This window comes from Bacillus sp. SM2101 (assembly GCF_018588585.1).
Lineage (GTDB): Bacteria > Bacillota > Bacilli > Bacillales > SM2101 > Nanhaiella > Nanhaiella sioensis.
Genome location: NZ_JAEUFG010000005.1, coordinates 1 through 57,671 on the forward strand (window position 1 = coordinate 1; position 57,671 = coordinate 57,671).

Consider the following 57,671-nt stretch of genomic DNA (forward strand, 5'->3'; position numbering starts at 1 on the left):
AATTACGTCATCAACACTAACTAACCCTGGTTGAAACGATAACGCAGCTGATTCAGTTGTCAAATTAACCGTTGCAGCTTCAATACCGTCCATTTTATTTACCACTTTTTCAATCCGCGTGGAGCAGGCAGCACATGTCATGCCGTATATATCAAGGTCTACCTTCTCAGTCTGTACACCGTAGCCAAGTTTATTAATTTTTGACACTACCTCTTCTGGCTTCACTGTATCACTATTATACTTAACCGTTGCAGCTTCCATCGCCAAATTTACATTCGCTTCCACACCGTCCATTTTGTTTAAGACCTTTTCAATTCGTGTGGAACACGCGGCACAAGTCATCCCTGTTATCCCCAATTTCATCTGGTTTTGGGTCGGGTTTTGTACTAATTGACTCTGCTCGCTCATATTGATCATCTCCATATTTATGATTTAGAGAACTGTTTAATTACTTTCATTAACTCTTCAATTGCTTCATCACCTGAGCCTTCTTTTATAGCGTCTGATACACAGTGATGTGCATGTCGTTCTAATAATTGAAACCCTACATTTTTCAAAGCTGAATTGATCGCAGAGACTTGGATAAGAATATCTACACAATAACGATCATCTTCAACCATTTTTTGAATACCTCGAACCTGTCCTTCTACTCTTTTTAAACGCTTTATTAACTGATCCTTTTCTTTATCACTTCGGGGCGTCGCAAGCATTTTCCCCTCATCATTAACATGACAATCATTATCCATTGTGATCACCTCTTAGTTATATAGTATACCCCTGTAAGGTATCTGTCAAGCGGATAATTATCTTTTTTCGAGATCTTCTTCGATCTCCTGCAATAATTGATTAAACCCTACCCGATCTATAAATTTCGCAAAGTGCTCTCTCTTCTTGCCTTGTTGTTGATAAGCTGCTAGTATATCGTCTATTGTTGTAAATAAATCTTCTGGACTAAGTTGGGATTTAAAAAGCTTTGCTATTTTTGCATCAACGCCTTTTGCTTTGCCACCAATGTAAAGATCATAGCTATCTTTATTTTTTATAACCCCAATATCGTTCATTAATGGTTCACCACAAGCATTTTGACACCCTGTATATGCTGGACGAACTGGAAATGGCACTTCTCTCCCAGCAATGCGTTCATTAAGTTCGATAGCTACAGGCATTCCTTCTTCTTCAGCGCCCTTACAAAAATTACATGTTCGTAGACTTTTTACGTACATACCGACTGGATAACACGAAAATCCATTGTTCTCTAAATCTGCGACAACTGTATCGACTTTACTTTCTGGAACGTCTATATAGAGTTGTTGAAAGGTCGTGAGCTCTACCTCACTATCTTCCCCAATATGTTTAGCAAGGACCATTAATTGTTTGGAGGTAAGTTTTGCCCCGAAGCCTACACCGCCGTTGACAGCTAATGTGATTAATTTCCCTTTTGTCATATTTCAGTATCTCTCCAATCTTTCATTATGTTAAAGTATCAAGCTTACACTTATAATACTATACCCCCCTACAGTAACTGTCAATGCTTTTATTATTGTTATTTTCGAAAACGATGTAACCACTCTTACAACATTAGAACAGCTAAGTAGATTAATACGCGTCATCGTTGTTCATAATAAAACGTAGCCTTTTGCAGGCAGGCGTTAAGAAAAGAGCCATATAAAGAGCGAAAAAAAAGACCTCTGAGAGGTCATTTTGCAACTTCATTTGACAACATATCTACTTGATCCCGCTCTTCTTTTTTCTGTTTTTTCTTGTATATAATTTTCGAAAGTATTATGCTACATTCATATAAAAATAGTAACGGAATTGTAACTAAGAAGTCAGAAATAAAATCAGGTGGTGAAATAGTAACTGAAATAATAACTAGAACGAAATAGGCGTATTTTCGTACCTTTTGCAAAACATATGGATTGATGATACCTATACTCGTCAAAAACATAACCACAACTGGTAACTCAAACAAGATCGCAAATGGTATCGTCATCGTTAAGACGAATTGAAAATACTTTTCTGCCGTGAACATCGTATCAAACATTTCTTCACCAAGGTTTGTTAAAAAGCCGAAAACAACGTCAAGTATAACAAAATAGCCAAAACACAAACCTAGAATAAATAAAATAAATAAAGCAGGAATATAAGAAAGTGTTATTTTACGCTCAATTGGCTTTAACGCTGGCTTAACGAATAGCCATATTTGTAGTGCCAATATCGGAATTGTGCAAGCAATCGCTAATATTCCAGCAATTGTAAAATAGACCCATAATACTTCACTTGGACCTAATATAACTAACGTAATACTATATGGGTCTAGACCCATTACAAGCCAATTATATATATCTTTAACAAAGATAAATGCAAAAATAAAAAAAATGATAAAAGCCACCATTGTAATAAGTAGTCGTTTTCTTAGCTCATCTAAGTGGTCTACCAATTTCATCTCTTGATCTTCCATCTCCAAACACCCGCCTCTGTTTCATCATCCACATTTCAAGAGGGTGACCCCTGAAGAATCTTCTCTCACAATCCTTTATATGTTGTATATAGGTATCGCCACCTGGAAGGTTATACAATATATAGAGGCTACGAAATCTAATCCTTTCACTATGAGCCACCCTCTTGGGGTCTTTATCATTACCTTTGTTGCTGCTCGTGCTATTTTGAACAGCTAGAAGAGGTTTATGCGATTGTCACCAAATTTATAGAAGAAACATGAATTACGAATAAATCATCCGTAAATAACCTTAATTAATGAAGAATAGAATAAATGTATGGATTTTTAGGTCGCTTTCTTCTTTTTATCTTCTTCTAATTCGTCAATCACATCGCTAGTCAATTCTTTAGTAGATGTTTTAAATTCTTTCAGCGTTTGTCCAAAAGATCTCCCAATTTCAGGAAGTTTTTTAGGGCCAAATATAACTAAAGCAATTACTAATATAAGGATAAGGCCCGGAACCCCAATGTTTGTAAGCATGTTCATCATCCCCCCTGTTTCCTATTTCATGAAAAGCTTAGTTAAATTATATTATTATTTCCAACAAAAATGGATGATGGACGGAGATTATTCACAAGAAGTTCATATTTTCTTAAATTCACAACATCTTCTTGTTAACAGAAAAGTAATCTGTTAAATAAACAAATGAAAAAGATTGCTGTCCTTTTTCACTTCTTGATATGCAAAACTTTTTTTGTTCATACGTTCTATTAATGGTTTATAGTCATTTTTGTGCTTTAATTCAATGCCTACTAATGCAGGTCCATTTTCTCTATTATTTTTTTTCGTATATTCAAATCTTGAAATATCGTCAGTAGGACCTAACACTTCATCTAGAAATTCTCTTAACGCCCCAGCTCTCTGAGGGAAATTAACAATAAAATAGTGTTGCAAGCCTTCATACATCATAGACCGTTCTTTAATCTCTTGCATTCTTCCTATATCATTATTACCACCACTTATGACACAAACAACAGTTTTCCCACGTATTTGGTCTTTATAAAAATCTAATGCTGCAATTGGTAATGCGCCTGCAGGTTCAGCAACAATAGCATTCTCATTATATAATTCAAGGATTGTCGTACAAGCTTTCCCTTCTGGAACTAACAGTACATCATCTACAACAGCGTTACTTATGTTAAACGTCGTATCACCAACTTTTTTCACAGCAGCTCCATCAACAAATTTATCAATTGTATCAAGAGTGGTCACTTCCCCCTTCTTTCGAGATACATCCATGGCAGGAGCTCCCTCAGGTTCAACACCAATGACCTTTGTTTGTGGTGAAATGCTCTTTACATAAGTACCAATGCCCGAAATGAGACCACCACCACCAATACTAGCAAAAATATAGTCGATTGGTTCATCACAATCATTTAGTAGTTCTACTGCCACAGTACCTTGACCAGCAATCACGTTCATATCGTCAAATGGATGGATAAATGGTCTATTCTCTAATTTACTGCATGTCATTGCTTGCTCGTAAGCATCGTCAAATGTATCACCTGTTAAGATAATTTCAACGTTCTCTTTGCCAAACAGCTCTACTTGCGATACCTTTTGTCTTGGAGTTGTTGTTGGCATAAATATCTTGCCATGAATTCCAAGATGTCTACAAGAATATGCAACTCCTTGAGCATGATTGCCTGCGCTTGCACACACTATTCCAGATTCCAACTCTTGCTTTGATAAATGTTTGATGCAATTATATGCTCCGCGAATTTTGAAAGAACGGACAACCTGTAGATCCTCTCTCTTTATATATAAATTACAGTCAAATCTTTCTGATAAGACTTCATTGCGCTGTAAAGGGGTATGAGTTACTACATCTTTCAATGTTTGATGGGCAATCATTATATCCTCGAGTTGAACACGCTTTACTTGTTGTTTAACTTGTTGGCTCATTATACAAACCCTTTCTGTAAGTAGTAATTACTTTAATACGTTAATGTTGTGATTGGAACATTATATCATGAAATATTTAAAATGAAATATATTTTCAGAAAATATTTTAAATTTCTCACCAACAATAAAAACATGCAATTATACTTGTGTTTGTTATAATGATTATCGGAAATAACATCATTAATCGCACCTATTCAATACATTAGATGCAGTAAAATTTCTTATGCACTTGTTACCTCTTCACTTCTCCTACGTTCATAAGTTAAGAAATAATAGTCTATTTTATTATCTTCATCCTTCAAACCTTTTGTCTTTGATTTTAAAAGCCAGTCATCATCAGAAATCATAAAAGGAAAATACGTATCCCCTGCATATGTAGCATCAACAAACGTAACATATAGCTTATCGACATATTGAAATAGTTGCTTATAAAGTGTTTCACCACCGAAAATAAATACTTCCTCGTTGTTAGCTTGTTCTTCAATACGAAAGATGTCATCGATTGTATGAATCAGTTGAACGCCTTCTATTTCAATATTTTGATCTCTCGTTAAAACCACATTTTTTCTATCTGGTAACGGTCTTCCTATCGAATCAAATGTTTTTCTCCCCATAACTACAGTGTGACCCATCGTTATGCGTTTAACGTGTGCTAAATCATTAGGTAGATGCCATGGAATGCTGTTGTTTTTTCCAATCGTACGGTTTTTATCAAATGCAACAATGATTGATAACATCTATTTTCCTCATTTCATTAATGATAAGCTGCGTATATATTTCGCCGTTAAGGGGGCATTTTCCGCAAGAAGTTCTCTCGTTTCGTTACTTGTATAGTACATAGCAAAAGCTTCTGCAAAAAATTCCTCTGGATAATCATTAAAATATGGTTGATTTGGAAAGATGGTCGACACTTCAGTATTCCAAGCTGCCAAAAACTCCATACTATGTCTAATGTTATCAAAAACAATCGCATCAATCGAATGCGCTAACTCGTGCAATTCAAGGTTGTGAGAACCGTGACCTTGCCCTTTTTCACTATGTCCTATTTTTACAAGGACGACGTAGTTTCCTCCCATTCCAGGAACACTATCCCACTTCATGTCAGTATCCACATAACCTCTCGGTCTTACACCTGCTAAGTGGTTAGCAAATGGTTCATTAATGATAGAACCATTAAACAATTTTACATATACTTTGTTATTAACTAATTTCTGCATTATTGCAGAATCAATTCGGTTAAGCGATTGTATTATATTAAGAACTGATCGTTCGTCAAATTCCTCATTTGGAAGTAGTAGCATCTCTTTAATATATTCATAGTTTGATAGTTGTTGAACAACTGTCATTTCATTTATTGGATGATAGTTTTTTAGAAGTACCCCATATTGATTAGCAGAGGAAGGGATCGTAAGGAAAGGGACAAATATACATAATAATAGCGTCATTTTTTTCATCACATTCAATGTGTGCCTCCCCCCAACTTGGAAATCTAGTGTAATATATATGTAATATTAGTGTAACATATATCTCACAGTGGAGGGTGTGCTCAAACTCTATTAAATTATGGAAAAGAGAAGGTGAAACTTTTTATAAAAAAATAGCCAACCTAATAATTAGGTTGGCTATTTTGGTTTATGCAGTTTTAGCATTACTTGCTTCATGCTTTTCTTCTGATTTAGCGATAAACTTCGCACATGCAGCGTCACCAGTAATATTAACTGCTGTTCTTGTCATATCAAGTAACCTATCAACACCAAGAACGAGTGCAATTGCCTCTAAGCTTAATCCAACTGATGTTAGTACCATCGTTAACATAATGATTCCCACACCAGGAACACCTGCAGTTCCGATACTAGCTAATGTAGCTGTTAATACGATAGTAGCTAGATCGGCCATTGAAAGATCTACACCGTATAGCTGAGCAATAAATACTGTAGCAACCCCTTGCATGATCGCTGTGCCGTCCATATTGATTGTAGCACCTAATGGCTGAACGAAACCACTAATACTCTTAGGTATTTTTAAATTCTTTTGAGCTGTCTCCATTGATACTGGTAAAGTAGCTGAACTACTTGATGTACTAAAAGCGACAGCAATTGCTGGTAAGAAGTTTTTAATGAAAGTAATCGGATTCATTTTACCAAGGACTAATATAACTGAACCATATGTTATTGACAAATGTATGAATAAAGCTAAAAGTACAGCAAAGAAATATTTACCCATTGCAGCAATCGCATCAAATCCTTGTCCACCTATCGCAACTGCTATAAGTGCGAATGCACCGATAGGAGCTAGCTTCATAACAACATCTACCAAGAACATTAATATGCTATTTGATTCTTCAATAATCTTTTTAATAGAAGGTACTTTTCCTTCAAGCTGTGTAAGAGCAAAACCAATTAAGATAGAGAAAAAGATAATTTGCAACATGTTTCCTTCAACCATTGCTTCAAAAGCATTAGTTGGAATGATATCGATTAATGTTTCCATAACCGGTGGTGCTTCTTTAGCTTCTACTTCTGTATCTTCTCCTATAGTTAATCCTTCTACTAGACCCGGTTGTAGGATATTACCTACCGATAATGCAATTACTAGTGCAATAGAAGTAGTAATTAAGAAAAAGATAACTGTCTTGATACCAATTCGTCCTAATTTTTTCGGATCACTTATTCCCGCAGTTCCTAAAATTAGTGAGATAATAACAATAGGTACTACTAATAGCTTAATTAAGCCAATGAAGATTTTACCGAGTGGAGTTAAAATGTAAGTTTCTGCTGCGTCAAACCATTGAGGAATTCCGATATTGAAAACTAACCCGACTAAAATACCTAGACCCATACCAATTAATATTTTTTTTGTTAATGACATAACTTCACCTCTTTAATACTTTGTTGTGTTAAAAACTATAGGGTAATAATACTTATGAAGATGAGGATACCAAAGTCTTCATGCTGCTTTTTTATTTTAATACATGTGAACGATTGTTGTCAATTATCAAAATATTATGATCTAAAAAATAATATTTTGTCGAAATCACGATCCATATTGTTACAATCAACCTACTTTGTTACTTAAATATAATAAACTACTGAATAAATCAACTTCTAGAATGCATATCTATCCATTAAGAAAGTCGTTTTTCATTTGAATCATTGTTAATACTAGTTTCTAAAATAGTTTTTTTAATATAGCAAAACAAACAAAAAAATACGTTGCTTTTTCAAAAGCAACGTAAAAATCAGCCTCAGGTTTTCCACCGTGGTGGGGTATTTTTGTCCCAATATATACTTCCTAAATCGTTGTGTGCTTGGAATGTATCTAGATACGTATGGTAGTGAAAATTGAACCAATATCCCTCCAAAGGTGGGTGATCCCTTCTGACATGAAAACGAACAAGGTCCTTATTTTTCTCATTATCATATATGTTAAATATTTTTTCTCCATAGCCACCAGATGGACTTTCTGTGATGGATAAGTTATGCAATTTATAATCTGGGTATTGTTTAGTTAGATCTAGTATTACTTCTTCTATTTTGGGTAATACAGCTATACGGAATTCATCCTCGATAACAGGACCAATTTTTTGTCCAAATTTCTCAAACGACTTATCTTCAACAGCAGTCATCGTCGTTTCGATAAATTGGTGCCTATTTTCCTCATCTTCTTCAACCTCTAACTGGAATAGGTGCTCATCATCTTCAGCCGTCAGATCAGGGTTAACTAAATCTTGCTTCGATGTGTCATTGGATTTAGAAACTGGGACTGTTAAAGATGGTGGTGGAGATATTAACCCAAATGTACTTATTGTGATTAAGATGACAAGTGTTTTTCTCATCCACAGTGGCATTGTAATTCTTCCTTCCTTTTTAAATAAATCTACTTCTATGTAAATGTTTTCATTCTATTATTCTACATGATGATCATAATATATTAATACGAGTTTAGTAGCATAAATATTTAAATTTTAAGTTCGATGTATTAATAAATATTATAGCACAAATAATATGTGGAGAGGAGGTTTCAAGTATGGAAAATGATATTGTATATTTTGTATTATCCATTATCACATTGGGGTTTTTAACTTATTTAAACATAACTGACTAACTTTGTGATAATACGATAAATACACCCTTCATATACTAAAAATCAACTGCAAGTTCAACTTTAACTTGTTCACTAAAAAATCTTATAGCAGTAAAGAAATAACCGGTAAACAAACTAACATAGAGGCAGCTGATGTTAATAGAGTTTTGGGTCGACTCAAATGTATGACGAGTCGACCCAACTTCGCTTATGATTGTTTATTTTTCTTTCGAGCTGAACTTTTCTGATAGTTTCCAGTTTCAGCTGAAGTAGTCCCTTGCCCCTCTACATCAGGAGAGCTTAAACCGATCGTTGCAGGGTTTTTCTTACGTTTTTTAGACACTAATATCACCTCCATCTGTATACTTTAACCTACTTAACTTATTTCATTCGAACAGCAATTTATTTAATCAAACCTCTTTTTATATTGTTTGATTTTAACTAAAGGCTGTTTGCACCTTGAGTGTTGTTTATCGTACAAAGACATAAAACATAAGATACAATTTATAACGCCATTGATAAGAATAATCAAATTGTAAACATCAAATAGCGGCATGAAGATAGCCAAAGTGAAATTTAGCTGTTTTTCGTTTTTCTACAATAAAATTAAACTTGTCAAACGTGTTACTTTGATAATGATCCTTCAACACTATTCTTCGTTTTGCTACGCGCTTTGCTTCAGATAACACTTCCGCTGTGATTTCTGAATAAACTGCTAAATGTTTTAAGCTACTAATACCGTTTGATTCGGTTATCGTTTTTTCAAACATTGGATCAAAATATACGACATCAAAATAATCACTCGGACAATTTTTTAAATATAGTAAATGATCGTAATGAACAATTTCAATCCATTTCATAGCATTGGTCATCTCTAATAACTGAGAATTCCATTCATGTAGCCCTCTCTTAACCAAATATGCTAAATAACGATTTCCTTCAACTCCTACAACTTTTCCACTCCTACCAACTACATAACTCGCCAAAATACTATCAGAAGCTAGTCCAACAGTGCAATCTAAAAAAGTCATACCTTCTGAAAGTTGTACAGCTCTAAGAAACGGGTCATCAAGTCCTAACATTATACGTTTTAAACGGAACATAGCTGAATTAGGATGAAAAAACACCGGTTCATTTGCAGTGATAGGATGTATTTCTAGTCTATTTCTACCTATCATTAGCACATCTTGGTTATAGTGGTGTTTCAATTCCTTTAAAGACGATTTTCTTCTATCAACATAAGGGATTTTTAAATCCCTCGCTACTTCTTTTGCAAGTAGAATACCATTTTCATCTGTTCGACCACCGGTTGTTGCAATCAATGTCATCACCTATTTTTAATTCTTCTGTAAAATCTCATAAATAGTTGTAAGCTTTAATTAACAAATAATATTAAGTGTGCTTTCACGTAACATATAGAAAGAGGACGTCATATAGACATCCTCTTAACATGATTTATTAAAAGCAGATTGTAAGTTCTCCATAATCTGTTCCATCGCATGACCTTCAATTTCATGACGGGGAATAAAATGTACCACTTCTTTTCCTTTCAGTAGAGCCATTGATGGTGATGATGGCTCAAGGTCGACAAAATACTCCCTCATCTTAGAAGTAGCCTCTTTATCTTGACCTGCAAACACTGTAACAAGCTGATCAGGTTTTTTGTCATTATTTAATACAGCCTGCGTTGCAGCTGGTCTAGCTAGCCCTGCTGCACATCCACATACCGAGTTAACTACAACTAAGGTAGTGCCTTGTGCTTCATCTAAAAATTCTTCAACTGATTCAGCTGTCAATAGTTCAGTAAAGCCTGCGTTGACTAATTCTTGACGCATCGGCTTAACCATTTGTTTCATATATTCTTCATAAGCCATCGACATATACAATTCCCTCCAATAACATTCCGATGCTTAAAGAATACTGTACATATCATAGAAAATCAACTAATAAAAACTTAATAAAGATCTGTGACCGCACCTTTTGAAGCACAAGAGACTTGATGAGCGAATTTTCCTAGCACACCTCTTGAATGTAATTTAGGTGCTACCCAGCTAGCTCGACGTTCTTCTAGCTCTACTTCTGAGAGATCAACGGCTAGTGACTGTAACTCACTATTGATGGTTACGATATCACCAGTTTTCAACAACCCAATTGGGCCACCTACTTGTGCTTCTGGGGCAATGTGGCCAACAACAAGTCCGTGTGTGCCTCCTGAGAAGCGGCCATCAGTTAATAATGCTACACTCTCTCCTAATCCTTTACCAACTAAGATAGCTGATATTGATAACATCTCAGGCATACCAGGACCTCCTTTAGGTCCTTCATAACGAATAACAAGTACATCTCCAGCTTTGATATCATCATTTAGTACTGCTTGTGTTGCTTCATCCTCTGAATTAAATACTTTAGCTGGTCCAGTTAGGTGCTTTGTTTTCAAGCCTGATACTTTTGCAACTGCACCATCTGGAGCTAAATTACCTTTTAAAATAACTAAAGGACCCGTTGCTTTTAACGGTTCTGAAAATGGCATGATGACTTTTTGACCTTCTACTAAAGGTGGTGCCTCCGCTAAGTTTTCGGCTAATGTTTTCCCTGTTACAGTAAGACAATGTCCGTGTAAAAGACCTTCATCAAGCAATACTTTCATAACGGCTTGGACCCCACCTGCTTCATGAAGATCTTGCATCACATATTGACCACTTGGTTTTAAATCCGCAATATGAGGCACTTTCTTTTGCAATCTATCAAAGTCTTCCAATGACAAATCGACATCAACTGAATGAGCAATTGCTAATAAATGAAGAATTGCATTTGTTGATCCTCCAAGTGCTAATACAACAGTAAAAGCATTCTCAAAAGCTTCTTTTGTCATAATATCCTTTGGATAAATTCCTTTTTCTAATAAATGATAAACTGCTTCTCCTGCTTTCAAACAGTCTTCGCCTTTTAAGGAAGACTCTGCAGGATTCGATGAACTTCCTGGTAAACTCATTCCCATTGCTTCTATTGCAGAAGCCATCGTGTTAGCAGTATACATTCCCCCGCATGAACCAGCTCCAGGGCATGCATGACACTCAATTTGATGGAGCTCTTCACGATCAATATCACCTTTATTATATTGTCCCACTCCTTCAAATGCTGAGACAATGTCAATATCTTTGTCATTATGTCTACCAGGTTTTATTGTACCACCGTAAACAAATACTGCTGGCACATTAGAACGCCCAATAGCGATCATACATCCAGGCATGTTTTTGTCACATCCACCGATAGCAACAAAAGCATCCAAATTTTCTCCACCAACAACGGTTTCAATAGAATCAGCAATAACTTCCCGACTAGGTAATGAAAACCTCATACCTGCTGTTCCCATTGAAATACCATCTGAAACAGTAATTGTATTAAATATTAACGGTGCGCCACCGGCATTTTTAGCACCTTCTTTTGCCTTGATAGCTAGCTCATCAATATGAATATTACATGGCGTTACCTCGCTCCATGTACTTGCAATACCAATCATCGGTTTTTTAAAATCTTCATCACTAAAACCGACAGCACGCAGCATTGCTCGATTCGGTGCTCGTTTTACATCATCACTAAGCGCTTTACTTCGGATACGTAAATCCTTGGACATATTATCAACCTCTCTTTGAGTATATATTTTAACAATATAGTTTGTTTTCATTTGTTTTGCAATAGTTTTTTTGTGAATTTTTTTAAAATACTGTAAATAAGTTTATGACTGGTCACAATTTACAAAATGAACATAGAAAAAGGGTAAGGTTCCAAAAAGTTCAATTGCTTATTTTATTGGATCAACCGCCAATAAAATAGCCAACTTATTAGAACATACCCTATTTAAGTCTGCTTTATTTATCTATTAAATTCTGAATGTTATCGCTTTGATTGTTGTTTTTCCTACTAAGAAATAAAAACGGATAAACCAAGCGGTCGTGGTAACTTTCCTCATATTAATAAGGTCACTTGGCATAGATTTATTTTTTCCTGTCCTCTATTAGTTTCAATAGCAACAAAGTTTACGAAAAGAGTCTTTCCTTAAAATAATTGATAAAAACGGATTGTGAACTCCCTTTTACGTAAATAAAATCAATGCTTATATTCATTCTAATTGGTGGTGTTAATTCAACTCGAACGAGCTGCTCCTTTTGAAGCTCCTTTTTTACACAATGTTCAGGTAAAAAGCTAATCCCCATACCTTGTATGACTAAGTTTTTTGCTGTTTCCATATTGTCAACTTCCAAAGAAATATTCGGTGAAATACTATTCGTCGAAAAAATTCTATGAATATAAAGCCAGTCCATCGAGCCATAATCAAAAAAAATGAGTGGCCACTTTGCAACTTGCTCTAACGTTATCGTTTCCTGCTTCAGCAAAACATGGTCGTTCGAAACAAACAGGCTTATAGGATCATCGTATAAATGAATCGATTCAATTTCTGGATGAGTTTCTCTTCTTATAATTCCAAAATCAACTTCTTGATTAATTACTTTTTGTAAAACGTCTTTTGAATGCCCAGTTATTATCTTCATTCGTACATTGTTAAATTCTGCTTTAAAATCAGGTAGCATAGATGGTAAGACATTATTAGCTATAGATAATGCACAGCCGATTTTTAATTCGTTCGGAAGCAGTTCTTGCTGGAGTCTATACTTTGCTTCTTGATAAGATTGCAATATTTTTTGCGCATGGGGAAAAAAATATTCACCTTTATCAGTTAGCGATACTTTATTTCCTTGACGAAGAAATAGCTTAATATTCATTTCACGTTCTAGAGATTGAATTCGTGCAGAAACAGAAGGCTGAGTCAAAAATAGCGCTTCTGCTGCTTTATTAAAGCTCCCAAGTTGACAAACATATATGAAAGCTTCAATATTATCAATATTCATACTCCCCACCCTTTTGTTTTCTCACTCTTCTAACTTATCACTCTACTAAGTTATACGCTTGCTTTATACAGAAAGTAATTCATTATTCATATTTGTTGCTATGTGTACGACCTTTTTTGCAATAATTTCAGTTGGGTCTACCACAATCAATTGTTTTGTTGATTGAAGCACAAGTGGTATTTCGGTACAACCTGCAATAATTGCATCAGCTCCAAGTTCCTTCAACTCTTTAGCGATAGCTGATAAGTAAAATAATCCCGTTTCTAGTTTACCACCTTTTATAGAATATATCCCTTTCATAACATATGCTTGCATGTCTTTGTTTGAATTGATAAGGGCAATGTCATATTTATTTAAACAATGCTGATACAAGTTAGATTGTAAAGTACCATCAGTAGCTAATAAACCGACTCTCTTGAATTTGTGCTCTTGTAAATATTTCGCAGTTTCAATTGGCATATGGATCACCGGTATATCAACTGAGTGTATAACAGCCTTGTAGAAAAAGTGTGCAGTATTACACGCAATCATTAATAAATCTGCACCAGCCTTTTGTAGCCGTTGTGCAGATGCTACAATTGATGGTGTCGGATCTAAGCCTTCACCTATAATTGCTGAAGTGCGATCAGGAATTTGTGAGTTGCTATCCACAATGAGGTGAAGATGGTCTTGATCATGTTTGGCTGGCGTATTATTAATTATTTTATTCATTAAATCTACTGTTGCCTTCGGGCCCATACCACCTATTATGCCTACTTTTTTGCTCTCCATCATTATCACAACCTTAAAATAATCATTAAGTATGAAGTAAATTATAGTTTTATTTTGCTTCATTGACTTATAGAAAAGTTCTATTTAATGATAGAAACATTTAATGATCCGTATAATCATTACCAACAAAAAACCAGGTGTAATAAACTCTACACCTGATTTGAATATATACATCTTATATATTAATCTTTGTTATTCCTACTATCCGTCATCTGTTTCCAAACAGACCCTTTCGCTTCTTCCCCTTCTTTAATTCGTTCAATTGCTAGTTTCATTTGCATACTTACTTCAAATTCCGGATCATTTTGAGCTTCAATTAAAGCAGGCAATGCTGAATCGTCTCCAACTTCATATAAAAACATCGCTGCTCTCCACCGTACTAATTTACTCGGATCTTGTAAAGCTTTAATCATTGCCCCAGTCGCACTTGGATCTCCAATATCTGATAAGCAATCCCCAGCCGTTCTTCTAACTGTTATACTCTTATCAGTCAACGCTTTATATAAATATGGTAACACAACTGGTTTTTCTATCATGCCTAAGTACACGGTAGCGAGACGTCGTATCGAAGCTTTATCATCATTTAATGCTTGTGCTAAAACTGGAATATCTTCCTCAGTTGGCTCCATTTGTTCTAGTGCCGCATACCGTTTAGTCCAATCAGCATTTTCTAGCATTTCAGCTGTTACTTTGTAGCTGTTTTTTAACAAATGACTTGCTGCGGTATGATCTTTTTTCTTTGCTGCATCAACTAGTCTATTTAAGCGGTCTTCATCATAAACAGCTATTAATTCCTCAACCACCTCTGAACCAACATCTTCAATATCACCATAACGAGTTCCATATTCCTGCCATTGTCTATCACTAACGACATTATTTACGGATGATTGCATTGTTAATACTGCTTCTTTAAATCGCTCTGGTAAGCCATACCGTTTTTCAGTTTGTCCATCTAGTAATTTCACTTGCATTGGAATAAATTGGATCATTTGCACAAAAACTTTTACATCCCCAAATGTATCAGCAACTTCTTGACGTGTATCGCTAGATTCTTCAATATCTTCCCCAAAAGCCTCCCTTACTTTTGGTAAGATCTCTTGCCAATCATACTTTGCATTACGTTCTACAGCTAAAAAATCAGCAACATGGTATACTCCTTTCACACCATCAATCGACAAAATGTCTTGAATGATTTGTGGTGCACTTTCGCTATTCTCTCTCTTATAATTATTACTTTTTCCAGAGGGTAATTCTTTGTTTAAGATAATTTTCATTGTATTTGGACTAGGTGTTGGTTCAATTGTATTGATCTTCAAACTAATCTCCCCTTTTTTACTACAAGTATAGTAAAAATAATTTTAACATACGTACGTCCTTCCATCCATTACACTCACTTTTAAAAAGTTGTCCGATATATTTCTACAAAAGATGAGCAAATTTACTGTTAATTTGTCATAATCAATCTTATTCACAAATATTAATGTTATAAATCATTCCCCTTTTTCTAAGCTCAGGTAATTTTACTTATTTAAAATGACACTTTATTGGAATGGAGGTCAAACATGAAGTTATCAACAGGAACAAAGTATAACTTTGTTTTATCATCAGTTGCCGCCACTGTTGTATTAAGTACGTCATTGCCAATAAACACATCTGTAAATTCCGATATTTTAAGTGTGCGGGAACTAAAGAAAGAACAATTACGTTATGGACATACTGGGCAAGCAGTAAAAACACTTCAACTAAAGCTTAAAAACCTGTCAATGTATCATAGTCATATTGACGGGGTTTATGGTAAGAAAACGAAGGAAGCTGTACAATTATTTCAAAGTAAAACACAGTTAGCTACAGATGGCATTACCGATCAAAAGACGTTAACTAAATTAGCTAAGTTTGATACACTCCACAAGCAAAAAGTTCTGTCATACGGTTCCACAGGTGAAGAGGTAGTAAAATTACAACACCAATTACAAAACCTAAGTTATTACGAAGGACATGTTGATGGAATATTCGGTCCACTTACATTAGCAGCAGTAAAAACATATCAGCAACGTAATAAGTTGACAATTGATGGCATAGCTGGACGACAAACATTGCAACACCTTGAAACAAATAAGAATAAGGTTGGTAAAACAATATATATCAAACCAGCAAAACAAACGACAGTGAACTCTGTTGATACATCCTTGATCACAATTGCGCAAAAATACATCGGAAGCCCATATGTTTGGGGTGGAACTTCACCTAGCGGCTTTGATTGCAGCGGCTTTTTAACTTTTGTATTTGATCAAAAAAGCATCAAAATCCCTAGAACAGTCAGTGACATATGGAATTTTACTGTTGACGTCCAAAATCCAAGCATCGGTGATATTGTTTTTTTTGAAACGTATAAGCCAGGGCCTTCTCATGCTGGAATTTACATTGGGAATAACCAATTTATTCATACTGATTCATCGGTTGGCGTTACAGTTAGTCATCTTAGTAACTCCTACTGGAACTCTCGATATTTGGGAGCAAAGCGAGTTGTCCAATACTAAGAAACCTTCTACAGTGTGTATGTCTACTAAACTAGGAATAGATATATTATTTCTATCAACAATGATTAAGCCATACAAAAAGTCCAACTGTAAAAGTTGAACTTTCATATGACATGAGAATGTGAATGGCACTGTAAACTAACAACCAAAGGTGTAGGTATTTAACAAAGGATGTTTTCGCATTAAATATTGCCTTTCGTAATAAATGCGTACACAATTAGATTTCGTGGCACCTTTTTCTTCTGTACAACAATGACTAACCATGTAAAACTACTTTCTTTGGTAATAATTTGGCTTTTAATAGCAACGATGAGAAGAGCCTTAAAAAGTTATACAGAATTATGTTTTTTAGCTGGTGACTTATATCAAATCAAAGTTAATTATTCGGCAGTTGTTCTCAAACAAACGGGATCCATGTTCAGTTTAGTGCATGCATAATTGACAAACATTAATACAACAATTCAGCTCCATAACATAGAGTTTCATTTAGTTGCTTCTATGATTTCAGATAATTCTTCCCAACGTTCCATCAACTGTTCTAATTGTTTTGTAGTATCCTCATGTTCCTTCATTAGTGATTGAGCAGTTTCAAAATCACTTCCTGTTTGTTCAATTTGTTGCGTCAGGTGTTCACAAGTTCGTTCCATTTCTGCGATCCGATCTTCAATTGTTTCCCACTCTTTTTGTTCCTTGTAAGTTAGTTTGCGGATTTGCTTCTTTTCTTTTTTCGGAACTTCTTTGTCTTTTTGTAATTCTTTCACTATCGTCTTTTCAGAACGCTGTTCAATAAAAGCTGTGTATGAACCAAAGTGTGTTTTCACATGTCCATCACCTTGAAAAACGAGAATTTGTTCCGCTATTTTGTCCAAAAAGTATCGGTCGTGTGATACAGTGATTACAACACCTGGGAACTCATCTAAATAATCTTCTAATATTGTCAAAGTTTTAGTATCAAGGTCATTTGTTGGTTCATCGAGTAATAAAACATTTGGTGCATCCATTAATATTTTTAATAAAAATAGTCGTTTTCTCTCTCCACCAGAAAGTTTACGAATCGGTGTACCGTGAGTATGCATCGGAAATAAGAATCGCTCTAGCATTTGAGCAGCAGAAATTGTGTGACCATCTATCGTTTCTATAACTTCTCTTGACTCCTTCACATATTCAATGATCCGTTGATTTTCATTCATATGAAAGGTTTCTTGAGTATAGTATCCAATTTTAACAGTTGGACCGACTGAGAATTTTCCATCGTCAGGCGTTATTTTTCCTGCTATTAAATTTAGCAATGTAGATTTCCCAGATCCATTCTCCCCAACGATACCGATGCGGTCTCCCCGCTTTATTAACAGGTTAAAATCTACTAAAATGGTTTTGTCCCCGTAAGATTTGGTGACATTTTCTAATTCAACTACCTTCTTCCCTAGACGGCTAGATTGTAATGATATATCCAACTTGCTTTCATTTGTTGTAAATTTACTATTTTCTAATTCCTCAAAGCGCTTTATTCTCGCCTTTTGTTTCGTTGTTCTTGCTTTTGCGCCTCTTTTTATCCAAGCGAGTTCATAACGGTATAGATTCTGACGTTTTTCCTCACTAGCCTGTGCTTGTTCTTCTCTTAACGCTTTTCCTTCTAAATAAGATGAATACCCGCCTGCATAACTATATAAGTTACCATTATCCAACTCCAAGATGCGATTTGTAACTCGATCTAAAAAATACCGATCGTGTGTTACGAGCAATATAGCCCCATTAAACTTAGCTAAATAATCTTCTAACCACATGATTGTCTCATAATCTAAATGGTTCGTTGGCTCATCTAAAATTAATAAATCAGGTTCTGCTATCAATGCCTGTGCTAATGACACTCTCTTTTTTTGTCCTCCTGATAGCTCGCCAATTTGTTGTGAATAATCTTTGATACCGAGCTTAGTTAGTATTGCTTTTGCATTTGAATTCGCTTCCCAAGCATTCATAGCATCCATACGTTGCTGTGTAGTAAACAACGCTTGTTGGATTTTTTCATTTGTCGGTTCATCTGCTAGTTTTAATAAAATGTGCTCGTACTCTTTTAATAAGTTAATAAGTGGCGTATCACCATGAAAAACTTGATCAAGCACTGAATGGTTTTCTTTAAATACTGGTTGCTGAGCTAAATAGCTTATTGTATAGCCTTTTGAACACATCATTTGACCTTCATCAGGAGTTTCTTCTCCAGCAATAAGCTTTAACAAAGTTGATTTCCCTGTTCCGTTTACACCTATGACCCCAATTCGATCACCGGACGTTATACTGAAAGATATGTTTTCAAACAACGTCCTTTCTGTATAGCTTTTTGTGAAATTTTCTACTGTTAGTAATTTCATAGTTGACCATTCCATTCCTCAAAAAATTGTAATAAGTACTTTTCTATAAAAACATGCCTTTGTTGCGCTATCTTCTTTCCTTCTTCCGTGTTCATTTTATCTGAAAGGCGTAATAATTTCTCATAAAAGTGGTTAATTGTTGTACTTTGCTCATATCGATATTGCTCATACGTCATGCTTTCCCTTAACGGTATATCAGGGTCATAAAGTACATGTCCCTTTATGCCACCGTATGTAAATGCACGAGCTATACCGATCGCACCTAATGCGTCTAATCTATCTGCATCTTGAACAACTCGACCTTCAAGGGATTTCATTGGAACTCCATTTCCTCCTTTAAACGAAAGTGAGGTAATGATATCCATTATATGTTCAGTATCGACAGATTTTACTCCGTTTGAATGCAGAAAGCTTGTTACGTGTTTAATTGCACCTTTTGGATCATCCATAATTTTGTCATCTATCGTATCGTGTAACAACGCAGCCATTTCAACTATAAAAAGATTTGACCTTTCAATTTTACCTATATGTAATGCCAAGTTTCTAACGCGATGTATATGAAAATAGTCATGACCCGTTCGGTCATCAACTAATATTGATTTTACAAATTGTTCAGTAATTTTTATCATTTCTGCATTCATTAATATCACCTGTTTAAATTATTGGACGTTTTACACTATATATCTTGTCCGTTGTAACAGCAAAAAAAGAACATCCACTCTTTTAAAATACTATATAACCGACAATTTAATAATGCAGCGTTTTTCGTAAAGTTTGAAGCTTTTAAGGCAAATATTGGATAGCACCAAATAAATTTATGCAATTGACATCATTTAAAATGAGATAGTATGCCCAAGTTGTATTCGTCTATATTTAAGAGTTCAAAAAAAACTTTCAATGCCAAAAAAAGCCACTTTTTAAAAAAACAGACATAAGCCTATTTCTTTCTCAACACATTGTAACATGACGGAAGGATTATTGTGGAATCATTTTAAGTAGGGACATTTGACTAACAACATGCATATAATGATGAAGATTTAATATTAAAGCAACTAAATATCAAGGTTCACTTGTAATACTTGTTGCTTTTAAACTAAGCATTAAGCATATGTCTTATATTCATAGTATTTAATGGGTATAGACCCTTTTCGTAAACCTTGTTGCGATAATTCGTAAAATAGCATATAAAAACATCGTTTTATAGCGATGCCCCGAAACTTACTTATATACGTTTGTGATTTGATGGAACGATAAACAACTTTCAATACGAAAACAGGCTTGTTAATTATGCTATTTTATGAACATGCACTAACATGGTTGTCCCCAAAATAGGCTGGAGCTCATACACCAATTAATGCTTCTTGTTTAGACTTTGTTAGTTTACAGGTATGAAGAGAGAAAAATTGAAAGGATCTGGTTCACATAAATAATAATAGTTGCTTTCATCAACATCCTCCCCAAACGCAATCAACAATTGGCACAGCTTGGTATGGACGTCATGTAATAATGATTGTCTGTAATCCTACAACAAACCAATTCGTTTCATTATACTCAAGCTTACATGCTCCTATAGAGCCTACCAATCCAAATTGTGCAGAAACTATAGCTCAATTATTGAGTATAGGCTATAAAATTGAGGGAAGCGTACCACTTTCTACTCATTTAGTGCAATATATACTAGTGTTGTAGGTTCATTTTCACACATGTAACCTTTAAAACAACACTATAACGATATGTAGTTACCTTTCATAATTATTTTCGCATTGCGTGTTGCTTTGCATACAAATAAATTAACACAGACACAACAATAGTTTCATGGCATTTATTCTTCTATAATATTGTGATAACATATGAGACTTTCTGTTAATATCGTAATTTTGTATCAATAACAACAAAGTTAGAGCCTAATTATTAAACCAGCTAATTCCAATTGTGTCTTCACCTGTATGTACACCGAGAGAAGTAGAAAATGGGTACGTAAGTACATTCAACGAAGGAAACAAACTTTCTATTTTTTGTTTTAGTACCTGTGCTTTATCACTGCGTAATCCATATAATAAATATACTTCTGAGATTGTTGAATGTTGGACTTCTTCTTTCAATATAGTAAGGAAGCGATGTAAGGCCTTACGTTCTGATCGCACTTTGTCATAGATTGCTAATGTACCATTGTTAAAAGTGATGATTGGTTTAATTTTCAACAAACTACCAACCACAAATTGGATACTATTTAACCTTCCACTCGCATATAGCTGCTCAAGACTACCAACTATTACATACATTTTATTTTTGTCTACTAATTTTTGTATAGAAGATACGATATCTTTAATTTCTGTGCCTGCTCTGTTAAGTCGAATACCTTCAGAAATTAAAGCTGTCATTGGATATGAGGTAACTTTCGAATCAATTACATAAATTGGTTTTTTAATTTGTTGTGCTGCTTGAAAGCTTGAAGAATAAGTGCCGCTTAATTTCGAAGAAACATGTATTGAAATAATGTAATCATAACTGTATTGTAACTTTTCATACAATGCTTGAAATTGACCAACCGATGGTTGGGAAGTTTTCGGTTTGGAGATTGAAGATTTTAATTTACTGTATAACTCATAAGGCGTTAGATCCACACCATCCCGATATTCTTGATTATCAAAGATTATCGTAATTGGTACAACGTATACATCAGGGTGATGCTGTAATTCCTCATTAATGCAAGCTGAGCTATCCGTTACCCACGCTATTTTTAGCACATTTCTTCAATCCCTTCTTTTCATTGAACATTATAGCTATTCACATTCATTAGATACTTTTCTAAGTAGTATTTATGGAAGTATTGTTACTTTTTTTAAAAACTCATGAATCTTAGTTCTTTTCGTAAACTTTGTTTTATACCAAATTAGTACCATTTATATGTTAGCCATCGTTGTAAACAAGAAAGAATGCCAAGAACTCTTGTGGTGTGCGTGTTTATTTCTTTATACGAAAAAAACAATCCATGCGAAAACAGCTTTCGTAAAGTTTGTTACGATTGTTTTCAATTAGCAACGTAAGAAGGAATTTAACAGATTATTATTATCGTTTAACTTAAGAAAAGATGCCAAGAACAACAGTTGTGTAGGTGTTTATTGTTTAACTCATTATGATCACACATACATAATTATAATAGATCATTGTGTTACTACTCTTCACGAATCATCATTTCTAACCTACCTTACTTAAATATAAAAACTGCACCTTCATAAATATCTACGGCTATTTTGAAGGTGCAGCTTCTTATGACGATAGTTGTATTACAATTGAAAGCTCAATTAGTTTAGCAACTGCTCAATATTTTCTTTCATTGCAGATGGTTCTACTTTAGGAGCAAATCTCGATACGGGTTTGCCATTTTTATCAATTAGAAATTTAGTGAAATTCCATTTAATTCCTTTCGAACCTAAAATTCCAGGTGCTTCTTCTTTTAAGTATGTAAATAACGGATGAGCATCCTCACCATTCACATCAACTTTCGAAAACATCGGAAATGTTACACCGTAATTAATTTCGCAAAAGCTCTCAATTTCTTCATCATCACCCGGTTCTTGATTTCCAAATTGATCACAAGGAAACCCTAATACTACAAGTCCTTTATCTTTATATGTTTTATATAACTCTTCAAGTTGTTTATATTGTGGAGTAAAACCGCATTTACTAGCTGTGTTAACAACCATTACGACCTGCCCTTCGTAATCATGTAAAGATTTAGCTTCACCCTTAATTGTTGATGCTGAAAATTCGTATATAGACATCTTTATCCCTCCTGTTTACTATTGTAAAAGTTGTTTTAAGGTATATCAAATGATTACACCTATAAAATTAGTTTAATTTCATAATTGTTGAAGGGTGCAAAGTATAAAATCAACCATTTCAATCAAATCATCAATATTTTCTTCATACATAAAACGGTCAAATATAATGTCCGTATGATGAGTGTATAAGGTTGGTTGTTCACTCGGGTTATGTGATATTGTTTGCTGATAAATATACTCTTGCCCCCACACACTTTTGACGATTTTTAATGCATGTTCCGGTATACCCTCAACTGACTTTAAATATTGTATAAACCCTACACTTATACTACAACCTGGTTTTTGCCCTGGTGTTTGTAATAATTCCTTACTAAGATTAGCAACATCCATAGATAGCTTCATGTATGCAGCTGGTGATCCTTGTCTATCTTTTAGTCGAAAGTTTATCTTATAAGATCTTGACATCTTTGCAAGGTTAACTAAATCATCCCGATTGATAATTTCTATTGTGCCACCTAAATCAAGATCATATATCTCTCCTTCAAGGACAACCTTTAGATTCTCAAAAACGGTAGGGTCGAATATAGTTCCATTTTTCATAATACTAGAATAAGCCCACCGCATTACCATCTTCATCTACATCCATATTTAATGCAGCTGGGTTTGTTGGTAACCCCGGCATAGTCATCATATTTCCTGTTAAAGCTACGATGAATCCTGCTCCGATTGATGGTTTTAGTTCTCTCACTGTAATTGTAAAATCTTTCGGTCTGCCAGCCTTTGTCGGATCATCTGATAAAGAATATTGCGTTTTAGCTATACAAACAGGTAGTTGATCCCAACCCAGCTGTTCAAATTGAGCAATTTGCTTTTTAGCTTTAGAGGTAAATTCCACCTTTTCCGCACCGTAAACTTGTGTGGCAATTGTATTAATTTTTTCAGCGATTGAATCATTAAGGTCATATAACGGTGAGAATTGATTGTTAGTAGATTCCATGACATCTAATAATTTTCCAGCTAAATCCACACCACCTTGACCACCTTTTTCCCATACTTCAGTTAAGGAAACAGGATAATTTTGGTCATTACACCAAGCGATCAAAGAGTTGATTTCTTCATCAGAGTCTGTGACAAATTTATTTACTGATACAACAAACGGTAACCCAAACGCTTTGACAGTTTCAATATGCTTCTGAAGATTTTCTAACCCAGCATTTAACGCAGACACGTTTTTTTCTTTTAAATTATTTTTATTTACTCCTCCATGCATTTTTAACGCACGGATCGTAGCAACAATAACTACAGCAGCAGGGTCAATTCCTGCTGTTCTCGCTTTTATATTCAGGAATTTTTCTGCTCCCAAATCCGCTCCAAAACCAGCTTCAGTTATAACATAATCCCCAAGCTTAGAAGCCATTTTCGTAGCGATAACACTGTTGCACCCATGTGCAATATTAGCAAAAGGACCACCATGTATAAGCGCAGGAGTGTGCTCAAGTGTTTGTACTAAATTAGGTTTAAGTGCATCTTTAAGAAGTAAGGTCAACGCTCCTTCTACACCTAAATCTCTAACTGTTACAGGCTGTTTATCAAAATTATATGCTACAACAATATTTGAAAGCCTATTTTTGAGATCATGTATATCTGTTGCTAGACAAAAAATAGCCATAATTTCGGACGCAACCGTAATATCAAAACCATCTTCACGTGGGACTCCTTGAATAGGTCCACCCAATCCGATAACGACCTGACGTAAAGCGCGATCGTTTAAATCGACAGCACGTTTCCAATTGATTCTTCGTTGATCGATTTTCAGTTTATTCCCATGATGAATGTGGTTATCGATGATAGCTGCGAGCGTATTATTTGCTGTAGTAATCGCATGTAAATCTCCAGTAAAATGTAAATTTATATCTTCCATAGGAATAACTTGTGAGTAGCCACCACCTGACGCTCCGCCTTTGATCCCCATAGTTGGTCCTAAAGAAGGCTCTCTCATTGCAATAATTGCTTTTTTCCCTAATTTAGTAAATGCTTGACCTAATCCAACTGTAACTGTAGACTTACCCTCACCAGCTGCAGTAGGGTTAATAGCCGTTACTAAAATGACTTTACCATCTTGCTTCGTTTTCAAACGATCCATAGCATTCAAAGAAATCTTAGCTTTATAATGACCATATGGCTCCACTTCTTCTCGTGTCAGATCAAGTTGGCTAGCTATTTCTGTAATCGGTTTCATTTCTGCTTTTTGAGCTATTTCAATATCTGATTTAATTGTCATTTTTGTGCTCATATGTATCCCCCATATTCATTCTTTTTATGAGTCATTTTACAAATTTATTGTACCACTTCTCAATAATTCAAGTAGAGAGAAAAATGAATTATATATAAATTATTATTGAATTTACATTGATTATAAATACTCGTTGTAATAATACTAGAATATATAGTATCGTTCCTTCTAAAGGTAAAGACAATAAAAATCCTATTCGCTATTGTTTTTTAATCAACTAGTTCGTTTTATAACTAAACTAATGACGTTATTTCTTTTTAATAATCGATGACAATCGTATAAAACATAAGATTACAGGCGCAATTTTGTAAATTTAGCAACAAAACATACCCAATAAGCCTATTAATTCGCAAAACAGCAACAATGTTGCGATAAAAATCCTGAATAAGTGAATACAATTTTTCATTGAATAATTTATTAATAGTTTATATAATATGAATATTTACATAAAGGAGTTGAACCGGATGCCAATTAATATTCCTCATAACTTACCAGCTAAAGAAATACTGGAGAAGGAAAATATCTTTGTAATGGATGAGTTAAGGGCATATTCACAAGATATTCGCCCTCTAAATATTGTGATCTTAAATATTATGCCCGAAAAAGAAAAAACAGAAACAAGGTTGCTAAGGTTGTTAGGAAATTCCCCTTTACAAGTTAATATTACTTTATTAAGACCAACAACACATGAATCTAAGACAACAAAAAAATCACATCTCGACCAGTTTTATAGAACTTTTGATGAGGTAAGAGATAAAAAGTTCGATGGCATGATTATTACAGGTGCTCCTGTTGAACAACTTTCTTTTACTGAGGTAAATTATTGGGACGAATTAAAGGAAATCATGGATTGGACTACTACAAATGTCACATCAACACTTCATATTTGTTGGGGTGCTCAAGCAGGGCTATTTCATCATTATGGTGTAAATAAATATCCCCTCCAAAAGAAATGCTCTGGCATTTTTCAACATCGACGCCTTTATAAAAACATTACTCTTTTACGTGGTTTTGACGATATATTTAACGTACCTGTTTCTAGATATACGACCGTAAAACAAGAAGAGATTGAGGAGAATACTAATTTAACTATTTTATCTACATCTGATGAAGCTGGTGTTTGTCTCGTTACCTCAAACGATGGAAAAAGGATATTTCTTACTGGACATTTAGAATATGATGAATACACGTTGAAAGAAGAATATGAACGAGATACTTCAAAAGGAATCTCTATTCATGTGCCAAATCATTATTTTCCAAATAATGATCCTTCAAAACAACCTATTCATTCTTGGCGTTCACACGCCAATTTATTATTTGTAAATTGGCTTAATTATTATGTATATCAAGAAACACCATATATTTGGGAATAAACAAGTCCTGTTAATAGGAGTGGATGCCAATGAATCAACAATGCTTCATTGAGTTAGCTGGTGGTGTATATACACACCATAAATTTTATAGCTCCTTATCAAGAAATAACAAGTTTGATCTTTTTTGGTCATTTTTCACTAGTGATTATAGCTATGTTAAATCAGTGTACGCAGGGGTCGAGATTGACATTTTACAAAAAACTAGCAAACATAGCATCGAACATATCTTCCCTCAAAGTACTATGAAAAAGTATTTAGCCATGAAAAAAGCTAATGTCAATGTAATTAAAGGTGCAACAGTAAACCCACTTAACTTTGCTGCTGCACATAAAAAAGTCAACTCACACAGAGGACACCTACCATTTGATATAGAAAATGATAAAGTTATACACCGCTTAAAATTGAGCGTACCACATAACTACACTGATTTTGGTATTGACTATGAAAACGAATGGATTATTCCGCATGTAAGTAGAGGAAATATAGCTAGAACGATGCTATATATGATGTTAGTTTATAATATTCAAGAGTTGCATATGGATCATTTACATACTTATCGATACTGGGCAAAATGTGATCCCCCTGAAGTATGGGAAATTGAGTATAACTCTTGGGTGTTAGAAAAACACCATATCTCTAATTTATTTGTTACTGATGACATTAAACAAATGGTGAAATTACTAGATGATGATCATTTATTTCAAAATATCCTATGTAACAGATGATCTTCAATCATAAGCGTTTCGGACCGACACCACGATTTAAGCTGTATCGACTTTCGACCTATTTTAGCAAACTAACTTTTTACTTGAAGAAGTTCAACAAATCAAATATGTTAAAAAACGGACTGTCTCATTTCTGTCGAGAACGTCCGTTTTTGCAGTTTTCTGAATTTTATTAATTATTTTACTTTTTGTGCCTTTTTACCTTTTTACCTTTTTTCATTAATCAACAATCTTCCTGTTGAATATATAAATCATGTCGTAATAAAAAAGAAAGGAAGATCGAGAAATGTCTATATTGAAATTATTTACACTTTTTAAAATGACTCCTGAAGAAAGAGTAAGGCATGAGGTTATAAAAAAGAATATAGAAGAAATGAAGCAGAAACAATTAGCATACTGGCGTTGGCATATTTAATTTTCATAAGGCTCAATTGCATTTCTAAATGCAATTGAGCCTGTTAATAGTCATCCTGTAATTCTTATCGTCATATACTTAAAGGCTTTATAAATCCGCCACAGGTGTTCGTTGATTCATCCAACTCCATTCTGTATCAACCAAAAAGCGGTTAGGCCACCCTTCTTTTATCGTGGGCCAATCTGCAAATTGCTCTATACTTTTACAAAAAAGCTCGGCATTTTTACTGCTTGGGGAAGACAGTAAATCGTTTGTTAATTCCATAAAATTTGTAGGTTTGTTGTCAAGTTCACTTAACACTTTCATGAACCATTTATGATAAGGATACAGTACTTTGTTCTGAGCCAATATTAACCTCCCACCAAATAGGACGAGTGATGAAACGATGTGCATCATCAAATATTTGTCATTCCTCTTCTCAGCTTCTGCAACATACCATCTAGCTGCTTCAAATTGCACATAAAATTTTTCTATCTTCTGTTGTTGTTCGTGTACTGGATATGTTGTAATTTGTTGTAATATCATGTCTAATTGAGGTATTTTTGAAAAGCCAATGATGGCATCTTGAAATGCAAATCTTGCTGGCTCACTTCCATGACGTGCAACATCTTCTAAAAATTGCAAATTTACTATTTTGCCATCTACATAGCCACCTTCATAATCACATTCATCACCAGACCAGTAAAATAAGTCATGCTGCTCCTTACGTCTTTCAAATTCTTTATCTGTAGCTATTAAAATTATATCCACATCCGAACTTTCACTAGCGTAACCTTTGGCAACTGAGCCACCTATTAACAGTGCCCGAACTTTAGGGTCATCTTTAAATTGTTCACTTAGTACTTGTACTGCTCTTTTATGATGTTCGTACATTAGTCCCACTCCTCTATCAATAGATCGTTTTTTATAGCTGTTTGTTCCAACTTTGATTCTCATAATATTACTCAAAGAAATACACGCTCTTTAGTTGTATATGCTTATATTTCTTAAGATGAAAAACAACAATCAATCCCTAACAGCCATTTGGTTACAAGATAAAACAACAAGTAATAATCATATGCCTTGTGTATTAGACAACAAAACCACCTAACTTTTACAAAAATATAAGGTCATTTTAACCATTATAATGATAGCTATCAATAGAATTAAACGATCACATTTGGACAAATCCGACTTAAATGATATGTTGCGCTTAAATATTGAGTGAACTAATTTTTAACACCAATAAAAACAGGCCACAATCATGTGGCCTGAATAAATGACAACTTATAACATTCGAATCGCAAAAGGAATATGATACTCTTCTCCTTGGTATGCTTTTATAGCTCCTACAACTGTAAAAATAAAAATGTAAATTCCGACCAACCATATAGTTATAAATCCTATTAAGATTAGCATTAGTAGCATACTTATTATACTATAAATGGTGTATGATATGAAAAAGTTAAAATACATCCTTCCATGATAATCAACAAAAGATGATTCATCCTTTTTAATTAACCATATAACCAACGGACCTAAAAACACTGTAAAAAAACTAATAACGTATATAACTGCTGCTAACATGCGATCTTCACTTGATGGCAAGATGTCACCTCCAAAATATTATTCAATATTACATACGTATGAATATTCAATTGGTTACAAAAATATGATTTTTAATTATGATTGATTCAAGTAATTATGACCATATAGCAAGCTTATTCATCTGTAAATTAATCATGCCCTTTTTATAAGCTTTGTTGCTTTCTTTAACTTGCATGAGTAACTGATGTGTATGTTATGTTTTTATAGCCTTTAAGAGAAAAGATCCATAAAGCTATATAACGAAAAGCAACCATGTATAGGAGAAACAGCCCTGAAAAAAATAGGAACAACTCACCAATTTGAACTTTTGAGACTAAATAGGAATAATACACAGGCAATTTAATACTGCATGAATATGTTAATGTTGATGAGGGATTGGAATCCATCCTCATATGATTACATTTAAGGAGTGATAACATGGTTGATGGTGTTCGTTCAGGAGGAATATTTGCATTAGTCATTGTCTTATTCGTACTGTTAATAATCATTGGCGTCGCTTGTGGCGGTGGGCTTGGTTACGGGTATTAATCATATTCCCAGAAAAGTGAGAAGGTATGGGCAAGTTACAACAGGTGGATAGTAATTTCCAGCCACCTGTTTTTTTTATTACCTTTGCTATCGGATAGGTTAAATCTATTCAGAACAGCGATTGTACAAACTCGTTTAACAAGCCATTATTTATCACTTTTATTTATTAGCATCGATACCCACATGAAAGTCAAGGCTTGCTTTAACTCTTTCGGTAAGCTGTTAATTAGTTCGGCTTGAACCTCCTTCTTATATACCCCATGACCATCTACAATGTCCCAATCATGTGACTTTGCTAAGTTCTCAAATTCCCAAGGCATCATCGTGTTACATATGACTCTTTCTCCAAATAGTCTAGGATAGCTATGTTGTCTAGGCGCAGCAGTAGGGCCTAATATACCTGCACAAAAAAAGCCATTAGGTTTTAAGACACGCTGAAATTCTAATAACACATGCTTTGGGTCTTCAGTCCATTCCAGACAATTAATTGCGATAATTGCATCTATTGAGCTAGTTGTAAAAGGAAGTTCTCTAGCGTCAGCCTGTATAAATGTTAACTTATCCTCATCATTAAAAAGGTTTGCTTTCTCAATCATCTCTTTCGATAAATCAATACCAACCACTTGATAATTTTCTTTCGCTAGCTTCTGTGATCCATAACCGTCTCCACAGCCAATATCTGCAACTACCCCACCCAATTTAAAGTACTTCTTAATAAATGGAATAATTGTTTTGCGGCTACCATCTTCCCACATTTGTTCACTTCTGTTATTCCAAAATTCGGCTTTTTTATCCCATTCTTCACCAGATCGGTGATGCCAATTAAAATCCTCCACTACATAAACCTCCTATAATTACTGTTATATTATTATTCGCCAATTTAATGATAATTCCTTGATTAATAAAGGTTTGGCTGTACAAACTAAATTTGTAAGAGATAAATGATGGATAACATCAACTAATTGACACAATAATAGTAAGAAAGAAGCTGATATGATGACTAAAAAAATGAATTACGGGAGCAAGAATCAAAATTCACCAACTAATGGTGAAGTACGTGGTAAAATAGTAGCCGGTGATAATAGCAAGGGCAATAAACGAAATAAAGACCAACGAGATAAATCTGATTTGTACGAATAACAATAGCTAATATGATCGAATGAGAGCTTGAGCATCGTTATCAAGCTCTTTCTTTTATGCTTTTTTTTGCAATAATGATGGTTTTTTGTATTAAAATATAAACCGTACCCAACTAAAGTTCGTGGCATCCTTTCTTCTGCACAACGATGAATAACAAATAATACTCTTTTTGAGTACTTAATTGATTACAATCGCAACAAAGTTTACAAAAAAAGCTTTTTTTATCAATGTTCTGCTCATGTATGATGTCGTTTATTCATGATTAAAGTCAAGCTTTTTCTAATATTCAAAATACATGTAACTATATATCATCCTATATATATACATGATAATAGCTTAAAACCTTGTTAACCGATAGTTATTTTTTCACATCCTCTATGTTCAACATATCCATTCTCATAATCTACTGTTATAATCATAGAGCGAACAAAATTAAGGAGAAGATATATGAAAGTAGTTATAGCCGAAAAACCAGACCAAGCGACTAAATTAGCTGCTCCTTTTTCCTTTACTAAAAATGATGGTTATTTAATGGTGAAGCCAAATACTACATTCCCCAATGGAGCAGTTATCACTTGGGCGATTGGTCATCTTTGTGAATTAAAATCACCTGAGGAGTATCATTCAACATGGAAAAAATGGGATAAGCATACACTCCCAATGGTACCTAATAGATTTGAGTATAAAGTAACTAGATCAAAATTAAAACAGTTTAATATTATTAAAAACTTATTGAAGCGTGCTGAAGTTCAAGAAATCATTATCGCTGGAGATGCCGGACGTGAAGGTGAATTAATTATACGTACAATCATCAAACAATGCGGAGTAAGTATACCAATGAAGCGTCTTTGGATTTCTTCTCTTACTCAAGCTTCAGTCATGAAGGGTTTTTCCTCTTTACTTACAGAAGAAGATACGCGACATATTTATTTTGAAGCTTTAAGTCGTGCATGCGCTGATTGGCTGATTGGTATAAATTCCTCAAGAATTTATACGATTCTACTAAAAGAAAGAGGAATCCAGGATGTTTTTTCTATCGGGAGAGTTCAAACACCTACCCTCGCGTTAATAGTCAAAAGAGAGCATGAAATAGCGAATTTTAAACCTGAAGATTTTTGGGAGGTCGAAGCTCAGTTTGATTTTTTTGGACAGTCAATTAAAGCTAAGTGGCATAAAAAAAACGAAACTAGAATTTTTAATGAAAAACAAGCGAACGCTGTAGCTGAATTTTGTAAAGATAAAAATAGTATCATTTCAGATGTCAAAAAAGAAAGAAAAGAGTATCAGCCTCCATTTCTATTCAATCTTTCAGCACTTCAAGCAACAGCAAATAAAACGCTTAAGCTTTCACCACAAAAAACATTAGATGTATTACAAAAGCTATATTTGAAAGGAAATATATCGTATCCACGATCAGATTCACAGTACCTAACAATAGAAGAAGCTACAGTTTTACCAACTGTACTATCTCGTTTAAAAGATATAGATAAATATGAAAATTTATTACCCCCACCAAATGCGTCGATAATTAATAATAAAAGGTATGTAAATGAAAAGAAAGTAACAGATCATCATGCCATCATTCCTACCGAACAAATACCTGATCTTACTAAGTTAAGTTCAGAAGAGACTAAAATTTACGATTTAATCGTAAGACAAGTGATCAGCGCTTTTTATAACAATGCTATTTTTAATTATACTACTATACATATATTAGTAGACAGTCGTGCTACTTTCATCGCAAAAGGTAAAGAACAAATCGAAGAAGGTTGGAAAAAAGTTATAAACAATCCACATAGCCAGTCGGATGGTGGAGATCAAATTCTCCCGATCATTGAAAAGAATACAAAAGGCACTGTTACAAAAGTAAATTTAAAAAAAGGACAAACTAAGCCACCAAAAAGATATACTGAAGGTAACTTGATCACTTTAATGAAAACAGCTGGGAAGCATTTAGATGATACTGAGCTAGAGAATGTATTAGCAAAAACCGAGGGACTAGGTACCGAGGCAACACGAGCTGGAATTATAAACCTATTAAAGAATCGTAATTATATAAACATTAACAAAAACCAAACGATAGCTACCGCAAAGGGCATGCTACTAATAGAAGCTTTAGGAGATAGTATATTGGCCTCCCCAAGCATGACAGCAAAATGGGAGCAAAGACTTTCTCAAATAGGTGAAGGTTCTGCTTCACCCCGAAATTTTATTGAACAAGTGAAAAAATTATCACAGAATATAGTAGAGAATGCTCAGCAGCTAAGTAACAGTTGGTCATTTACAAACATTCCTATTGAGACGGTCGGATCGAAGCAGAAAAAAAGTAAATTTAGTAAGAAAAAAATATCTTTGGGTAAATGTAAAATGTGCAATGGTAGTATTCTAGACTTCGGAAAGTTCTACGGTTGTACAAACTATAAAAAATCTGACTGTAAGTTTACAATTTCTAAAAAAATCTTAGGCAAAACGATTTCTCAAGCAAACATAAAAAAGCTATTAAAAACTGGCGAAACTAACGTTATAAAAAACTTCAAAAAAGATGATAAAACGTTTGATGCCATAGTTTTATGGAGTGATCGGGACAAGAAGATCGCTTTTAAATATATGAAATAGGACTTGATATGGTTACAGGTATACTCCCTGCCATTTCAAGTCCTTTAAATTATAATGGTTCTTACGAATAATTCTTTTTCCTTACTTAGATCGATCATTTCATTTTGCACTTGCACTAGTGGATTTACTGGATCAAAACGATTAATCATAATTATTTTCGCCTGACGACCATCTGTTAGATAACAACCCTGTCCGACTGTTGTATCCATCATGTGAAATAGAAAAACAAATAAAATATTCGGATCAAACTTACCAAATATATGATCATTCATTTCCTTAATCACTTTATAGAACGGGGATGCAACACGATAAATACGATTGGATGACATCGCATGAAAAACATCAGCAACAGCAACAATTTTGGAAAAATAATCGATTTTATTTCCTGATATCCCATAAGGATAGCCTTCACCATTTTCACGTTCATGGTGCTGAAGAGCAACTAAACTGATTTGCTCATCAATACCTTTAGTATTGATTAACATGTCATAGCCGTATATACAATGATTTTTTATCTCTTCATATTCATCATCGGTAAGTTTATCAGGCTTTTGAAGTATGTCTAATGGGATTTTCGTTTTACCAATATCATGTAACGTTGCTGCAAGTGTAAGACGATGTAACTCCTGTTCATTTATATTCAGCCACTTTCCGAGTAATGTTGCAATCACTCCAACACCAATATTGTGTCGATATGTATAGTCATCCTTTTTATGCAATTCATTAAATAGATAGAAAAGATTAGGGATTTCTGCAGCCTGCTGTATCGTTGGAATGATATCTCTTTTAATTTCATAAAGAGGAATCTTATGCCTATTCTTTTTTTGCACAAATGAACTCATATTAACACCTCTCTATATTTGATTGTATCATAATTTCCAAACCCTTCCTATCATTAACATAACCGAAGAACTATTTTTTACTTTATTTACAATATAAGATACTTATGTAAAGTTTTCATTTTTCTGTTATTTCTGTCTATTTATATTGACTCAATAATATCATTGGTGTATATTTAAGACATCATTTAGCAGAATGTAAGATTTCATCATCTTAGACAGCTATTGATATTACAAAGCTTCAGCTTAATATATTCCGTTATTTGATAATAAATTATTTTGTAGCACTTTTGTGCAGGAAGTATTAGGAGGAAATCGTACTATGCAAAACGGTAAAGTAAAATGGTTTAATAATGAAAAAGGTTATGGATTTATTGAAGTTGAAGGTGGAGATGACGTATTCGTTCACTTCACAGCTATTCAAGGTGATGGATATAAATCATTGGAAGAAGGTCAAAAAGTTTCCTTTGAAATTGTTGATGGAAACCGAGGGGCTCAAGCAGCCAATGTTGTAAAACTATAAATTAAGCCATTCATTCACATAAAATTTGTTAAAAAAAGACTGTATGATACAGTCTTTTTTGTTTTGTAAAACCTATTTCCTATGGCCCTCACACGTTATGAACAGGTTGCTCTTTTTTAACTATAGTATGATTGCGCAAGCTACTATTCGTAGCATCCTTTCAAACATAATACAATGCAGGTCCATAAAATTATTATGATAATCTAAGTACTGTGGCATCAACGTTTGCAACATGACCTTATAAAAAATATTCAATTATAGTGAATAATCGTCTACCCTCCGACTAACTATATAGTCAGGAGGTGTATGTATTGACTAATGAAGAAAATGAAGTATACACAGGATATAATGATATACAAGATCTTAATATGTCAATTCAAAGTGCACAAAAAATAGTAGGACGTGCCACGATGAGTATGGATGAAGAACAACTAGAGGGAGCTACTCAGGCTGTTTCAGAAGCACGTTCTAAGCTTGTAGATGCAAATGCAAACTCAACTGGTTTTGATAATGAATTTTTACAACAATCAGAGAAATTATTATCACAATGTGAAGAGCAGCTCAATGAAGCAAAGCAGTAATACAAATCATTCTAATTAGAGTATTCACTTCATCTGTATTAAAAGAATTTACATTACAAGCTGGGATATTCACCGATTAACATAAAACCGCAATTATGCGGTTTTTTCCTCGTAGGCTTATTAGCCATCATCTCCAAAATGATTAAGCTAGTAATCCCTATCAAGAATTGGCATATTACGTTCAAGTCCTTCATTATTTTCTTTCCCACTTGGATATAATTGACCATGTGACAAATTCTCTCCATATTTCTTTAATAAGTTACCTACTGTACAAGTATGAATACAAAATGATTGTGCATACGTTTTCCCGTATTCTTTTCTAAAATTACTTTTTACAAAACAATCTTGGCAGTACGTATCGAGGATTTCACTTATCTGTTCAATAATTAGTTTTCTTTCCAAAGTATCCACCCTCCTTGTCATGACTACAATACATATATATGTTATGATAAGTTTTAAATTTCTACATTACTGTGAATGACTATCCCTTCCAACGCTTGGCTTGCAAGCTGATCAGCCTCACCATTTTGCTTTCTTGAAATTGGGTCGTAATGAGGATGAATACCTAATTGCCGTATCTTATCCTCTATTTTATCTAACCATGTATTATATACCTCATCAAAGCATGGCCAATCACCTGAAAGCTGTTTGAGTACTACATGTGAATCTCCACGAAATGTAACAGAGATATGGTGAATACCTAACTCTTCTACTTGCCCCAGTAAGTACCAAAGCGCTGCATATTCAGCTTCATTATTTGTTTCAATTTCTGAAAATAACGCATTGGACCTTAAACGATATTTTTTGTTGTTTTGACTATAATAAATAACTGCACCAAGCCCTGCTTGTTTGTTATTGTTATCATAACCACCATCAAAATATACAATTATATCGTTTGGTTCAGTTTCTAGTTCTTTAGAAAGCCTAATTAGTTCCTTCTTCGTCCATTTGTTATCTTTTTCATCATAAAATAATAACTCGTTTGTTCGTCCAGTACGTTCGAAATCTTCACTGATTGAAAGAGCAGCTTCCACGCTAATTTCCTCAGATGTTAACGTTATAACTTGCTTATTGATTGTTTTATAAGTCCATTCAATTCTAACTTTCATTTTTTCACCTTTCACCTCCGTTTTGTTCAAATGGTGAAATAATTTTTCGTAAGGCTCTTTTCGTAAAGTTTGTTGCTATTTTCACTAAAATTTCGACAGTATGATGAGTTTTATGAGAGCTCAATAATCGTATAAGTAACAAAGATGCCCGACGCCAGGTGTATACGTGCCAATACCTTTGAACGAAAAGTAACAAGCAATGCGAATGCAGCCTTTATTAAATAATGGTCAATTTAGATGAGAGGCTTTTCTGAACTGCATTAAAGATACATCGAACATGAGATGTTTACGTATTTTTATCAAACAGTAATCAACAGAAAAATAACCAAACATAAACACCAGTTTTGTATTCCCTATTTTGTAGTATGTATGATACACTACAATTTAGCTTTTTATTTAGATCGAGAAAGGAAGATAGAAATATTGAGAAAGTCCGTCGTTGCAGATGGTGCTCTATTACTTATAGCTTTCGTATGGGGTACCACTTTTGTTCTCGTGCAAAATGCTATTTCTTTTTTACATCCATTTTCCTTCAATGGTATTCGTTTTTTTATAGCTGGAATATTTTTATTGTGCTGGCTTATTATGTTTAATAAACAACAATTAAAACAGCTAAATGCAACAATGTTCATGTCTGGAGTAATATTAGGCATTTGGCTCTTTCTTGGTTATGCATTTCAAACATTTGGATTATTGTACACAACTTCATCTAAAGCTGGATTTATTACTGGTCTAAGTGTTGTACTCGTTCCTATATTCGCGGTTTTTTTATTAAAAAATAGCATGACACGTAATGGCATAGCTGGTGCTATGCTAGCGACGATAGGTCTTTATATGCTAACGATGGGTGACGAAGTTTCAATTAATCGGGGTGATGTTCTTGTACTATTTTGTGCCGTATCATTTGCGATGCATATTATATTAACAGGTAAATACACGAAGCGTTTCCCGAGTTTAATTCTAACTGTCACGCAAATCTTAACGGTGGCTTTTTTATCATTATTACTAGCGTTTCTTTTTGAAGATTGGAGAAATCAATTACAAATAAACATTTTACTTCAGAAGGAAGTATTTATAGCTTTAGTAGTTACTTCAATCTTTGCAACAGCCTTAGCATTTTTAGGACAAACTTTTTTTCAAAAGTCCGCTACTCCTACTCGAGTTGCGTTAATATTTGCAACTGAACCAGTATTTGCTTCTTTAGCCGGATTTTTTTGGGCGAATGAGCAATTAAGCCACATTGCAATTATAGGCTGTATTTGCATTTTTAGTGGCATGGTGCTATCAGAATTACCTGAAAGGAAAAATAAAGAAGTGAAATGTAGTACAGGAGTCGATTAGAAACGCTCCTGTTTTCTTTATGTATTAATTTTTAGCCTATAAGAAATTACATAAGGTTTTTAATGTAGGCAAATTGTACAGCTTCTTCGCGAGTTTTAATGTTGTTCTCTTGGAAAGATTCTAGTAAAGAGACAAAAAAACTTCCATCAAACTCCTTTTGTACCTTTAAAGTTATTTCTATCGCTGAATTAACTAGTTCATCTGTTGATTTTGTGTATTGCTGACCGAATGTAATAAATCCTAGCGCATCTTCTCGGAAATGAAAGCCTTTATTAGTTAAGTATTGAATGTATTCTTCGACTGTAAAAGCCTTATGTTTTATCATTATGCCTCAACCCTATCTTAATTTCGTTCGAATCCACAAAAAGTTTGGATAACACATTCCTTATATTAACGTAAATTCCTTAAAATATCTATTCGTTTTTTCAACGTTATGCGCTAACAATGTTATGGACATGATGATGCGCTAACAATGAGAGGACATAATAGAACTTTATTAATGAAAGGCTCTTTTCATCTTTGTTGCTATCGTGCCTAAACTAGAAGATTAAGATTTCGTTTTACGTAATAGTGATGCTTTACAGAAGAATAGATGCCCATAACACTAAATGTATAGGTGTTTACATCTTAGATCGTAGAGCTTCAATCAAAGAGAAAATAGCCTGATGAAAGACTCTTTTCGTAAACTTTGTTGCTTTTTCACTAAAAATGGGCTGTATGATGAGTTTTATTAAGCATTGTAAAAGCATAAAAAAGCCATGAACGCTGTGGTTTTACGTGCTTCTGTATTAGAACGAGAAGCAACAATTAAAGGGAAAAAAGACTATTGAAAAGAGACTAATCTAAGTTATTTAATGAGAGGTCAATTCATAATAAATGATGAAATGGATAAAATATTAGATGGAGGTGAGGTTGTTGACTAAACAAAGTAAAACGAGAGGGCGAGTTAGTTCAGGAGTAAATCCACAAGGTTATGGACAAGGATCTGCTGCAAACAATTCTCCAAAAAGCAAGCTAGAGAATGTTGCAAAGATGAAAAATACAAAATAACAGCATGATCATAGATCATAAACATACGGTATGCTATTACAATTGCTACTATAATAATAAAGGCATGTAAAACCCCAACAGTCAGCATTTTATGTATCAATTACAAATGGATGACTTTGGGGTCAATAAACTTTTACATTTACTCTTCTTTTTTACGGTTTTTCATTTTGTTTGATTCAACTTCTGCATATGACGCAAATTCATTGTTATAGTCATTTTTCTGTTTAGCGTTATTATTTCTTTGTGCATTTGCATTACCTGCTTTTGTTCTTCCCATTTTATCGTACTCCTTTACGGCTATTTAGGAGGTCGATCAAACCTCCAAGCTTAGTATAGGAAATTTGTACGAACATATACTTATTAATTTTTTACAATTTCATTATCATCATACGATATCCAATCACTCCAGCTGCCCACATAGAGTTTAATATTATTATAGCCAGCTTCTTTTAAAGACAAATAATTTGGGCATGCAGTAACGCCAGATCCACAATAGACGATTATATTTTCATCCTTATCGAGTTGTAAGAACCTGCTAATCTGCTCATCACTCGTTTTCCACATACCATTGGAATGTAGACTATCTTTCCAATAGTAATTAATAGCTGATGGAATATGTCCAGCAAGCTGATCAATAGGTTCTTCAATTCCTGCATATCTACTATTTTCTCTCGAATCAATAATAACAGCGTCATTACGTTGGCTATGCATTTTAACTTCTTCCATAGTTACCAACATATCATGCTGAATACGCGGAGTAAAAAAACTTCTTGTTACTGTTGGTATATCCGCTGTTATTGGCATGTGCCTTTCTTTCCATGCGGTATATCCACCATTCAAAATTTGTACATGCTTTAATCCAACATATAATAACATCCAGCAAAAACGTGATGCAAAGGCTCCTCCTTGATCGTCATAAGCTACTACCCTAGTATGTTGATCAATTCCTGCTGCATATAATTTTTCACAGAATTCTTCAATGTTTGGCAGTGGATGACGGCCTCCGTACTTTTCAATAGGGCCTGATAGGTCCTTATCTAAATCAAAATACAATGCACCTGGGATATGCCCTTGTATATAGCTGTTTAATCCTGCCGCAGGGTCTTCTAAGTGAAATCTACAATCAATGATTCGAACATTTGAAATATGTTTGTGTAACCAATCGACTTCAACAATATGTTTCATGTCCTCTCTCCTTTCCATTTATATAAACTTGGCATAGAAGCTAATGGGTAAAACAAGTATAAATATATACTCCTTTAGCTCTCTTCTTCAAAAAGGAAATTAGTTAATGAACTTAAACATCTTGTAAATTACATAGGTAATTGTTTAGCTCGTACTTTTTCTACGTTAAAACAATTCGCATTGATTAAACTTGTGCTCATAGCTCGTGGTTAATAAAAGAATGTAAGCGCTTTGCTTATCAAAACTCATTTCATCTATAAGAAGAAACTATTACAAACCACCTTTAAAATTGTCACTTCCGTAGGCTCTTTTCGTAAACATTGTTGCTATTGTTATCAAATTAGTACTATAAAAAGTGGTTGTTGTACAGAAGAAAAGATGGCACGAACTCTATTTGTGTACGTGTTTCTTCTTAATACGAAAAACAGCAATCAATGCGAAAACAGCTTTTCCGTAACAACAACGTATTACTGACCCAATTTATTTACAACAAGCTTTTGTGCGTACTCTTTAACCATCATGTTAGTAACATATTTCCTCGTAGGACTAACTCCCTTACTAGCTAGTGCATTTATTTGACTTGTTATTTCGTTAATGCCATCAACAGAATAAGGTTGATTCGCTTTACACAATTCAAGAGCCTCTTCAATTAAAGCTTCTCTTTGATTGTCCAATTGTACAAAAATCTGAATATGGCGATGCTGACTTTGTGAATGACTCGTAATTGCTTTGTGTACTTCTGACATGAGAGTTCCTCCTAAATATCCATATAACTCACTATAGATTGGCGTATTTCCTGTAACAAGGATACATCTACATTATCTGATAATGCAAGAATTATTCCTTCATAATAATCTTCATTTTCGTTTAATAACTTTTGCAGAGATGCTTGTACATATTGGTCGAAATTATACTGGTAATGGCTTGTCACTTGAGTTTTCATAGCTTTTAAAAAGCTATGTATAGGCTCCTCTAATTGCTTAACTATTTCATCACTCATCTTTTGTTTACCGTGTTTTTCGAAGAAAGTTTTTGCGTTTTTATACATCCCTATTACTTTATTTTTATTGACTTGATCTCCAATAAAAGGATAGTGAAAAGCTGGTGTAGGAAACTCAAACTCACTATTTATATTAAATTGTAAATGATCGTTTATTCCCACAATACGAATATTTATATCTTCTAATATTTCAGCAACTTGTTTTCGTAAAAATGCTTCAACACGTAGACTAGTTGCCCGTATTTCCTGTTCTAAATCGAACGATATTGCCGACAGTAATTCCTCTAATGCACCTTCCAATTTCACTTGAATATTTTTACCATCTTCACGTAAGGTCGAAGGGTTAAAACTTTCTTTAAATAAATCTGAAAAACGTAAAAAGTTCCGTTGTTGAATATAATAGACTAATTCTGTTATTTCTTGATCAATTGACCGCTTTTGACTGTCGATCTGGTAAGTGCTAATGATAGATCGAATGCTTTCTCGTTCATCTGTGGCTGCTAACAGCTTGCTATTTTTTTCGTCATTGCTGGTAGTTGCTGTTTTGATATAGTCATCTAACATATTGTTTACTTTCTCTATATCCGTGTAAGCAGAGCTTATCGTGATCTCTGCCAGTTCTTCGATGATAAATGTTTTAAAATCTCGTTCAAAACGTAAGATTCCTGAATAGTCTCCCATCTCAACATCAGCATCATTAGAATCATTTTGTTTTGCTGTTAGCGCCTTATGACTAGAGATTGGATAAAGACGTGGGTCCCTTATACCGTAAGAGACAAGTTGCTCGTCAACAAAGTTCATAACTGAACCGAGTTCCTCTTCTGAATGAGCCAAATCAGATGCGTTAACTACAAAGAACATTTTATCCATACTAAAAGTATCTTTCACTCTTCCGAGCTGAATAATAAATTCTCTATCTGCTTTGGAAAACGCATGGTTATAGTAAGTGACAAATAGAATGGCATCTGCATTTTTAATATAATCGAATGCTACATCTGTATGTCGAGCGTTCACTGAGTCCGCACCTGGAGTGTCAACTAATGATATACCTTGGCGTGTTAACTCACTATCAAAGGCTAGTTCAATCCATTCAACGAAGCACGCTTTTTCTTCTACAGATACATAGTCGGAAAAGGCAGCAAGGCTAGTGGTGATGATAGAGCCTAAGTTTTTGGACATTGTAGCATATCCACTACAAACAGCATGTAGAAAAGAATAATGTGATTGATCTCGACTATCAATAACCTGCTGACGATATGTACCTTGCTTTAATAACTTAATCGCATCTTCCAAAGTGCTAGCTTTCAAATTAAATATTTTTAACGATTGTTGCACATCTTCAAATATTTGTTGCTGTGTCTTTAATTTAACTTTTACCGTCCCATGTGGAAATTCGTCAGATGGTGGAATAATTTTGTTAATCGTTGCTGTTGTCGGATTAGGTGAAACTGGTAATACCTTATCTCCTAGGAGCGCATTCGCAAACGATGATTTACCTGCACTAAAAGCTCCAAATAATGCGACTGTAAAGTTTCTATTTTCAAGCCTTTCAGACTTTTCACGTAGCTCTTTAACAACCGTTGCAAAACCAGGTGTTGCTGATATTTGATTGCAAACATGGTTTAAGTATTTAATCGTTTCGTTAACGCGCCCCCCTTGATTACGATTGTTACGTAGTGTCAAGTTTGTATTATCTAAACTGCTATGAATCACTTGACTATCAGTTACTTCATTATCTTGATTTGCATCTTCCATTGAAGTAAAGACAATATGTTCTTCCAATAAAGCTTTCAACTCTTCATTATCCTGAGGAAGTTCATTTTGTCTATGAAGAAGATTATTTAGAGATTTTCTATGTCTCTCCTCCATCGATACCAATTGATCAAGCCCTGATTTAGCATCCATCAAATTGTTTTGCTGCTTAAGTATATTTTGTAACATATCAATTTGTGTACTCGTATGCTTGTTCAACTCAATGATTATTTTATTAATAATTTCATATGTTTCATCACGACACATCCTCTTAATCATTTGAACTACATCATTCGTATATGTCAGGACATAATCACCCGTTAGTCTTGCTCCTTTTTTTAATATGTTTTCCAGCATAGAAGATTCAAGTGTAATGGAGAAAGTTTGAATGTCTCTAGTCAATTCATCTTCAAGAATAGCCTGTTTTTTACAGAATTCTAAAAAATAATCCTTAATATGCCATTCCAGTTGTGAAGAAATCTTATCCTTTATATCTTCACACAGTACATCTAAGCGATCTTCTCGTTCCTTTGCAATTTTCTTTTTGGAGCTGAATAATCCTATTTTGAAATCAGCTTGACTAGCTTCAATAAATGCTCTTGCATGTTCTCTAGTAGAATATGGCATAAGATATGCATTGTCTAAAATAGCCTGTATGTCTTTTTTGCAATTTAACTCTGCGCTTTCCAATGCTTGTTGTTTCTCATCGATTTCTTGTTGTACATTATTTATGTTTGATAGAAGTTCTTCTCGTTCATTTACAGGTAAATGAGAAAGAGTTTTTTCAAATATATTTTGCTGATCTAATGTTTTGTTTACATAATATTGCAAATGTTCATTTAGTAATTTTTCAGCCGCTAATAAGCTAGTTTTTATGAGGAGGCTATCCTTTTCGTTGATTTTTTTCTGCAACAATTTTTTGACGCTAGCTAATTCATTTAATGGATGATCCTTTTTCTTTAAAGATGTGTAAAATATACCATCTGCTTCAACTTTCCAATTTAAAAAAGAATTTTTAACACCGTTTGCAAAATCAAAAAAACTAACTTCCTGTTCCTGGTGCTTATCAATTTGATTAATGATTAAATATACTTCTTTTCCACGATCCTTTAATTCCTTTGCAAATAGAAAATTTTCTTCTGATTGTACATGGTTATAATCCATTACAAAAAATATCGTATCTGCGATGTGAAGAGCCGATTCGGTCGCCAAACGATGCGCATCATCAGTAGAGTCGATCCCAGGAGTATCCATAATTGAAACCCCTAACGGAATGGAAGTTGTTTCTACACTAAGTTCAATAGATGCGACTGAATCACCATCTTTACAAAGAGATTTCACAAGTTCATAATTATACGGACCTTCATATTGCACCACTTCACCACTATGAAAGTAAACGCGTGCATACTTGTTTCCCCTCTTTACTTTAACAAGGTTGGCACTTGTCGGAATCGGACTAGTAGGCAATAGCTGTTCACCTATTAATTCATTGATCATACTTGACTTCCCTGCCGAAAAATGGCCACAAAAACCAATGGTAAATTCCTCACTTTGAAGTTTTTTCATTAATTGAACAATTTTCGACGCGGTTTGGCTATCACCTTCATCATTAATTTTATGATAAATATCGAACAATCCACTCGTAATATTTTGAGTTGTGTACTTTTTAACCCCTGTTTGCCCCATATACAATACCCCTTAACATTCTGACTGATTAGTTATTTTCTTATTTTACAATATTAAATATGATGTTTCATAGTAAAACTATAAATTATTAAGAAAAACCCTAGTATCATGAAGATTTTGAAATTGAGCAACAAAGCCATATCACTTTCCTATCTCTAATCAGGCTCAATACGAAATAGGCAAAGAAATTATTTTCTTTCCCAAAGGACATACATTGTAGTCATTTTTAGGACGCTCTACGTAAACGTTGATTTCAATATTAACCTAGTTGACGATTTATAAGCTTGACTCCTAAGATTCAATAACTAATTTTCTTTCTTAGCTTAGTTTCGTGGCATCTTTTCTTCAATATCATAATGAAAACCAAATAAGACTTCTATAGTAATTTTGTATAAAAAGCAGCATAGTTTGCGAAAGGTTCTCAAATAACAAGCACCTTGAGCATTACATATCTAGTTATTTAAAAAACACAAACATGTAAGGTCTGAAAAAACAGATAAACATCGTTCATAATTTGTTGCTATTTTTACAAAAATACAACATATAAAGGAAGGTTTTGGACAAAATCAACGGATTGTTCTATCAAGCTATGTAACTCTAATTAAATGTGAGTATAACGATAACTTTAAATAAAACGGAAGACCATTGTGAAGAGTTTCAAATAAAAAGGACTTCCCCTGTTTGGAGAAGTCGAACGTTTTAAAGGAGTTGTTGTTGTGCATTATTATTATAAATCTAATAATCATTACGTTCAGCACACAATTATTGGAATTGCACTATTAAATCTATTAAAATTTATTAAATCTATTAAATTCATTACACAAAACAATATTATGAGGTAATATAGTAATGGGTATATTTTACCCGATTACAATCCCTGAAATAAAGATGGAGGTGAATTCAGTTTGGCCACATTAAGTTCAAAAGTAACAGGTGTTTTAAACAGCACTATTCATGTAGTTAAAACCGTAGTACCAATAGATGTAACAATTGATAAACCAGCGTTATTCACTCAACCGTTACTGCAATCCTCAATGGGCGTGTTAATTGGTATAACTGGGGATATAAGAGGAAGGTTAATAATAGAGGGAAACCCAACTGTATTTGGTGGAGTTGGTGAAATCATGTTCGGTATGCCTCTTGAGGGAGAAATGCTTGAATCATTTACAGGAGAGTTTGGTAATATGATTGCAGGTAATTTGTCTACACAACTTTCTCAACAAGGGATCAATATTGATATTACACCTCCTACAGTGTTAGTTGGTCAAACAAAAATCTACGGCTTTGAAAAAGCCTTTAGAGTTCCCATTCAAGTGGAAGCGATGGGAGAAATGCAAATCATTTTAATGATTGAAATGTAATCAAATACACAACCAAGCAAAACAATCGACAAATAGTCGGTTGTTTTCTGCTTTTAATTGCTTGTTTTCGTATTAATTGGTGTTATTCGTTCTTAGATATAAGCACATATAAATCAGTTGTGATGGCACCTTTACTATTTTATCATTGCTGAACTTTAATAAAACTCATCCCTCTGCCCATTTTTAGTAAAAGTAGGAACAAAGTATACGAAGAGGGTATTTTAATGTCACTTCCAGCCCTATAACTATCACCTTATGACAAAAGTCACAAGCAGACAACTCAAATCTATTTAACTATTTCACATTTTTTTCACAAATTGTTTTTATTTTTTGTGATATTTATCACTGATAAATTAATTTATCACTATTATCATAGTGTTTATATTACATATGAACAATTTGTGAAAACCTAATAACTGTATGGATTTTACACATTAGTCTAGTAAGATAATAGTGTAATAATAGGAAATTTGTTCAATAGCGAAGGGAGTGAGAGAGATGCCGAAAACTGAGCTTCAAAATCAAAAAACTAAAATAGAAAGTGAGCCTTCATTAAAAGGAGCGTTAGCTTCAGTAATGTTGTTGGGTTTCTTTCTAATCATTACTTGGTTGGGAGTTTATTTTTTATTTGTAGACCGCTTATAGAAGGAGGGGAATTAGTCGATGCACATGCACAAGTTTGAAAAAATATGGTTGTTATTTGGAGTTGGAACTCTACTTGTCTTCTTAACTGTTATAGGTATTAGCGCATTTTATTTAGGAAACCAACCTCCTAGTTGTTTAACAACAATTGATCCAGAAAAGGTTGACCAAACAGCACCATTTGATAATCCAGGGTTAGTACAAATCGGTGACAATGAATATCAATTAACATTTGTTGCTTCTGCATTTAGTTACTCTCCAACAAAAGTACAAGTACCAAAGGGTGCGAAAGTAAAAATCGTTGCTACAACGAAAGATGTTATTCACGGCTTTGAAATAGCAGGTACAAATGCAAATATGATGCTTGAACCTGGGTACATAAGCGAAGTAACAACTACGTTTGATGAAGTTGGAGAGTATTTAGTTTTATGTAATGAATATTGTGGAATAGGTCATACTAGTATGACTGCAACAATCGAGGTGGTTGAATAATGAGTATTGTTGAAGCGAAAGTTGATCGACGCGATGGAAAATTGGCAATGGCACATATTTATGTCGCATTTATTGCACTAGCACTCGGAGGATTAGCAGGATTATTACAAACACTTGTTCGCTCAGGGGAATTTACCCTCCCTTCATGGCTTGGCTATTATCAAATTTTAACTGTACACGGCGTATTACTTGGTCTTGTTTTAACTACATTCTTCATTATCGGCTTTCAATTTGCCAGCCTAAGTAGAACAGCAGGTGCATTATCCAATAAGGTTCGCTTGACTGGTTGGATCGGGTTTTGGATGATGACCATTGGTACGGCAATTGCCGCAGTATTTATTTTATTGAATGAAGCATCAGTACTTTATACATTCTACGCTCCTTTAAAAGCACATCCAGGTTTTTACATAGGCTTAACTTTGGTTGTTGTTGGTAGCTGGGTAGCTGGATTTGCTATGTTTGCACATTACAGAAAGTGGCGTAAACAACATCCAGGTGAGATTAGTCCACTATTAAGCTTTATGTCTATCGTTAATATGATATTGTGGTTAGTAGCAACACTAGGCTTAGCTGCTACAGTCCTAGTTCAATTTATTCCGTGGTCATTAGGTATTGTTGAAACAATTGATGTGTTAGTTAGTCGTACATTATTCTGGTATTTTGGTCATCCACTTGTATATTTCTGGCTGTTACCAGCATACATGATTTGGTATGTTGTTATTCCTAAAGTATTGGGGACTAAAATATTCTCAGATGCTCTAGCTAGAATGTCATTTATTTTATTCTTACTATTCTCTATCCCTGTTGGATTTCACCATCAATTAACAGAGCCAGGAATTGATCCAGCGTGGAAGTTTTTACAAGTTATTTTAACTTTCTTAGTTGTTATACCATCTTTAATGACGGCTTTCTCAATGTTTGCAACGTTCGAATTGTATGGTCGCTCAAAAGGTGCAACTGGGTTATTCGGCTGGGTTAAGAAGCTACCTTGGAAAGATGCACGCTTTTTTGCACCGTTTATAGGAATGTTATTCTTCATTCCAGCTGGTGCAGGTGGTTTAATTAACGCAAGTAACCAATTAAATCAAGTTGTCCATAACACCATTTGGGTAACAGGTCATTTCCATTTAACATTAGCAACAACTGTTTTACTTACGTTCTTTGGTGCAGCCTATTGGTTAATCCCACACATTACAGGGCGTGTAATGACGAAGGCTATGAACAAACTAGCAATCATTCAAACCATTGTATGGGCTATCGGGATGACATTTATGTCAGGAGCAATGCATGCTGCTGGGCTACTAGGTGCTCCACGTCGTTCCGATTATTCAACATACGGCGGCTCAGAACAAGCACTGGAATGGATTCCTTATCAAATCGCGCAAGCAATTGGCGGTTCTATCTTATTCATCGGTATCATCTTAGTACTAATTATTATTACTAATTTAGCATTTTTTGCACCAAAAGGTGAAACTGAATTCCCAGTTGCAGAGGTTACAGAGCATGCCGAAAAAACACCTATGGTTCTTGAAAACTGGAAACTATGGATTGGAATTACTATTTTGTTAATATTATTTGCATATACAATTCCGTTCATAGACATGATTCAAAATGCACCAGTCGGTTCAAAAGGTTATAGGTTATGGTAAAAATGTAACAACAAGCGCCTTGTGAAGTCGTGTTAATATACTTCACAAAGCGCTTATTATATGTCTTTTATTTATTACAAAAGCCTCCTTTGTAAAATGACAAAGGAGGCTTTGCTATCTTTCATTTGCTAAACTAACATTAGCTGTTAATTTGATAGACTCTACGGTACTTCTCTTCTAAATACTCGATCAAATGATTTGCATTTAATCCTTCACCTGTTACATCTTGTAGGATTTCAAGTGGTTTTTTCAGTTTACCAAATTGGTGTACATGCTCTGTGAGCCATTCGCGAACTGGCTCTAATTCCCCTTTTTCCATTAACTCATCAAAATTCGGAATACCTACAAGCATCGCTTTATTTAGTTGGGCTGCATACATATACCCTAATGCGTATGAAGGGAAATATCCAAACATTCCACCTGCCCAATGCACATCCTGTAGCACTCCTTCCGCATCATTAGAAGGGCGTACACCTAAATATTCCTCATATTTATTATTCCAAACTTCTGGTAAGTCTTTCACTTCAATTTCTCCGTTAAATAATCCTTTTTCAATCTCATATCGAATCATAATATGTAACGGATAAGTTAATTCGTCTGCTTCGATTCGGATTAATGAAGGCTTTGATTCATTAATAGCTTTATAGAAATCATCTAACTCTATAGAATCAAACTGACCATTTGTATGATCTTTTAATAAATCATAATTCTTTTTCCAGTAAGAATAATTGCGTCCTACAAAATTTTCGTAAAACAGTGATTGTGATTCATGAATGCCCATTGATGTTCCTGAACATAAAGGAGTGCCTGTTAAGTCAGTTGAAATATTTTGCTCATATAATGCATGACCACACTCGTGAATTGTTCCAAAAACCGCAGTTCGGAAATCCTTTTCATCATATTTTGTCGTGATGCGTACATCTCCTGGGTTTAAGCCTGTCGCAAATGGGTGTACTGTTTCGTCTAATCTACCAGCTTCAAAATCATAGCCCAATTGCTCTAGAATTGCTAAACTAAATTCACGTTGTTTACCTTTAGGAAAGTGTTCAAACAAGAAGCTCGTTTCAGGCTGTTCTGCTGCAGCAATTTCTTTTACTAATGGGACAATTCGCTCACGGGCTTCATGAAAGACCTTATCTAAAATGTCCACAGTCATACCTGGCTCATAATCGTCAAGTAGTACATCATATTTGTTATCTTTATAACCCCAGTATTCAATAAACCGCTTGTTAAAGTCGACTAATTTTTCTAGGTAAGGCTGGAACATTGAAAAGTCTGATGCTGCCTTTGCTTCCTCCCACACAGACTCAGCTTTTGATTGAAGAATGACAAACTCCTTATACTCTTCAGCAGGAATTTTTTTATTCTTATCATAATGTTTTTTACATTCTTTAAGAGTTTTGATCGTTTTTTCAGATAGCTGCTCTTTAACACCTTGTGACGAGAGCTTCGCAATATATGAAGCCATTTCTTCAGAAGTAGTCATTGCAAAGATTTCAGATGATAAAGTTCCAATTACCTCAGAACGTTGAGCCACACCTTTTTTCGGAGCGCCTGTGCGTAGGTCCCAATGCATTAATCCAACAGCTTCATTATAGCCAATTATTTTTTTTACATAATCTAAAAATTGTTGTTCTAATTTTAATATATCTTGATTCATGTTGTTCCTCCTTAAACAGTTTTCATTTACTATAATTCTATACAATTATAATAAATCCTTCTAAATCTTACATTTAAATATTCTTAAGATTTTGTAACATTTGTAGGAAGATTTGTTTCTACCTTTGTGATTAATTCTTTATCAATATCACTTGTACAAAAAATTGTCACAACACCCTTATCATGATGAGAACGAACTAAACGTCCAACCCCTTGACGTAGTCGAAGCATCATATAAGGAACATCAATTGACCAAAACGGATCCGCAGATGCTTTACGTTTTGCATTAAATACAGGGTCATTTGGTGGATATGGCAAAGACCAAATAATAAGATTAGACAAAGCTGGGCCAGGTATATCTAAACCTTCCCAAAGATGCTGCGCACAAAGTATAGTATGTTCTTCATTTTGGAATATTGAAACTAGTTCACTAATCTCTCTATCTCCCTCAAATAAAAATGAAAATTCCGTTTGCTCACTACAGTGTTCTTTGAATAACTGTAAATCATGTTTACTATTAAATAATAATAACGCTCTTCCATTCGATTTCTGTAATTCTTTTAGTGTATACGTAAACTTCTGCTGAAATAAGTTGTCATTAGCTGTTAGGATTGGCATCTTTATCTTCATTTGTTCATCGTAATCAAATGGCGATTCCACTGAAAACGATAAATAATCACGAATACCTAAGCTAGCTGTAACATACTCAAAAGATTGGTTATTTGAAAGTGTTGCAGAGCTAAAGACAAACGGAATGTTGTTTGAGAAAACTTTTTCCTCTAGTACATTCTCTACCGATTTTGGCATAATCACAACAGTTGTTTCATCATCGTTTGCTTCAATCCATGTTATAGCCTCATCATTTTCAACCATTAGCTGCAAAGAATATTGCACTTGATCAATATATTCATCAACAATATTCAATTGATACTCTTCAATCGTATATGTTTCACTTTCGAAAACTAGTGCATCTCCAATGGCAATTAACTTTTCGTTTAATTGTTTAGCATAATTAATAATAGAGCCGGATAAAGCAAGGTTCATTCGATGAGACCCTTGTACTTGAACAGCTTGCTCCACTATTGAATCAAAAAATAACTGATTTGTTTCAATCGTCTCTTCTATTAACAATGCAAGCTCTTCTCTTATCTCATTTTCAAGCAGTCGAGTTAATAATCCTTCTAATAATGTTGCTTTTATTTTATAGGTCAACGCCTTTTGTGCCGCAATTTCTAACAGATGCCCTTCGTCAAAAACTACGCTGCTATATTCAGGGAGTAACGGCAATTGCCCTTCTCTCTTACGTGATTCTTTCGTCCAGACATGTTCCATATAAAAGTCATGTGAACAAATAATTAAATCTGTAGCCTTGCGATAATGATCTCTAGACAAAATTTGTCCACATCGATGTCGCTTCTCACAACTTGAGCAATCTTGAAATACATCCCATGAAATCATGTTCCATTCCTCATCAGACAACAGAGGATATTGTTTTCGATCCCCATAAGGTGTAAATTGTTGTAGTGCTGCATGATTATTCACGAATTTCGGTAGAGAATCATAAACATCATTAATATTGTCATGCTCTGAAAAAGTCATTGCATCATCTAGTTTGTTCAAACACAAATATTGATCAGGGGATTTTGCCAGTCTGACATCAATATTCATATTTAATAGTTTTCGAAGTTTTGCAATGTCTCCTTCCTTTTTAACAAGCTGTTCAATTAATGACTCATCAGCACAGCTAATAATTGCGGGTTTACCTGTATACCTTGCGTAACACAATGCATATAATAAATATACAATTGTCTTTCCTGTTCCAACCCCAGCCTCAGCTAATATTATCTTCTTTTCCTTAAATGCACGTTCAAGCTGAAATGCCATGAAAATCTGTTCATCTCTAAGCTCTAAACCTGCTTCGGGTAGTATGTCATAAAACACATCGCCAATCCATTCATTTAATTTATCAAAAAAGTTATCATTCGTTAATACTTGAAAAGGTAGTCGTTCACGAATCATTAATTATATTCCTCCGATATTAAATGTTACAACGATAATGATATTTTAATGAATAATATGCACCGGGTAATGATGCACGTAAAAATTACTCACCTATCATCACCATTTATAGATTTTTCATCTTTTCTCATAGAAGGAGAACACTGTCATTCGTTATTATTTTCTTGGAGATTTAGTTCCCCAATATTGATAATAGTCAGTTCTAATAAAACCGTTAAATAATTTTCTCTTTTTAGTAGCTTTCTTCCCGTATAATTTTTCAAAGTCCGGATGGGAAGTAACGATATACTTTGACCAAGTATCGAGGTCACCAAATACTTTGCCTATGTCTTTGTACATTTGCTCCACTGCTTGTTTTTCACCTATCCGCTCACCATAGGGTGGGTTACCAACGATAACACCATATTGATCCTTAGTCGTAAAATCTCTCACCTGCATTTGTTTAAATGTTATAAGGTCCCCAAGTCCAGCTTCTTCAGCATTTTCATTAGATATAGTAATCATTCTATGATCTATATCATGACCAAATATTTGCAGTGGTTGGTCGTAATTTGCCCTGTCCTCTACCTCTTGACGTGCATCATCCCAAGTGCTTTTACCAATCCAATCCCATTGCTCAGAAACAAAGTCTCTATTGAAACCAGGAGCGATATTTTGCCCGATCAATGCAGCCTCTATTGGTATAGTACCAGAGCCACAAACTGGGTCTACAAACGGTTTATTAGGCTCCCAGTTCGTAAGCAGCACTAACGCGGCTGCTAAAGTTTCTTTCAGCGGAGCATCACCTTGTCCAACGCGATATCCACGTTTATGTAATCCAGAACCACTCGTGTCAATTGTTAGCGTTGCGATATCTTTGTGAATAGCAATTTCTACTTTATATAACGGTCCAGTTTCTGTTAACCAGCCAGCAGATCGATAATGTTCCTTCAAGTTTTCAACTATGGCTTTTTTCACGATACTTTGACAATCAGAAACACTAAACAACTTTGATTTAACAGATTTCCCACTTACAGGAAATTCGCCATCTTCAGGTATAAAGTTGCTCCACTTTAAAGCTTTAGTCCCTTCAAATAAGTCTTCAAAAGATGTCGCTTTGAACTCACCAACTTTTATTTTAATTCTATCAGCGGTACGTAGCCATAAGTTTGATCTACATATAGCCTTTTCGTCACCTTGAAAAATGACTTTACCGTTTTCTACTGTACATTCGTAGCCAAGACTACGTACTTCCTTTGCAACGATAGCTTCTAAACCCATTGCAGCGGTTGCAATAAGTGTATAAGTATTGTTCATGTCATCACCCTATTTTCTAGAATTACTCGCTTAGTTCAATTTAAAATCAATTTATCACTTAGCCCTTCCAACAGCTAAGTTATTTACGATGGTATAATCAACCTACTGGATGAACAGTTTTTAAATAACTCTTATTGATCATTTCCAAATTTCCTCATTATCATAACATCTACTTAAGCTCTATACGCAAACTTTGTTGCTATTTTTAAAAAATTTATCGTACTATGAAATACTCAATGTTGGTATACATTAATTTTTTTTTTAGATCTGCAACAGCATACGGACATACTTTTTCTTTAAGGTCATCCACATAACAAAAGCTCTCCATGTTAGGAGAGCTGTTAAGTCTAATCTAATTAACTCAGTTCATTAATAACGTTCTGTAAGCCATGTTTTGTTCCTTGTACTACAAACGGCCAACGCCTCGTACCAAGGTGGTAATCATCTATCTACAGGTAAATTTCCTTACCTGTCCTTCTTCTCGTTCATTTTCTCAAAGAAGGTGCCCCTACCATAATTTGGGTTTCTCGCTCGTGGGGTTTACCTCGTTCCACTCTTGCAATTTCTTGCAAGATTTCGTCACTGTGGCACTTTAAAGGTATTCTAACCATATCTAGGAAGACTTAGGTTATTTCCCTGCCGTTAGTTAGTATTACACTAACTACCCTAGCTTATTTATTCACTAGGCACGAACACTACGAGCATCTCAGCTCGTGCGAGCATGGACTTTCCTCTACACATGAACATGTGCAGCGATTACCCGAACGTTATTAACGCGTAACATTAATTATAGTAAATAACATAGTAAATAGCAATAGTTTTTATATGGTAATCATTTACTCGTATAATTTACTACCGAACACATGCTTTTCAAGACTCGATAATCTTTGTAAAATATCAAAATTTGTATTTCCAGTCGGTACACTTTGTTTTTTTGATGTATCATCTACTTGACGTTTCAAGCGCAAATTTTCTTGTTGTAGTTCTTCAATAATTTGATGAAATGATTCATAATCTTTAATGATGAAGTCTAAAAATTTATCTACGTCTTCTTGTTTATAGCCTCTCATCGCTGTTTTAAATTCTTTTTCCAAAATTTCTTTAGCATTTAGTTTAATTCGTTCTAACATCGTATTCACCTCTACATAATTCCCCATTCTTCCACTTCTATTTTTTCAAATGAAAGAGCAATTGTCAATTTGTCTTTTGCATATGTTGTTTCGTATTAGTATTTTTTTGTCCTAAGAAATTAACACGGACCTCAATTAGCATTCTACCCCTAAAATTCCTCATTCCAAGGATTATTCATTAATGATTCTTCTTCAGCAACTAAGTGAAGATCATCAAAATTTATAATAATTATATCATAATTGTCCGTATCTCTTCTATTTTTTGCAACATTAAGCAAATATGTAGGACTTCCTTGCTTATCTTCATCAAATACAGCGAGTAATGCATCACTTTTATTTACCAAAAAAAGGTTTTTCTGACGGAATTGGCTTGGATTTTCATATGATCGGTTCGAAATACTTTCAACAAAGTCCGCTTGAGATAAAATTAATTCGTAATATTCTTTATTTGCTTCATTCCAATTCACTTCTTGCTCAAGAAATGGTGTAAGAATTGCAAGCTTAAGGTGTGGATAGTCTTCCTGCAAAGCATACACTGTCTCTGCAGCCCATAGTTCAACACCGAGCTGACCACTGATTAATACCCATTCAAGTCCATTATCAAGAAGTGAAACTAAACGACTTTTAAGTGCTTTCTTTATAAAATTTACCGCAGGATGATCATTAGAAAAAATCCCAATTTCATAGGGCTTATATCCTGAAACGACTAAGACTTTGATCAAAATTCATTCTCCTTTAGGAAAAACATCATTTCTATGATCACTTAATAATGAGACTAGGAATGACGACCTGCTAAAATAGCCCCATATTGCTATGGCTCTAAAAAGCTGCTGTTAGGTTTTTATTCAAACTTTAATTTTATTCTTACAATTTTGACAACAAAAAGACGCTAATAGCATATGTATCGTGTTATAGAAAAAGATACAACGAGTTATATAGTATTTATTTTTACGTAGGACTATGAGCAGATAATGATCTAACATCATCGACCTTTAAAAATAGGGACGGTATAGCACCGTCCCTATAATTTACTCTATTCAAATTCTTATCTTCCACAATTAAATTGTTGATTAGAAACTTCATTGACTACAGACTCTGTTTGTGGATAATAATGTTGATGCTGATACAATACATGATTTACATGCTGTACGTGACTAGGATGAATGTGCGGGACAATAAATGTGCAATAGTGATGTTGGACACAGCATTTTGTTGGATGAACAATCGGTGGCTGTACAATTGGTCTAGGTTGCATCTCCTTATCTCCTTTCATATGCATATGTTACAATAACAGCCTATGAAAAAATGGGTAAACATGTACTAATGAATACACCTAATTTAACCACTATATTTTAAAAAGATTTAACTTTCTAAAACGCCCACATTACACATGATCATATGCTTTTGGTATATGTATATCCTTCTTTAGCCAAAATTAGCAGTAAGTCACAGTAGACTTGTTTTAAAATTGCTCATAATAATGACTGTTAAGCATATTACAACAAAAAATAAATAAACGATTTTCTTATACATGATCCATATTCTCTCCATTATGTATTTTAAAGCTCTATGTTGTCTTTAGGCTCAGCTCTATTCAAACTTTATTGCCATATGAAACAGCTTCATCAGTTTCAGTGTTGCTTGTTAACAATTATTAGTGAATAGAGCGTGTAGTTTTATTAATGAATATTTTATCATGTTTTAATATGGACACAACAGTCTTAAGTAAGGTGAGTATTTCCCTAGATCAATAGCTACGACACAAGTTTATTATACAATGAATTTGTTGTCGATTTGTTTTATTTATAATGCCGAATAAACTCTCTTTTTGCGCTTTCCACGGAAATAAATAGGGTCGTTATTTCCCCTTCTTTTCGAGCCTGCTAATACGCTTTAGTAATTCAGCTTTCTTGTTTTTTTTATACTCGTCCTTGTCACTAGTGATGTTATAGGCAAGCCTCGCATATTCTAATGCTATGTCAATTTCTTTAAATTGATGCTCATACACTTTTGCTAATTCAACAGCAGCTTGTATTTGTAACGACATATCATTTGATTCGACTAGCTGTTTCCACAAGTCGATTGCTTTTTTTACATTCTTTTCTCTTTTATATATCATGGCTAAATTGAACTTAGCTTTATCAGAATGCTCATCTTCACTAGTAGCAATGGCTTTATATTTATGACTAGCGCTTTGCTTTTCCCCAAGAGTATCTAACCAACGGGCAATTTCAAACTGTTCGTTGGGGTTTTTCAAATTGTAATTAGCTAATAATTTTTTTGAGAGGTGTATATATAATGAGATTAAAGAAAGGACATCTGTTTCATTATGGCGTAGCACAGAGAAAATCCCTGTTGGGTTTTTATTTTGCAAAAAATCAAAGTACAGCAAAGGTGCTAAATATCCAGGAGTATCTTTCCCTCGGTTAATCACAAGCTTTTCTTTTTCCACTGTAGTTAACCTTACGTTTTCCAATTCATTCTTCCACAACCTTCGAGATGCATGAAATAAATCAAAATGGCCGAACTCTGGTAATTTAGGAACAGACTCCTTAATTAATGTATGTCGTGTCTTCACCTGTGGCCAATCAAACGCTTTACCGTTATATGTTACTAATGTAGTATAATCTACATTTGTAAGAAAGCTTTGATAAAGAGCTACTTCATTTCCAGGAGCAGGCAAAAAATGTTGTCTTATTTTTACCTCGTCCTGAAACACTCTAGCATATCCTAACAAAAATATCGTATTTCCTACTCCACCACCTAATCCAGTTGTTTCAGTATCAAAAAAGAACAAATCATGTGGTTGCTTATTTTTTGCTGAAA

The 57,671-nt window shown here is 34.2% G+C and carries 55 protein-coding genes, 1 other RNA gene and 1 pseudogene (1 of these 57 running past the window's edge); 15 read left to right on the top strand and 42 right to left on the bottom strand.

The window, feature by feature from the left end; translation table 11 throughout:
• From JM172_RS05935 to JM172_RS06015, 17 genes are all read right to left on the bottom strand, one after another.
• A partial coding sequence (locus JM172_RS05935; RefSeq protein ID WP_214481189.1) for a copper ion binding protein occupies nt 1-408 on the bottom strand: 408 nt, incomplete at its 3' end.
• A 17-nt stretch (nt 409-425) separates the two neighbouring features.
• The gene (locus tag JM172_RS05940) at nt 426-746 is read right to left on the bottom strand and encodes a metal-sensing transcriptional repressor (protein WP_284730432.1); all 321 of its coding nucleotides are present in this window, start codon (nt 744-746) and stop codon (nt 426-428) included.
• 57 nt (nt 747-803) lie between these two features.
• A complete protein-coding gene (locus JM172_RS05945) occupies nt 804-1,445 on the bottom strand; it encodes a nitrite reductase (protein ID WP_214481190.1) in 642 nt (213 codons plus the stop codon).
• A gap of 251 nt (nt 1,446-1,696) precedes the next feature.
• Nucleotides 1,697-2,461 carry a twin-arginine translocase subunit TatC gene (gene tatC, locus JM172_RS05950; RefSeq protein ID WP_214481191.1) on the bottom strand — a complete coding sequence of 255 codons (765 nt, stop codon included), beginning with the start codon at nt 2,459-2,461 and terminating at the stop codon, nt 1,697-1,699.
• Between the two features lie 324 nt (nt 2,462-2,785).
• Nucleotides 2,786-2,980, bottom strand: coding sequence for a twin-arginine translocase TatA/TatE family subunit (locus JM172_RS05955; RefSeq protein ID WP_214481192.1), 195 nt, complete (start codon nt 2,978-2,980; stop codon nt 2,786-2,788).
• A 153-nt stretch (nt 2,981-3,133) separates the two neighbouring features.
• On the bottom strand, nt 3,134-4,405 hold the full coding sequence (gene ilvA, locus JM172_RS05960; protein WP_214481193.1) for a threonine ammonia-lyase IlvA: 1,272 nt from the start codon (nt 4,403-4,405) through the stop codon (nt 3,134-3,136).
• A 221-nt stretch (nt 4,406-4,626) separates the two neighbouring features.
• Nucleotides 4,627-5,142, bottom strand: coding sequence for a dihydrofolate reductase (locus JM172_RS05965; protein WP_214481194.1), 516 nt, complete (start codon nt 5,140-5,142; stop codon nt 4,627-4,629).
• A gap of 9 nt (nt 5,143-5,151) precedes the next feature.
• Nucleotides 5,152-5,859, bottom strand: coding sequence for an anthrax toxin lethal factor-related metalloendopeptidase (locus tag JM172_RS05970; protein ID WP_352223060.1), 708 nt, complete (start codon nt 5,857-5,859; stop codon nt 5,152-5,154).
• A 178-nt stretch (nt 5,860-6,037) separates the two neighbouring features.
• Nucleotides 6,038-7,273: a dicarboxylate/amino acid:cation symporter gene (locus tag JM172_RS05975; RefSeq protein ID WP_214481196.1), complete on the bottom strand. Its 1,236-nt coding sequence runs from the start codon at nt 7,271-7,273 to the stop codon at nt 6,038-6,040.
• A 376-nt stretch (nt 7,274-7,649) separates the two neighbouring features.
• Complete coding sequence (locus tag JM172_RS05980; RefSeq protein WP_214481197.1) at nt 7,650-8,252, bottom strand: YpjP family protein; 603 nt, start codon at nt 8,250-8,252, stop codon at nt 7,650-7,652.
• A gap of 444 nt (nt 8,253-8,696) precedes the next feature.
• A complete protein-coding gene (locus JM172_RS05985; RefSeq protein WP_214481198.1) occupies nt 8,697-8,831 on the bottom strand; it encodes a YuzL family protein in 135 nt (44 codons plus the stop codon).
• Between the two features lie 199 nt (nt 8,832-9,030).
• A complete protein-coding gene (locus JM172_RS05990) occupies nt 9,031-9,810 on the bottom strand; it encodes a class I SAM-dependent methyltransferase (RefSeq protein WP_214481199.1) in 780 nt (259 codons plus the stop codon).
• Nucleotides 9,811-9,933: 123 nt separating this feature from the next.
• The gene (locus JM172_RS05995) at nt 9,934-10,368 is read right to left on the bottom strand and encodes a BrxA/BrxB family bacilliredoxin (RefSeq protein ID WP_214481200.1); all 435 of its coding nucleotides are present in this window, start codon (nt 10,366-10,368) and stop codon (nt 9,934-9,936) included.
• 74 nt (nt 10,369-10,442) lie between these two features.
• Nucleotides 10,443-12,122 (bottom strand): dihydroxy-acid dehydratase, encoded by a 1,680-nt coding sequence (gene ilvD / locus JM172_RS06000; RefSeq protein ID WP_214481201.1) that lies wholly within the window; start codon nt 12,120-12,122, stop codon nt 10,443-10,445.
• A 403-nt stretch (nt 12,123-12,525) separates the two neighbouring features.
• Nucleotides 12,526-13,395, bottom strand: coding sequence for a LysR family transcriptional regulator (locus JM172_RS06005; protein ID WP_214481202.1), 870 nt, complete (start codon nt 13,393-13,395; stop codon nt 12,526-12,528).
• Nucleotides 13,396-13,458: 63 nt separating this feature from the next.
• Nucleotides 13,459-14,169: a cysteate racemase gene (gene cuyB, locus JM172_RS06010; protein WP_214481203.1), complete on the bottom strand. Its 711-nt coding sequence runs from the start codon at nt 14,167-14,169 to the stop codon at nt 13,459-13,461.
• 179 nt (nt 14,170-14,348) lie between these two features.
• On the bottom strand, nt 14,349-15,482 hold the full coding sequence (locus JM172_RS06015) for a conserved virulence factor C family protein (RefSeq protein ID WP_214481204.1): 1,134 nt from the start codon (nt 15,480-15,482) through the stop codon (nt 14,349-14,351).
• A gap of 246 nt (nt 15,483-15,728) precedes the next feature.
• On the opposite strand from JM172_RS06015, the gene JM172_RS06020 reads away from it, so the two are divergent.
• Nucleotides 15,729-16,703 (top strand): C40 family peptidase, encoded by a 975-nt coding sequence (locus JM172_RS06020; RefSeq protein ID WP_214481205.1) that lies wholly within the window; start codon nt 15,729-15,731, stop codon nt 16,701-16,703.
• A 482-nt stretch (nt 16,704-17,185) separates the two neighbouring features.
• Here JM172_RS06020 and JM172_RS06025 read toward each other — a convergent pair whose 3' ends face one another.
• The 6 genes from JM172_RS06025 to JM172_RS06050 all read right to left on the bottom strand — a co-directional run bounded on the left by JM172_RS06025 (nt 17,186) and on the right by JM172_RS06050 (nt 25,147).
• Nucleotides 17,186-19,069: an ABC-F family ATP-binding cassette domain-containing protein gene (locus JM172_RS06025; protein ID WP_214481407.1), complete on the bottom strand. Its 1,884-nt coding sequence runs from the start codon at nt 19,067-19,069 to the stop codon at nt 17,186-17,188.
• Nucleotides 19,066-19,710 carry an HD domain-containing protein gene (locus tag JM172_RS06030; protein WP_214481206.1) on the bottom strand — a complete coding sequence of 215 codons (645 nt, stop codon included), beginning with the start codon at nt 19,708-19,710 and terminating at the stop codon, nt 19,066-19,068. Before JM172_RS06030 ends, JM172_RS06025 begins: the two co-directional genes overlap by 4 nt.
• 1,263 nt (nt 19,711-20,973) lie before the next feature.
• A complete protein-coding gene (locus JM172_RS06035; protein ID WP_214481207.1) occupies nt 20,974-21,816 on the bottom strand; it encodes a DegV family protein in 843 nt (280 codons plus the stop codon).
• Between the two features lie 558 nt (nt 21,817-22,374).
• Nucleotides 22,375-22,854 (bottom strand): glutathione peroxidase, encoded by a 480-nt coding sequence (locus JM172_RS06040; RefSeq protein ID WP_214481208.1) that lies wholly within the window; start codon nt 22,852-22,854, stop codon nt 22,375-22,377.
• Nucleotides 22,855-22,932: 78 nt separating this feature from the next.
• Nucleotides 22,933-23,454: a hypothetical protein gene (locus tag JM172_RS06045; RefSeq protein WP_214481209.1), complete on the bottom strand. Its 522-nt coding sequence runs from the start codon at nt 23,452-23,454 to the stop codon at nt 22,933-22,935.
• Between the two features lie 4 nt (nt 23,455-23,458).
• Entirely contained in the window at nt 23,459-25,147 is a 1,689-nt protein-coding gene (locus JM172_RS06050) for a formate--tetrahydrofolate ligase (RefSeq protein ID WP_214481210.1), read from the bottom strand.
• 464 nt (nt 25,148-25,611) lie between these two features.
• On the opposite strand from JM172_RS06050, the gene metA reads away from it, so the two are divergent.
• The 3 genes from metA to JM172_RS25100 all read left to right on the top strand — a co-directional run bounded on the left by metA (nt 25,612) and on the right by JM172_RS25100 (nt 27,660).
• Nucleotides 25,612-26,520, top strand: coding sequence for a homoserine O-acetyltransferase MetA (gene metA, locus JM172_RS06055; protein ID WP_214481211.1), 909 nt, complete (start codon nt 25,612-25,614; stop codon nt 26,518-26,520).
• 29 nt (nt 26,521-26,549) lie between these two features.
• Nucleotides 26,550-27,245: an endonuclease gene (locus JM172_RS06060; protein WP_214481212.1), complete on the top strand. Its 696-nt coding sequence runs from the start codon at nt 26,550-26,552 to the stop codon at nt 27,243-27,245.
• A 286-nt stretch (nt 27,246-27,531) separates the two neighbouring features.
• The gene (locus tag JM172_RS25100; protein ID WP_284730433.1) at nt 27,532-27,660 is read left to right on the top strand and encodes a hypothetical protein; all 129 of its coding nucleotides are present in this window, start codon (nt 27,532-27,534) and stop codon (nt 27,658-27,660) included.
• Between the two features lie 87 nt (nt 27,661-27,747).
• On the opposite strand, the gene JM172_RS06065 is transcribed toward JM172_RS25100, so the two are convergent.
• Nucleotides 27,748-28,533 carry a nucleotidyltransferase domain-containing protein gene (locus JM172_RS06065; protein WP_214481213.1) on the bottom strand — a complete coding sequence of 262 codons (786 nt, stop codon included), beginning with the start codon at nt 28,531-28,533 and terminating at the stop codon, nt 27,748-27,750.
• 393 nt (nt 28,534-28,926) lie between these two features.
• Nucleotides 28,927-29,226: a DUF4870 domain-containing protein gene (locus tag JM172_RS06070; RefSeq protein WP_214481409.1), complete on the bottom strand. Its 300-nt coding sequence runs from the start codon at nt 29,224-29,226 to the stop codon at nt 28,927-28,929.
• Nucleotides 29,227-29,664: 438 nt separating this feature from the next.
• Between JM172_RS06070 and yjcZ the strand changes: the two genes are divergently transcribed.
• Nucleotides 29,665-29,775 (top strand): sporulation protein YjcZ, encoded by a 111-nt coding sequence (gene yjcZ / locus JM172_RS06075; protein WP_214481214.1) that lies wholly within the window; start codon nt 29,665-29,667, stop codon nt 29,773-29,775.
• A 146-nt stretch (nt 29,776-29,921) separates the two neighbouring features.
• On the opposite strand, the gene JM172_RS06080 is transcribed toward yjcZ, so the two are convergent.
• Nucleotides 29,922-30,611: a class I SAM-dependent methyltransferase gene (locus tag JM172_RS06080; protein ID WP_214481215.1), complete on the bottom strand. Its 690-nt coding sequence runs from the start codon at nt 30,609-30,611 to the stop codon at nt 29,922-29,924.
• A gap of 172 nt (nt 30,612-30,783) precedes the next feature.
• Here JM172_RS06080 and JM172_RS25105 point away from each other — a divergent pair, with 172 nt between their 5' ends.
• Nucleotides 30,784-30,915, top strand: a complete 132-nt coding sequence (locus JM172_RS25105; RefSeq protein ID WP_284730440.1) for a hypothetical protein — start codon at nt 30,784-30,786, stop codon at nt 30,913-30,915.
• Nucleotides 30,916-31,362: 447 nt separating this feature from the next.
• The gene (locus JM172_RS06085; protein ID WP_214481216.1) at nt 31,363-33,531 is read left to right on the top strand and encodes a DNA topoisomerase III; all 2,169 of its coding nucleotides are present in this window, start codon (nt 31,363-31,365) and stop codon (nt 33,529-33,531) included.
• Between the two features lie 44 nt (nt 33,532-33,575).
• Here JM172_RS06085 and JM172_RS06090 read toward each other — a convergent pair whose 3' ends face one another.
• Nucleotides 33,576-34,373 carry an HD-GYP domain-containing protein gene (locus JM172_RS06090; protein ID WP_214481217.1) on the bottom strand — a complete coding sequence of 266 codons (798 nt, stop codon included), beginning with the start codon at nt 34,371-34,373 and terminating at the stop codon, nt 33,576-33,578.
• Between the two features lie 319 nt (nt 34,374-34,692).
• On the opposite strand from JM172_RS06090, the gene cspD reads away from it, so the two are divergent.
• Nucleotides 34,693-34,893: a cold-shock protein CspD gene (cspD, locus tag JM172_RS06095; protein WP_214481218.1), complete on the top strand. Its 201-nt coding sequence runs from the start codon at nt 34,693-34,695 to the stop codon at nt 34,891-34,893.
• A 311-nt stretch (nt 34,894-35,204) separates the two neighbouring features.
• On the top strand, nt 35,205-35,474 hold the full coding sequence (locus tag JM172_RS06100) for a DUF2564 family protein (protein WP_250886534.1): 270 nt from the start codon (nt 35,205-35,207) through the stop codon (nt 35,472-35,474).
• Nucleotides 35,475-35,699: 225 nt separating this feature from the next.
• Here the strand turns inward: JM172_RS06100 and JM172_RS06105 are convergent.
• Together JM172_RS06105 and JM172_RS06110 are read right to left on the bottom strand one after the other, a co-directional pair.
• Nucleotides 35,700-35,897 (bottom strand): annotated as a pseudogene (locus tag JM172_RS06105) (zinc-finger domain-containing protein); the annotation flags it as partial.
• A gap of 32 nt (nt 35,898-35,929) precedes the next feature.
• Complete coding sequence (locus JM172_RS06110) at nt 35,930-36,583, bottom strand: ribonuclease H family protein (RefSeq protein WP_214481221.1); 654 nt, start codon at nt 36,581-36,583, stop codon at nt 35,930-35,932.
• 423 nt (nt 36,584-37,006) lie between these two features.
• On the opposite strand from JM172_RS06110, the gene JM172_RS06115 reads away from it, so the two are divergent.
• Nucleotides 37,007-37,924 carry a DMT family transporter gene (locus JM172_RS06115; RefSeq protein WP_214481222.1) on the top strand — a complete coding sequence of 306 codons (918 nt, stop codon included), beginning with the start codon at nt 37,007-37,009 and terminating at the stop codon, nt 37,922-37,924.
• A gap of 46 nt (nt 37,925-37,970) precedes the next feature.
• Here the strand turns inward: JM172_RS06115 and JM172_RS06120 are convergent, their stop codons facing one another.
• A complete protein-coding gene (locus JM172_RS06120) occupies nt 37,971-38,249 on the bottom strand; it encodes a DUF6123 family protein (RefSeq protein ID WP_214481223.1) in 279 nt (92 codons plus the stop codon).
• A gap of 575 nt (nt 38,250-38,824) precedes the next feature.
• Between JM172_RS06120 and sspL the strand changes: the two genes are divergently transcribed.
• Nucleotides 38,825-38,974 carry a small, acid-soluble spore protein L gene (gene sspL / locus JM172_RS06125; protein ID WP_214481224.1) on the top strand — a complete coding sequence of 50 codons (150 nt, stop codon included), beginning with the start codon at nt 38,825-38,827 and terminating at the stop codon, nt 38,972-38,974.
• A gap of 139 nt (nt 38,975-39,113) precedes the next feature.
• Here sspL and JM172_RS06130 read toward each other — a convergent pair whose 3' ends face one another.
• The 4 genes from JM172_RS06130 to JM172_RS06145 all read right to left on the bottom strand — a co-directional run bounded on the left by JM172_RS06130 (nt 39,114) and on the right by JM172_RS06145 (nt 44,597).
• Nucleotides 39,114-39,251, bottom strand: a complete 138-nt coding sequence (locus JM172_RS06130; RefSeq protein WP_214481225.1) for a hypothetical protein — start codon at nt 39,249-39,251, stop codon at nt 39,114-39,116.
• An 83-nt stretch (nt 39,252-39,334) separates the two neighbouring features.
• Nucleotides 39,335-40,159: a sulfurtransferase gene (locus JM172_RS06135; protein WP_214481226.1), complete on the bottom strand. Its 825-nt coding sequence runs from the start codon at nt 40,157-40,159 to the stop codon at nt 39,335-39,337.
• A gap of 467 nt (nt 40,160-40,626) precedes the next feature.
• The gene (locus JM172_RS06140) at nt 40,627-40,905 is read right to left on the bottom strand and encodes a YpbS family protein (RefSeq protein WP_214481227.1); all 279 of its coding nucleotides are present in this window, start codon (nt 40,903-40,905) and stop codon (nt 40,627-40,629) included.
• An 11-nt stretch (nt 40,906-40,916) separates the two neighbouring features.
• On the bottom strand, nt 40,917-44,597 hold the full coding sequence (locus tag JM172_RS06145; protein ID WP_214481228.1) for a dynamin family protein: 3,681 nt from the start codon (nt 44,595-44,597) through the stop codon (nt 40,917-40,919).
• A 905-nt stretch (nt 44,598-45,502) separates the two neighbouring features.
• Between JM172_RS06145 and JM172_RS06150 the strand changes: the two genes are divergently transcribed.
• From JM172_RS06150 to JM172_RS06165, 4 genes are all read left to right on the top strand, one after another.
• Nucleotides 45,503-45,958, top strand: coding sequence for a chemotaxis protein CheX (locus JM172_RS06150; RefSeq protein ID WP_214481229.1), 456 nt, complete (start codon nt 45,503-45,505; stop codon nt 45,956-45,958).
• A gap of 498 nt (nt 45,959-46,456) precedes the next feature.
• The gene (locus JM172_RS06155; RefSeq protein ID WP_214481230.1) at nt 46,457-46,603 is read left to right on the top strand and encodes a cytochrome c oxidase subunit 2A; all 147 of its coding nucleotides are present in this window, start codon (nt 46,457-46,459) and stop codon (nt 46,601-46,603) included.
• Between the two features lie 18 nt (nt 46,604-46,621).
• Nucleotides 46,622-47,092 carry a cytochrome c oxidase subunit II gene (locus tag JM172_RS06160; protein ID WP_214481231.1) on the top strand — a complete coding sequence of 157 codons (471 nt, stop codon included), beginning with the start codon at nt 46,622-46,624 and terminating at the stop codon, nt 47,090-47,092.
• The gene (locus JM172_RS06165) at nt 47,092-48,741 is read left to right on the top strand and encodes a b(o/a)3-type cytochrome-c oxidase subunit 1 (RefSeq protein ID WP_214481232.1); all 1,650 of its coding nucleotides are present in this window, start codon (nt 47,092-47,094) and stop codon (nt 48,739-48,741) included. The genes JM172_RS06160 and JM172_RS06165 overlap by 1 nt, the downstream gene beginning before the upstream one ends.
• 139 nt (nt 48,742-48,880) lie before the next feature.
• Here the strand turns inward: JM172_RS06165 and JM172_RS06170 are convergent, their stop codons facing one another.
• The 8 genes from JM172_RS06170 to JM172_RS06205 form a co-directional block, all read right to left on the bottom strand.
• On the bottom strand, nt 48,881-50,401 hold the full coding sequence (locus JM172_RS06170) for a carboxypeptidase M32 (protein WP_214481233.1): 1,521 nt from the start codon (nt 50,399-50,401) through the stop codon (nt 48,881-48,883).
• An 83-nt stretch (nt 50,402-50,484) separates the two neighbouring features.
• On the bottom strand, nt 50,485-52,419 hold the full coding sequence (locus JM172_RS06175) for an ATP-dependent DNA helicase (RefSeq protein WP_214481234.1): 1,935 nt from the start codon (nt 52,417-52,419) through the stop codon (nt 50,485-50,487).
• A 156-nt stretch (nt 52,420-52,575) separates the two neighbouring features.
• Nucleotides 52,576-53,715 (bottom strand): THUMP domain-containing class I SAM-dependent RNA methyltransferase, encoded by a 1,140-nt coding sequence (locus tag JM172_RS06180; RefSeq protein WP_214481235.1) that lies wholly within the window; start codon nt 53,713-53,715, stop codon nt 52,576-52,578.
• Nucleotides 53,716-54,093: 378 nt separating this feature from the next.
• An RNA gene (rnpB, locus tag JM172_RS06185) (RNase P RNA component class B) lies at nt 54,094-54,483 on the bottom strand.
• A 68-nt stretch (nt 54,484-54,551) separates the two neighbouring features.
• On the bottom strand, nt 54,552-54,845 hold the full coding sequence (gene gpsB, locus JM172_RS06190) for a cell division regulator GpsB (RefSeq protein WP_214481411.1): 294 nt from the start codon (nt 54,843-54,845) through the stop codon (nt 54,552-54,554).
• 149 nt (nt 54,846-54,994) lie between these two features.
• A complete protein-coding gene (locus JM172_RS06195; protein ID WP_214481414.1) occupies nt 54,995-55,564 on the bottom strand; it encodes an SLOG family protein in 570 nt (189 codons plus the stop codon).
• A 326-nt stretch (nt 55,565-55,890) separates the two neighbouring features.
• Nucleotides 55,891-56,100 (bottom strand): CotD family spore coat protein, encoded by a 210-nt coding sequence (locus JM172_RS06200; RefSeq protein ID WP_214481236.1) that lies wholly within the window; start codon nt 56,098-56,100, stop codon nt 55,891-55,893.
• A gap of 603 nt (nt 56,101-56,703) precedes the next feature.
• Nucleotides 56,704-57,671, bottom strand: partial view of a ribonuclease H-like domain-containing protein gene (locus JM172_RS06205; protein WP_214481416.1) — the 3' portion only. 268 nt of this gene lie beyond the right edge of the window; 968 of the gene's 1,236 nt are visible here — the last part of the coding sequence; the start codon falls outside the window, past its right edge — the gene reads right to left on this strand; its stop codon occupies nt 56,704-56,706.

Coding starts and splice junctions, on each gene's coding strand:
- JM172_RS05940 (WP_284730432.1), bottom strand. CDS start 746: ATGGATAATGATTGTCATGTTAATGATGAGGGGAAAATGCTTGCGACG.
- JM172_RS05945 (WP_214481190.1), bottom strand. CDS start 1,445: ATGACAAAAGGGAAATTAATCACATTAGCTGTCAACGGCGGTGTAGGC.
- tatC (WP_214481191.1), bottom strand. CDS start 2,461: ATGGAAGATCAAGAGATGAAATTGGTAGACCACTTAGATGAGCTAAGA.
- JM172_RS05955 (WP_214481192.1), bottom strand. CDS start 2,980: ATGCTTACAAACATTGGGGTTCCGGGCCTTATCCTTATATTAGTAATT.
- ilvA (WP_214481193.1), bottom strand. CDS start 4,405: ATGAGCCAACAAGTTAAACAACAAGTAAAGCGTGTTCAACTCGAGGAT.
- JM172_RS05965 (WP_214481194.1), bottom strand. CDS start 5,142: ATGTTATCAATCATTGTTGCATTTGATAAAAACCGTACGATTGGAAAA.
- JM172_RS05970 (WP_352223060.1), bottom strand. CDS start 5,859: ATGAAAAAAATGACGCTATTATTATGTATATTTGTCCCTTTCCTTACG.
- JM172_RS05975 (WP_214481196.1), bottom strand. CDS start 7,273: ATGTCATTAACAAAAAAAATATTAATTGGTATGGGTCTAGGTATTTTA.
- JM172_RS05980 (WP_214481197.1), bottom strand. CDS start 8,252: ATGCCACTGTGGATGAGAAAAACACTTGTCATCTTAATCACAATAAGT.
- JM172_RS05995 (WP_214481200.1), bottom strand. CDS start 10,368: ATGTCGATGGCTTATGAAGAATATATGAAACAAATGGTTAAGCCGATG.
- ilvD (WP_214481201.1), bottom strand. CDS start 12,122: ATGTCCAAGGATTTACGTATCCGAAGTAAAGCGCTTAGTGATGATGTA.
- JM172_RS06005 (WP_214481202.1), bottom strand. CDS start 13,395: ATGAATATTGATAATATTGAAGCTTTCATATATGTTTGTCAACTTGGG.
- cuyB (WP_214481203.1), bottom strand. CDS start 14,169: ATGATGGAGAGCAAAAAAGTAGGCATAATAGGTGGTATGGGCCCGAAG.
- JM172_RS06020 (WP_214481205.1), top strand. CDS start 15,729: ATGAAGTTATCAACAGGAACAAAGTATAACTTTGTTTTATCATCAGTT.
- JM172_RS06025 (WP_214481407.1), bottom strand. CDS start 19,069: ATGAAATTACTAACAGTAGAAAATTTCACAAAAAGCTATACAGAAAGG.
- JM172_RS06030 (WP_214481206.1), bottom strand. CDS start 19,710: ATGAATGCAGAAATGATAAAAATTACTGAACAATTTGTAAAATCAATA.
- JM172_RS06040 (WP_214481208.1), bottom strand. CDS start 22,854: ATGTCTATATACGAATTTTCAGCATCAACAATTAAGGGTGAAGCTAAA.
- JM172_RS06045 (WP_214481209.1), bottom strand. CDS start 23,454: ATGAAAAATGGAACTATATTCGACCCTACCGTTTTTGAGAATCTAAAG.
- JM172_RS06050 (WP_214481210.1), bottom strand. CDS start 25,147: ATGAGCACAAAAATGACAATTAAATCAGATATTGAAATAGCTCAAAAA.
- metA (WP_214481211.1), top strand. CDS start 25,612: ATGCCAATTAATATTCCTCATAACTTACCAGCTAAAGAAATACTGGAG.
- JM172_RS06060 (WP_214481212.1), top strand. CDS start 26,550: ATGAATCAACAATGCTTCATTGAGTTAGCTGGTGGTGTATATACACAC.
- JM172_RS25100 (WP_284730433.1), top strand. CDS start 27,532: ATGTCTATATTGAAATTATTTACACTTTTTAAAATGACTCCTGAAGAA.
- JM172_RS06065 (WP_214481213.1), bottom strand. CDS start 28,533: ATGTACGAACATCATAAAAGAGCAGTACAAGTACTAAGTGAACAATTT.
- JM172_RS06070 (WP_214481409.1), bottom strand. CDS start 29,226: ATGTTAGCAGCAGTTATATACGTTATTAGTTTTTTTACAGTGTTTTTA.
- yjcZ (WP_214481214.1), top strand. CDS start 29,665: ATGGTTGATGGTGTTCGTTCAGGAGGAATATTTGCATTAGTCATTGTC.
- JM172_RS25105 (WP_284730440.1), top strand. CDS start 30,784: ATGAATTACGGGAGCAAGAATCAAAATTCACCAACTAATGGTGAAGTA.
- JM172_RS06085 (WP_214481216.1), top strand. CDS start 31,363: ATGAAAGTAGTTATAGCCGAAAAACCAGACCAAGCGACTAAATTAGCT.
- JM172_RS06090 (WP_214481217.1), bottom strand. CDS start 34,373: ATGAGTTCATTTGTGCAAAAAAAGAATAGGCATAAGATTCCTCTTTAT.
- cspD (WP_214481218.1), top strand. CDS start 34,693: ATGCAAAACGGTAAAGTAAAATGGTTTAATAATGAAAAAGGTTATGGA.
- JM172_RS06110 (WP_214481221.1), bottom strand. CDS start 36,583: ATGAAAGTTAGAATTGAATGGACTTATAAAACAATCAATAAGCAAGTT.
- JM172_RS06120 (WP_214481223.1), bottom strand. CDS start 38,249: ATGATAAAACATAAGGCTTTTACAGTCGAAGAATACATTCAATACTTA.
- sspL (WP_214481224.1), top strand. CDS start 38,825: ATGGAGGTGAGGTTGTTGACTAAACAAAGTAAAACGAGAGGGCGAGTT.
- JM172_RS06130 (WP_214481225.1), bottom strand. CDS start 39,251: ATGGGAAGAACAAAAGCAGGTAATGCAAATGCACAAAGAAATAATAAC.
- JM172_RS06135 (WP_214481226.1), bottom strand. CDS start 40,159: ATGAAACATATTGTTGAAGTCGATTGGTTACACAAACATATTTCAAAT.
- JM172_RS06140 (WP_214481227.1), bottom strand. CDS start 40,905: ATGTCAGAAGTACACAAAGCAATTACGAGTCATTCACAAAGTCAGCAT.
- JM172_RS06145 (WP_214481228.1), bottom strand. CDS start 44,597: ATGGGGCAAACAGGGGTTAAAAAGTACACAACTCAAAATATTACGAGT.
- JM172_RS06155 (WP_214481230.1), top strand. CDS start 46,457: ATGCCGAAAACTGAGCTTCAAAATCAAAAAACTAAAATAGAAAGTGAG.
- JM172_RS06160 (WP_214481231.1), top strand. CDS start 46,622: ATGCACATGCACAAGTTTGAAAAAATATGGTTGTTATTTGGAGTTGGA.
- JM172_RS06165 (WP_214481232.1), top strand. CDS start 47,092: ATGAGTATTGTTGAAGCGAAAGTTGATCGACGCGATGGAAAATTGGCA.
- JM172_RS06170 (WP_214481233.1), bottom strand. CDS start 50,401: ATGAATCAAGATATATTAAAATTAGAACAACAATTTTTAGATTATGTA.
- JM172_RS06175 (WP_214481234.1), bottom strand. CDS start 52,419: ATGATTCGTGAACGACTACCTTTTCAAGTATTAACGAATGATAACTTT.
- JM172_RS06180 (WP_214481235.1), bottom strand. CDS start 53,715: ATGAACAATACTTATACACTTATTGCAACCGCTGCAATGGGTTTAGAA.
- gpsB (WP_214481411.1), bottom strand. CDS start 54,845: ATGTTAGAACGAATTAAACTAAATGCTAAAGAAATTTTGGAAAAAGAA.
- JM172_RS06200 (WP_214481236.1), bottom strand. CDS start 56,100: ATGCAACCTAGACCAATTGTACAGCCACCGATTGTTCATCCAACAAAA.